At 38.0% G+C, this 57671-nt stretch carries 48 protein-coding genes, 2 tRNA genes and 1 pseudogene (1 of these 51 running past the window's edge); 15 read left to right on the top strand and 36 right to left on the bottom strand.

Features of this window, described 5'->3' with window-relative positions:
* The 4 genes in view from HQN83_RS23355 to HQN83_RS23340 are tightly spaced (at most 38 nt apart) and all read right to left on the bottom strand, a layout consistent with a single transcriptional unit that may run on beyond the window.
* Positions 1-673 carry the start of a sensor histidine kinase gene (locus HQN83_RS23355; RefSeq protein WP_317172534.1) on the bottom strand. The gene continues 3047 nt to the left of window position 1, outside the view, so 673 of the gene's 3720 nt are visible here — the first part of the coding sequence; it begins with the start codon at positions 671-673; its stop codon lies beyond the left edge, outside the window.
* A 38-nt stretch (positions 674-711) separates the two neighbouring features.
* Entirely contained in the window at positions 712-1593 is an 882-nt protein-coding gene (fabD, locus tag HQN83_RS23350) for an ACP S-malonyltransferase (RefSeq protein ID WP_173093881.1), read from the bottom strand.
* A gap of 18 nt (positions 1594-1611) precedes the next feature.
* Positions 1612-2241, bottom strand: a complete 630-nt coding sequence (gene folE, locus HQN83_RS23345; protein WP_173093879.1) for a GTP cyclohydrolase I FolE — start codon at positions 2239-2241, stop codon at positions 1612-1614.
* An 11-nt stretch (positions 2242-2252) separates the two neighbouring features.
* Positions 2253-2663: a 6-pyruvoyl trahydropterin synthase family protein gene (locus HQN83_RS23340; protein WP_173093877.1), complete on the bottom strand. Its 411-nt coding sequence runs from the start codon at positions 2661-2663 to the stop codon at positions 2253-2255.
* 84 nt (positions 2664-2747) lie between these two features.
* Here HQN83_RS23340 and mqnB point away from each other — a divergent pair, with 84 nt between their 5' ends.
* Together mqnB and HQN83_RS23330 are read left to right on the top strand one after the other, a co-directional pair.
* Complete coding sequence (gene mqnB / locus HQN83_RS23335; RefSeq protein ID WP_173093875.1) at positions 2748-3380, top strand: futalosine hydrolase; 633 nt, start codon at positions 2748-2750, stop codon at positions 3378-3380.
* 34 nt (positions 3381-3414) lie between these two features.
* The gene (locus HQN83_RS23330; RefSeq protein ID WP_173093873.1) at positions 3415-4272 is read left to right on the top strand and encodes a menaquinone biosynthesis family protein; all 858 of its coding nucleotides are present in this window, start codon (positions 3415-3417) and stop codon (positions 4270-4272) included.
* On the opposite strand, the gene HQN83_RS23325 is transcribed toward HQN83_RS23330, so the two are convergent.
* From HQN83_RS23325 to HQN83_RS23295, 7 genes are all read right to left on the bottom strand, one after another.
* Positions 4269-4646 carry a hypothetical protein gene (locus HQN83_RS23325; RefSeq protein WP_173093871.1) on the bottom strand — a complete coding sequence of 126 codons (378 nt, stop codon included), beginning with the start codon at positions 4644-4646 and terminating at the stop codon, positions 4269-4271. The genes HQN83_RS23330 and HQN83_RS23325 overlap by 4 nt on opposite strands.
* A gap of 4 nt (positions 4647-4650) precedes the next feature.
* Positions 4651-5883, bottom strand: coding sequence for an ABC transporter permease (locus tag HQN83_RS23320; protein WP_173093869.1), 1233 nt, complete (start codon positions 5881-5883; stop codon positions 4651-4653).
* Positions 5884-5900: 17 nt separating this feature from the next.
* Entirely contained in the window at positions 5901-6539 is a 639-nt protein-coding gene (locus HQN83_RS23315; RefSeq protein WP_173093867.1) for an MBL fold metallo-hydrolase, read from the bottom strand.
* A 21-nt stretch (positions 6540-6560) separates the two neighbouring features.
* Complete coding sequence (gene gldD / locus HQN83_RS23310) at positions 6561-7145, bottom strand: gliding motility lipoprotein GldD (protein WP_173093865.1); 585 nt, start codon at positions 7143-7145, stop codon at positions 6561-6563.
* A complete protein-coding gene (locus tag HQN83_RS23305) occupies positions 7146-7889 on the bottom strand; it encodes a shikimate dehydrogenase family protein (RefSeq protein ID WP_173093863.1) in 744 nt (247 codons plus the stop codon).
* A 37-nt stretch (positions 7890-7926) separates the two neighbouring features.
* A complete protein-coding gene (locus HQN83_RS23300) occupies positions 7927-8697 on the bottom strand; it encodes a phosphosulfolactate synthase (protein WP_173093861.1) in 771 nt (256 codons plus the stop codon).
* A gap of 68 nt (positions 8698-8765) precedes the next feature.
* Complete coding sequence (locus HQN83_RS23295; RefSeq protein WP_173093859.1) at positions 8766-10169, bottom strand: tetratricopeptide repeat protein; 1404 nt, start codon at positions 10167-10169, stop codon at positions 8766-8768.
* A gap of 300 nt (positions 10170-10469) precedes the next feature.
* Here HQN83_RS23295 and amaB point away from each other — a divergent pair, with 300 nt between their 5' ends.
* On the top strand, positions 10470-12011 hold the full coding sequence (amaB, locus tag HQN83_RS23290; RefSeq protein WP_173093857.1) for an L-piperidine-6-carboxylate dehydrogenase: 1542 nt from the start codon (positions 10470-10472) through the stop codon (positions 12009-12011).
* Positions 12012-12076: 65 nt separating this feature from the next.
* Here amaB and HQN83_RS23285 read toward each other — a convergent pair whose 3' ends face one another.
* A complete protein-coding gene (locus HQN83_RS23285; RefSeq protein ID WP_173093855.1) occupies positions 12077-12682 on the bottom strand; it encodes a GIN domain-containing protein in 606 nt (201 codons plus the stop codon).
* Between the two features lie 247 nt (positions 12683-12929).
* Between HQN83_RS23285 and HQN83_RS23280 the strand changes: the two genes are divergently transcribed.
* Positions 12930-15824: a DEAD/DEAH box helicase gene (locus tag HQN83_RS23280; protein ID WP_173093853.1), complete on the top strand. Its 2895-nt coding sequence runs from the start codon at positions 12930-12932 to the stop codon at positions 15822-15824.
* On the opposite strand, the gene aat is transcribed toward HQN83_RS23280, so the two are convergent.
* Positions 15821-16453 carry a leucyl/phenylalanyl-tRNA--protein transferase gene (gene aat, locus HQN83_RS23275; protein ID WP_173093851.1) on the bottom strand — a complete coding sequence of 211 codons (633 nt, stop codon included), beginning with the start codon at positions 16451-16453 and terminating at the stop codon, positions 15821-15823. The two genes, HQN83_RS23280 and aat, sit on opposite strands and share 4 nt — an antisense overlap.
* 70 nt (positions 16454-16523) lie before the next feature.
* Between aat and HQN83_RS23270 the strand changes: the two genes are divergently transcribed.
* Positions 16524-16892, top strand: a complete 369-nt coding sequence (locus HQN83_RS23270; protein WP_173093849.1) for a YccF domain-containing protein — start codon at positions 16524-16526, stop codon at positions 16890-16892.
* Here HQN83_RS23270 and HQN83_RS23265 read toward each other — a convergent pair.
* The gene (locus HQN83_RS23265) at positions 16889-17866 is read right to left on the bottom strand and encodes an App1 family protein (protein WP_173093847.1); all 978 of its coding nucleotides are present in this window, start codon (positions 17864-17866) and stop codon (positions 16889-16891) included. The two genes, HQN83_RS23270 and HQN83_RS23265, sit on opposite strands and share 4 nt — an antisense overlap.
* A gap of 54 nt (positions 17867-17920) precedes the next feature.
* Here HQN83_RS23265 and HQN83_RS23260 point away from each other — a divergent pair, with 54 nt between their 5' ends.
* The gene (locus HQN83_RS23260; RefSeq protein ID WP_173093845.1) at positions 17921-18796 is read left to right on the top strand and encodes a diacylglycerol/lipid kinase family protein; all 876 of its coding nucleotides are present in this window, start codon (positions 17921-17923) and stop codon (positions 18794-18796) included.
* On the opposite strand, the gene HQN83_RS23255 is transcribed toward HQN83_RS23260, so the two are convergent.
* From HQN83_RS23255 to HQN83_RS23215, 9 genes are all read right to left on the bottom strand, one after another.
* Positions 18793-19443: a TonB family protein gene (locus HQN83_RS23255; RefSeq protein ID WP_173093843.1), complete on the bottom strand. Its 651-nt coding sequence runs from the start codon at positions 19441-19443 to the stop codon at positions 18793-18795. The genes HQN83_RS23260 and HQN83_RS23255 overlap by 4 nt on opposite strands.
* Positions 19444-19460: 17 nt before the next feature.
* The gene (locus HQN83_RS23250) at positions 19461-20168 is read right to left on the bottom strand and encodes a peptidoglycan DD-metalloendopeptidase family protein (protein ID WP_173093841.1); all 708 of its coding nucleotides are present in this window, start codon (positions 20166-20168) and stop codon (positions 19461-19463) included.
* Positions 20152-20529: a 30S ribosome-binding factor RbfA gene (gene rbfA, locus HQN83_RS23245; protein ID WP_173093839.1), complete on the bottom strand. Its 378-nt coding sequence runs from the start codon at positions 20527-20529 to the stop codon at positions 20152-20154. The genes HQN83_RS23250 and rbfA overlap by 17 nt, the downstream gene beginning before the upstream one ends.
* A 31-nt stretch (positions 20530-20560) precedes the next feature.
* Positions 20561-21751, bottom strand: coding sequence for a GTPase HflX (gene hflX / locus HQN83_RS23240; RefSeq protein ID WP_173093837.1), 1191 nt, complete (start codon positions 21749-21751; stop codon positions 20561-20563).
* 22 nt (positions 21752-21773) lie between these two features.
* Complete coding sequence (trpC, locus tag HQN83_RS23235; RefSeq protein ID WP_173093835.1) at positions 21774-22565, bottom strand: indole-3-glycerol phosphate synthase TrpC; 792 nt, start codon at positions 22563-22565, stop codon at positions 21774-21776.
* A gap of 2 nt (positions 22566-22567) precedes the next feature.
* A complete protein-coding gene (locus HQN83_RS23230) occupies positions 22568-23140 on the bottom strand; it encodes an anthranilate synthase component II (protein ID WP_173093899.1) in 573 nt (190 codons plus the stop codon).
* A gap of 19 nt (positions 23141-23159) precedes the next feature.
* On the bottom strand, positions 23160-24563 hold the full coding sequence (locus HQN83_RS23225) for an anthranilate synthase component I family protein (protein ID WP_173093833.1): 1404 nt from the start codon (positions 24561-24563) through the stop codon (positions 23160-23162).
* A gap of 233 nt (positions 24564-24796) precedes the next feature.
* Entirely contained in the window at positions 24797-25231 is a 435-nt protein-coding gene (locus tag HQN83_RS23220; protein WP_173093831.1) for a cytochrome B, read from the bottom strand.
* Between the two features lie 84 nt (positions 25232-25315).
* Positions 25316-25723 carry a Dabb family protein gene (locus tag HQN83_RS23215; RefSeq protein ID WP_173093829.1) on the bottom strand — a complete coding sequence of 136 codons (408 nt, stop codon included), beginning with the start codon at positions 25721-25723 and terminating at the stop codon, positions 25316-25318.
* Between the two features lie 115 nt (positions 25724-25838).
* On the opposite strand from HQN83_RS23215, the gene HQN83_RS23210 reads away from it, so the two are divergent.
* Positions 25839-26903 carry a carboxypeptidase-like regulatory domain-containing protein gene (locus HQN83_RS23210; protein WP_173093827.1) on the top strand — a complete coding sequence of 355 codons (1065 nt, stop codon included), beginning with the start codon at positions 25839-25841 and terminating at the stop codon, positions 26901-26903.
* Positions 26904-26978: 75 nt separating this feature from the next.
* Here HQN83_RS23210 and HQN83_RS23205 read toward each other — a convergent pair whose 3' ends face one another.
* The 7 genes from HQN83_RS23205 to ppnP all read right to left on the bottom strand — a co-directional run bounded on the left by HQN83_RS23205 (position 26979) and on the right by ppnP (position 36324).
* Positions 26979-28739 (bottom strand): RagB/SusD family nutrient uptake outer membrane protein, encoded by a 1761-nt coding sequence (locus tag HQN83_RS23205; RefSeq protein WP_173093826.1) that lies wholly within the window; start codon positions 28737-28739, stop codon positions 26979-26981.
* A gap of 2 nt (positions 28740-28741) precedes the next feature.
* Positions 28742-32020 (bottom strand): SusC/RagA family TonB-linked outer membrane protein, encoded by a 3279-nt coding sequence (locus HQN83_RS23200; protein WP_173093824.1) that lies wholly within the window; start codon positions 32018-32020, stop codon positions 28742-28744.
* Positions 32021-32088: 68 nt separating this feature from the next.
* Entirely contained in the window at positions 32089-33012 is a 924-nt protein-coding gene (locus tag HQN83_RS23195; RefSeq protein WP_173093822.1) for a FecR family protein, read from the bottom strand.
* A gap of 58 nt (positions 33013-33070) precedes the next feature.
* On the bottom strand, positions 33071-33622 hold the full coding sequence (locus tag HQN83_RS23190) for a sigma-70 family RNA polymerase sigma factor (protein WP_173093820.1): 552 nt from the start codon (positions 33620-33622) through the stop codon (positions 33071-33073).
* Positions 33623-34009: 387 nt separating this feature from the next.
* Positions 34010-34759, bottom strand: coding sequence for a DeoR/GlpR family DNA-binding transcription regulator (locus tag HQN83_RS23185; protein ID WP_173093818.1), 750 nt, complete (start codon positions 34757-34759; stop codon positions 34010-34012).
* Between the two features lie 4 nt (positions 34760-34763).
* Positions 34764-35939, bottom strand: coding sequence for an MFS transporter (locus tag HQN83_RS23180; protein WP_173093817.1), 1176 nt, complete (start codon positions 35937-35939; stop codon positions 34764-34766).
* A gap of 70 nt (positions 35940-36009) precedes the next feature.
* On the bottom strand, positions 36010-36324 hold the full coding sequence (gene ppnP / locus HQN83_RS23175) for a pyrimidine/purine nucleoside phosphorylase (RefSeq protein WP_173093816.1): 315 nt from the start codon (positions 36322-36324) through the stop codon (positions 36010-36012).
* 173 nt (positions 36325-36497) lie between these two features.
* Here ppnP and HQN83_RS23170 point away from each other — a divergent pair, with 173 nt between their 5' ends.
* On the top strand, positions 36498-37064 hold the full coding sequence (locus HQN83_RS23170) for an NfeD family protein (protein ID WP_173093815.1): 567 nt from the start codon (positions 36498-36500) through the stop codon (positions 37062-37064).
* A 1-nt stretch (position 37065) separates the two neighbouring features.
* Entirely contained in the window at positions 37066-38628 is a 1563-nt protein-coding gene (locus HQN83_RS23165) for a flotillin family protein (RefSeq protein ID WP_173093814.1), read from the top strand.
* Positions 38629-38701: 73 nt separating this feature from the next.
* On the opposite strand, the pseudogene HQN83_RS25355 reads toward HQN83_RS23165, so the two are convergent.
* The 4 genes and pseudogenes from HQN83_RS25355 to HQN83_RS23150 all read right to left on the bottom strand — a co-directional run.
* A pseudogene (locus HQN83_RS25355) lies at positions 38702-39022 on the bottom strand (GIN domain-containing protein); the annotation flags it as partial.
* 12 nt (positions 39023-39034) lie between these two features.
* Positions 39035-39313, bottom strand: a complete 279-nt coding sequence (locus tag HQN83_RS25350) for a hypothetical protein (protein WP_246254572.1) — start codon at positions 39311-39313, stop codon at positions 39035-39037.
* Positions 39314-39475: 162 nt separating this feature from the next.
* Positions 39476-40099 carry an HAD family hydrolase gene (locus HQN83_RS23155; RefSeq protein ID WP_173093813.1) on the bottom strand — a complete coding sequence of 208 codons (624 nt, stop codon included), beginning with the start codon at positions 40097-40099 and terminating at the stop codon, positions 39476-39478.
* Between the two features lie 11 nt (positions 40100-40110).
* Complete coding sequence (locus HQN83_RS23150) at positions 40111-40776, bottom strand: O-methyltransferase (protein ID WP_173093812.1); 666 nt, start codon at positions 40774-40776, stop codon at positions 40111-40113.
* A gap of 100 nt (positions 40777-40876) precedes the next feature.
* On the opposite strand from HQN83_RS23150, the gene HQN83_RS23145 reads away from it, so the two are divergent.
* From HQN83_RS23145 to HQN83_RS23125, 5 genes are all read left to right on the top strand, one after another.
* A complete protein-coding gene (locus HQN83_RS23145) occupies positions 40877-43051 on the top strand; it encodes a GH92 family glycosyl hydrolase (protein ID WP_173093811.1) in 2175 nt (724 codons plus the stop codon).
* Between the two features lie 269 nt (positions 43052-43320).
* Entirely contained in the window at positions 43321-48360 is a 5040-nt protein-coding gene (locus HQN83_RS23140; RefSeq protein WP_173093810.1) for a hypothetical protein, read from the top strand.
* Between the two features lie 34 nt (positions 48361-48394).
* The gene (locus HQN83_RS23135; RefSeq protein WP_173093808.1) at positions 48395-52399 is read left to right on the top strand and encodes a hypothetical protein; all 4005 of its coding nucleotides are present in this window, start codon (positions 48395-48397) and stop codon (positions 52397-52399) included.
* A gap of 87 nt (positions 52400-52486) precedes the next feature.
* Complete coding sequence (locus tag HQN83_RS23130; RefSeq protein WP_173093806.1) at positions 52487-55219, top strand: amidohydrolase family protein; 2733 nt, start codon at positions 52487-52489, stop codon at positions 55217-55219.
* Positions 55212-56519, top strand: a complete 1308-nt coding sequence (locus HQN83_RS23125; RefSeq protein ID WP_173093804.1) for an amidohydrolase family protein — start codon at positions 55212-55214, stop codon at positions 56517-56519. The genes HQN83_RS23130 and HQN83_RS23125 overlap by 8 nt, the downstream gene beginning before the upstream one ends.
* 79 nt (positions 56520-56598) lie before the next feature.
* Here the strand turns inward: HQN83_RS23125 and HQN83_RS23120 are convergent.
* Both HQN83_RS23120 and HQN83_RS23115 read right to left on the bottom strand, forming a co-directional pair.
* Positions 56599-56743: transfer RNA gene (locus HQN83_RS23120), tRNA-Asp, on the bottom strand.
* Positions 56744-56799: 56 nt separating this feature from the next.
* Positions 56800-56907: transfer RNA gene (locus HQN83_RS23115), tRNA-Asp, on the bottom strand.
* A 152-nt stretch (positions 56908-57059) separates the two neighbouring features.
* Between HQN83_RS23115 and HQN83_RS23110 the strand changes: the two genes are divergently transcribed.
* Positions 57060-57533 (top strand): Lrp/AsnC ligand binding domain-containing protein, encoded by a 474-nt coding sequence (locus HQN83_RS23110; RefSeq protein WP_048908245.1) that lies wholly within the window; start codon positions 57060-57062, stop codon positions 57531-57533.
* Positions 57534-57671: the final 138 nt, after the last annotated feature.

The raw sequence follows: 57671 nt of genomic DNA, 5'->3' as shown, positions 1-57671 counted from the left end.
AAAACAGGCAGAAGCTAAAAAGTCCTATCAGCCATAGCCAAAGTTCTATTGTGCCGTAAATACTTCTTGAATAGGTAGGTTTAAGTTTAACTTCAAAAATGATTGTCCCATCAAGGTTTCTTATTCCCTGTACCTCAGGATCGATAAAAGTGGCCAGAGCAAGGGAATTGTTATCGGACAAGTAACTTGAAAAATCATTCTCAAGATATTGATTTTGAATATTGAATTGGTTTTTAACTTCTATAAGAAATATGAGGGTATAATTACCCGTGGTTTTCTTTATAACCTCAAACCATCCATTGGCAAATTGAGTAAAAGAAGAGCCTTCTTTAACCGTCTCAGGGTCGGCAACGGTTAACCTGTTGTAACTCCAAAACTTGAGTTTATTATCTTGATAGGTAAGGATGTTGATACCCTTATCACGATATTTATTGATGAAATTTAAGCCGTATTGATCATTTAGGTGATACTGCTTGGCCTTTTCAACCTGAGCAGCATCACCTAAAAAATCATAAACAATGCGTTCGTTAACAGCAAGATTCTTTTGAAGTTTACCTGCCTCGTAGGTTAATAATTCCTTTTTTGTTATTGAATGCTTTAGCGATAGTGCCGTAACAATACAGCAAACGCCCAATATCAATAAAAGAAATCTGATTTTACCTCCGATACTCACACTTAAAAGTTATTTTAATAAAGGTATTATTACCGGGCTTAGACTGTAGTTGCTGAACTTGTTGGTATTGCTCTGTTGACCTTCTTTACCAGTCCTTGTAATACATTTCCCGGGCCAACTTCAACAAATTCAGTTGCGCCATCAGCAATCATACGCTCTATAGTCTGTGTCCACTTCACCGCACCCGTTAATTGGGTAATTAAATTTGTTTTAATTTTTTGAGGATCAGTATTTGGAGAAGGATCTACATTCTGATAAATAGGACACACTGGAGGCAATATGGTTACATTCTCAATAGCTTCCTGTAGCTCTATTCTTGCCGGCTCCATTAATGGAGAGTGGAATGCACCACCTACATTAAGTTTTAATGCGCGTTTTGCACCCGCTTCTGTTAGTTTCTGGCATGCAATATCAACTCCTTCTATACTTCCTGATATAACAATCTGACCAGGGCAGTTATAGTTAGCAGCTACTACTACCTCATCAATACCATTACAAATATTTTCAACTACTTCATCAGCTAAACCAAGTATTGCAGCCATAGTTGACGGTTGAAGCTCACATGCTTTTTGCATTGCATTTGCACGGGCAATAACTAATTTCAAACCATCCTCAAAAGACAATGCTGATGCTGCAACAAGTGCTGAAAACTCTCCCAGTGAGTGTCCTGCAACCATCTCAGGTTTAAATTCTTCTCCCAAGGTTTTTGCTAAAATAACAGAATGCAAAAATATTGCAGGTTGCGTTACCTTAGTTTCCTTAAGTTCTTCATCTGTGCCGGAGAACATGATATCACTGATACGGAATCCTATAATTTCGTTTGCTCTTTCGAACAAGGCTTTGGCCTGCTCATTTTCGTATAGTTCTTTTCCCATACCCGAAAATTGGGCACCTTGACCCGGAAATACATATGCTTTCATAAATGTTTTTAGTCTTTTTTAATGTAAGTTGGCTGTTATTAATCTCAAAAATTCGGCCCTTGTTTTATCTTTTGCGAATTCTCCTGTAAATGCGGATGTCGTAGTAACTGAGTTTTGTTTTTGAATCCCTCGCATTGCCATGCATAAATGTTTACACTCTATAACAACAGCAACACCTGCCGGCTGAAGGGTTTCCTGAATACAATCTCTGATCTCGTTAGTTAAACGCTCCTGAACCTGTAATCTTCTGGCAAAAGCATCAACAATACGTGGTATTTTACTTAAGCCAACAATATGTCCATTAGGAATGTACGCAACGTGTGCTTTCCCAAAAAACGGAAGCATATGGTGCTCGCACATAGAAAAGACTTCTATGTCTTTAACCACAACCATTTGGCTATAGTCTTCTTTAAACATAGCTCCTTTTAATATCTCTGCAGGATTGAGATCGTAGCCATGTGTTAAATATTGTAAAGCTTTAGCCACACGCTCAGGAGTTTTAACCAATCCTTCACGCTCTGGGTTCTCTCCTAACTGCCCTAGTATATCTTTATAATGATTAGCTACAGAGGCAATTTTCGCTTCGTTATAACGGTCAATCTTTATGTACCCGTCCTCTGTCTCATCTAAATGATCTGTATGATTCATATCTGTGATTATTAGCCGAAATACTCTACAAAGTTATTCTCGGTTTCGTAAATTTTTATACAGTGCAGTTGCGCTCCCGATTCAGCTATAAGCGTATATAGTTCTTCCCATATTGCTATCGCCAAATTTTCTGTTGAGGCAAGCTTACCTTTCATGAAATCAACATCCAGGTTCAAGTTCCTGTGATCAATTTTATCAACTACATGGATGTTTGTAATGTCCTTTAACCATTTTAAGTCTACCAAAAATCCAGTTTCAGGATTAATCTCTCCCTTAACAGTTACATACAGCTGGTAATTATGTCCATGCCAGTTTGGATTAGCACATTTTCCATAAACTTCCGTATTTTTATCTTCAGTCCAGTCTGGCCTTGAAAGTTTATGAGCTGCGTTAAATGATGCTTTTCTTGTGATATATATCATTATAGAAGGTTATTGTTTGTAATTAACAAACAAATATACGCAGAAAGCTTAAAGTAGAAAGGTTTAACACTAACTTAGATGTTTATGAAGATTCTGCTAGTGGCCGCTACAAGGCCTGAAATCAATTTATTAAGCGAGCATTTTAAGCTTCCTGAGAAAGATTTTATGCAAACTCCTGAATTTGACATTCTAATTACGGGTGTGGGTATGACAGCAACGGCATTTGCTCTAGGTCAACATCTATCGGCAAAATATAATCTCGTTTTAAATCTGGGAATCGCCGGCTGCTTTGACCGTTCAATCCCCTTGGGTTCTGTTTTAAATATAACTGAAGATGAATTTGCAGAGCTTGGCGCTGAAAACAAAGAAGATTTCATCACTATTGATGAACTTGGCTTTGGTAAAAGTAACTACACTGCGTACAATAATCTGCTTAGCGAGTCCGTAACAAAACTAAAAAAGGTTAAAGGAATAACGGTTAATTGTGTACATGGAAATGAAACAAGTATTTCAGCTATTGCAGCTCGCCTAAACCCCATTACTGAGAGCATGGAAGGGGCCGCAGTATTATACAGTTGCGAAAAAGCAAGTATTCCATGTCTGCAAATCCGCAGCATCTCCAATTATGTTGAACCTAGAAATAGAGCTGCCTGGGATATAGGTCTCGCCATAAAAAACCTAAATGAGTGGACAATTGGATTTTTGACAAACACATAACTATTCAGCTTTTCATACTACTTATCTTTATGCCATGAAACTTAGTCTTGGCTTTTCTCCCTGTCCAAATGATACCTTTATCTTTGACGCGCTTATACATCATAAAATTGATACTGAAGGTTTAGATTTTGAAGTGTTTTTTGATGATGTTGAAACGTTAAATCAAAAGGCATTGAGAGGAGAATTAGACATTACTAAGCTTAGTTTTCATGCTTTTGCTCATGTGCATAAACAATATGCATTATTAGATGCAGGAAGCGCCCTGGGTTTTGGCGTAGGCCCCTTGCTCATCTGTAAAAATGAGCGTTTCATTCATAACCCCGTGGAATTAACTCCAGATCTTAAAGTTGGTATCCCGGGCAAGTACACTACAGCAAATTTTCTATTGGGTATTGCCTTTCCCCAATTAGTAGATAAACAGGAAATCATTTTCTCTGAAATCGAGTCTGCTTTACTAAATGACAAAATCGATGTCGGCCTCATTATTCATGAGAATCGTTTCACTTATTCAGAAAAAGGACTCCATAAAATTGTTGATCTTGGAAGCTACTGGGAACAACTAACGGGTTGTGCCATACCTTTAGGAGGAATCGTAATCAATAGAAATCTTGATAGAGAAGTTCAGGAAAAAGTAAATAGATTAATTCGAAAATCAGTTGAATTTGCATTTGCGAACCCAAAATCTGGTATTGATTTTATTAAACAACATGCACAGGAAATGAGTGAGGAAGTGATGTACAAACACATTGAATTATATGTAAATAAATACTCTATTGACCTTGGCACTGAAGGCAGGAAAGCCATAGATGTATTATTTAAACTCGCTGTTGAAAGAGGATTAATTGAGACAATTGAGCATAATTTGTATTTAACCCCACATAAAGTCTCTTAATTACAAGGCCCGTCAGGAATCTCTTTAGTTATTTTAAGGACTTTTGTAACCACCATAGTTGAGTCAAAATCTGCAGAGACAATTAGGCTGTCAGATTTAATTAAATGGCACTCTACTTCGATATAAACCGGTTCATAAGGCTTTTCAAAATTGAAGTTACTGTAAGCAAGCTCCAATGTTTTTGCACTATCTGCAACCCAATACTCTCTACCCTCATCACAATCGGTAAAAGATTTTATTTCTGGCCCATAGCTATACAATCCCTTTACTACTCTTGTAGTTCCAGCTGTCTCTTCTACATCTTTCCTATTACAGGCCAAAATTACCCCTGTAAACAACACTAATAAAACTACTGAATTCTTGAATAGATTCATATGATTAGAGATCTTGATTTAAATGGTTTATCTTCTTAACACTTAGGTTAGATGACAAAGCTGATGCCACAAAAGAAAACACACTTACAGTTAAAAATACCAACACAAAATCTTTCCATTTAAAGGCGACAGGATATGCATTGGTAATCACCAAATTATCCTGTGACATTTTAACAAGTCCAACTTTTTGTTGTAATAAACAGAAGAGAAATCCGACAACCAAACCAACAATGCAGCCTGTCATGGTGATCATCATTCCTTCAAATAGAAATATTCGCTTAATTAATTTCTTACCCGCACCTAAGCTGCTCAATACTGCAATATCTTTTAACTTATCAATAACCAACATGGTTAAAGAGCCAATTATATTAAAGATAGCGATAATTAAAATAAAAGTAAGAATAATATAAACGGCCCATTTTTCGCTACCCAGGATATTATAAAGCACTTTATTTTGCTGTATCCTATCTTTTACTTCAAAATCTTTTCCAAGACTTTTTTCTACATCTGACTTAAATGCATCTGCGTTAATTCCGGGCTTTAAGTTTATCTCAATGGAGGTGATTTTTTCTGGTTCACCTAATAGCTCTCTTGCAAATTTTAAGGGAACAATGGCAATATTATCAAAATCCTGTTGCACCTCAAAAACCCCTGATACAGGAATTGATAATACCGTAAAATCATCCGCAGGATTAATGGAACTGGTTTTATTCCCTTTTTTGGGGGAGAATATTTGAAGTGGATTAAATGGATCTGTTGTATTCACCATCAGGTAAGTTTGAATTGCAGATCCTATTACAGCATAATTACCACTACTGTTTTCAAGTAAAAACTTGCCTTCGATGGTAATACTATCCAAGCTTTTATTTTTCAGGTAGTCTGCACTAACACCCTTTATTAAACCTACAGATTGCTTATCATTATATCTTAGCAAAGCATTTTCAGAAAGCACCTCACTGTAAGAGTAAATGCTCTTATTCTTCTTTAATTGGTTGAAATAGGCTGTATTTGGCTCAAATGTTTTACCATGAACAGGCGAAATAACTACTTGCGGAGTTATTGTATTAAACATTTTCAACACGACTTCCTCAAAGCCATTAAAGACCGACAATATGATAATCAATGCCGCACTCCCTACAAAAACACCAACCACTGAAATTGTGGAAATGATGTTTATAGCATTGGTAGACTTTTTCGCAAAAAGATACCTGCGAGCTATGTAGAAGGGTGTATTCAATTATTTATTAATCAGAATTATTGTAAAAAAGGATTGTGTTTTTTCTCGAAACCAATTGTTGTCGGCTGTCCGTGCCCAGGAAAAACTTCACAATCATCAGGCAATATAAACAAGTTATTTTTGATACTATTAATCAATTGCATATGATTTCCTCCGGGAAGGTCAGTACGACCTATACTAGAGTAAAACAATACGTCGCCTCCAATAAGAAAATTATCAGCTGCAGCATAAAAACATAAATGCGCCGGCGAATGTCCTGGAGCAAAAATCAAATCAAGCTCACTATTACCAAACTTAACCTTACCTGTTTCCGGTAAAAAAACCTCTGGCTCAGGAGAAAGTTCATAATGTAATCCCATTTGAGGTACATACCCAGGTATCGCCTGCAATACATACAATTCTCCCTTATGGAATTGCGGTTTTAGCCCCCAGTTATCATAAACAAACTTATTCCCGAAAACATGGTCATAGTGACAATGCGTATTTAATAAGAGTACTGGCTTAAGGTTCTCTTCTTTAATGAATTTAGCCAGAACATTTTGCTCTTCGCCATCATACATTCCTGGATCTATTATTACACATTCACCTGTTTCATCATATAAAACATAAGTGTTTTCCCTTACGGGATTAAAAGTAAATCTTTGTATACTGATCATTTTAAAATTCCTTATGTGGTGTTAATTTATCCACTTAAATGTACTAATCATTCTGTCAATATCCTTTTTAATAAAGGAAACGACAGGCTGTATAGAATCGTACTGCGGTCGCTCATTAAAATATAAAGCTCCCCTAAAATAGTGCTTAGTACTATCCGTTAAGAAGAACTGAACGGAAGATGCTGTATTCCCCTCTATTGCATAATAGACACCATAAACTTTCTTATCAGGAAAATTAATAAGCTTCTGATCTATTGAGTTAGCCTTTACGGTATGCTTAAATGCAAAAGTTCTTGCATCCTCAACCAAACCCTCATATTCTTTTTTTGAAGATACATCGTAATAGGTGAGATGCAACCTGCCATTAAACTGAGGGAAAGAAAGATTGTACCAGCAAGGTCTTGTATCCTTACTATTGTCTTTTACCATCTCTGCATAAACCGGATAATCAAATGAAAAGGCACATCCGTTATTAAATGTTTTGTACACTTTTTTCGGCATTTCTATATTAAAGAACCCTCTCGGCTTAGGAGAATAATTATTCCCTGTACATGCGGAAAGCAACATTATTAACATAAAAAGAAAAAAAAAGTTGTGCTTTTTCATCTATGTATTCCAAATATACCAGGATCGCTCTGCTTGAAGGTAAAGCATTTCAAGCCCATTTTTTGTACTCGCTCCATGAGCCTTTGATTTCGCTAGAAATGTTGTCTCTTCAGGATTGTAAACTAAATCATAAGCTAAATGTCCTTCAGTCAATACTTCGTAAGGAATATCTGGACAAGATTCAATATTAGGAGACATTCCCAACGGTGTAGTATTGATCAAAACTGTATATTCCTGAAGTAGTTCAGGAGTTACAGCATCATAAAGAATACTATTAGAAGTTGGTGTTCTTGTAACTACAATAAAAGGTATATTAAGTTTATTTAAAACATATTTTACTGCTTTAGCTGCTCCACCATCTCCAAAAACGAGGGCCTTTTTGTGTTGTTCATTTAGCATCGGCTTTAAAGACTCCTCAAAACCATAAGCATCAGTATTGTACCCTTTCAGCAGTTTCTTGCCATTTTCATTTTGAATAGAAATACAATTCACTGCACCTATTTGATCTGCTGCTTCATCAACCTCATTTAAAAAAGGAAGTACAGCCAGTTTATAAGGTATAGTTACATTTATACCTTCTAACCCAACATTTTGAGAAATAAGCTCTGGCAAAAGATCAATGCTTTCTATTGGAAAAAGATCATATTCGCAATCAGGAATATGTTCATTTAAAAATTTCTCTGTGAAGAATTTTTTTGAAAAGGAATGTGATAACGGAAACCCGATTAGCCCAAATTTTCTCATTCTAACAAGTTATAATTACAGGGTGATACTTATTAAATTACAACTTCGCTAAATCCAAAAAGTGATCAAAAGTATCACCTCTTAATCCTAAACGAATAGTCTCCAATGGTATAACTTCCGCTGGCGCTATGTTACCAAGATTCACATTTGAGCCTAGAAGTTTAATAAACCATACCTGTTGTTCCTTTTGAGGGGCTTCCCAAATAATAGTTTCTTCAGGAATCTGGGTAAGGATCTCATCAACTAATCCCTCTCTAACTTCTCCTGACCCTCTGTAAATACCCACGTTACCACCCTCTCTGGCTTCAGCTATTACCTTCCATGATCCAGCCTCGATTTCTGCCTGCATTAGTTTGATCCATTTATATGGCGCAAATATTTTGGCCGCATCTTTAGACCCTACTTCAGAGATTACAGTAACCTGCTTAGATAACTTTTGGATAAACTCGCATTTTAAATCATGCTCAATAGTAATTGAACCGTCAGAAACTTCTACATACTCCATATCGAACTTTTCCAAGACACGACAGTAATCGTCGAACTGATTTCTGATAATGAATGCTTCGAAAAGAGTACCGCCAAAATAGGTAGGAATACCTGCCGATTTATAAATAGCCAATTTCTCTTTCAGATTCGGAGTTACAAAAGATGTAGCCCAGCCTAACTTTACAATATCAGAATGTATTCCGGCAACGTCTATAAAATCTTCTGTTTGTCTTAAGCTTAGCCCTTTATCCATAACCATCGTAATTCCTTTGTTCCTAGGTTTTACAGGTCGTTCGGGTATATTATTCAATGGGTAATTCATATTGGTCACAAAGGTGAAAAAAAATCGGACAGTTTTCATCAGCATAACTAATAAAAACTGTCCGACCTTTATTTTAAATAACGGTTGATCACTTCAAGTATTGAACCGTTCTCCTGTAATTGGGGTAAATATTCAAATAAAATGTAATGTTTATCTGGGTCTGTGGCCAATGCGGTTTCTAAATATAACAATGCATCGTTCTTTTCTCCAAGGGCAAACAAGTACGCTACCATCCTGTAATAGAGTTCTGCAGCATCAGGGTTGTTTTTTATAGCATCAGCGATAGTTTCGGATGCTTCAAGCAATTTCCCCTGTTCATATAGCACTGTCGAGAAGTCTAACCAGGCTTCAACATCCACCGGATTATATTCCAAAACTTTATAATAAGCCTCAACAGATTGTTCAATCTGACCTAGCTTGTAATAAGCATCAGCCATGGCAAACCAGAAGTCAGGATTTTCATCATCAAGCTCAATTGCCTTTTTGTAAAAATGAAGTGACTCAAAGAAACGCTCTTCAAAATTAAGCGTTACCCCTATCCCAAACCAGGCATCTGCCATCTTTGGATCCATTTTAACAGACTTTTTATAATAAGAACGAGCTTCATCCATACGCTCCAATTTCTCATAACATTCCCCAATTGCACAATAGGTATCGGCATTAGGTTTTTCGTATTCAAAAGTATGCTTATAAACTTCTATGGCTTCGGCAAAACGATCAAGTTGAACTAAAGCATTTCCTTTATTATAGTAAGCTGAAGCAAAATTGTCCTTGATCAGGATAGCATAGTCGTATGCATCTATCGCTTTTTCAAAAAGATCAAGCTTGTGATAAGAGTTTGCAAGATTATACCATGCAGCATATGAATAAGGATCATTATCTATATATTCCTGATAAAACTGGATGCTTTCTTCCTGCTTGTCTAATATATCATAACAGAAGGCAAGTTCATACAAGCCGTCCTTGTTTTCCATATTTTGTTCCAGACTTTGCTTAATATAAACAATAGCACTCTCGTAATCGAGCATGTTTTGATATACGTAAGCAATTTGCAATAAGATTTCATCAGTAGTTTCGGCGAATTCAAGTGCCTTCTGAAAATTATCCAGAGCCTCCGAATAGCGTTCAAGGCTATTGTAGATATTCCCTCTCAGAATATAAATCTCCGCTTCCGATGCTTCAAGCATTTCTGCCTTTTGCAATGCCAAAAATGCACGTTCGGTCTGATCAGTAACAAAAAACAGCTGAGCTTGCTTAACTAAGAACACGGCTGCATAAGGATGCTGGTTCAAGGCATATTCTATTACCTGCAATGCCTTTACCGGATCGTTCTTTTCAATGTAGTAATCAATAATATTTTCAAAGGCCTGGGCATCAAAAAAGTACTGATCCTGATTACGTATCATCTCTTCGTAACGTTCTACTGAACGTTGCGCATCATCGCTAAAATCAAAATAAAATTCCTCTTCCATGTATCAAATAATTAAAGAACAGATCCCTGTGTTAAAAATACATTATAAGTTTACAACAATTATTAGTAGTACTAACCAATTAATTTTCAACATACACACACCCTTGCCTCTAAACAACTGAAATAATAATAGTTAGCTTAAACACCCTGCCCTAAGAATGTTTAGCAAGATAGAAAATGAAACAAGGGTTCTGGTCCTAATTCAATACAAAATAACGTAACTTTATTTTAAGACGAGTAATATTCTCGTCACGAAAACATCAACCCTTTATGCAACAATTCATAAAAATGGAAAAGAGTTATGCAGAATAATATCAGTCAGGTTTTAAAAAACTTAAACATTCTGGATTTAAATCCGGCCTACAGCACAGGAAATCAATGGGGAGCATCCACAGATGCAAAGATACTCGATAGCAATTCTCCTGTTGATGCTAAGAAAATAGCAGGTGTAAAAGTTGCTACAATTGAAAATTATGAAGTAGTAGTAAAAAAAGCCGAAGAAGCTTATTTATTCTGGCGTAGCTTACCCGCTCCAAAGCGCGGAGAAATTATAAGACAGTTTGGCGATGCTCTTCGCAAAAGCAAGGAAGATCTGGGCACATTGGTCTCTTATGAAATGGGGAAAAGCCTTCAGGAAGGGTTTGGCGAAGTACAGGAAATGATTGACATCTGTGATTTTGCTGTCGGCTTATCTCGTCAGTTGTATGGTTTAACCATGCATTCTGAACGCCCCAGTCATCGCATGTACGAGCAATGGCATCCATTAGGAATCATCGGAATTATCTCCGCATTCAACTTTCCGGTAGCCGTTTGGAGTTGGAATGCAGCCTTAGCCCTAATTTGTGGAAATGTTTGCATCTGGAAGCCTTCGGAAAAAACTCCGATTACCGCAATTGCCTGTCAACATATTATTGCAGCCGTTTTTAAAGCAAATGATATCCCTGAAGGAGTTTGCAACCTAATCATTGGCGATAAGGAAGTGGGTGAACTCATGACAAATGATCATCGCATTCCATTAATATCTGCAACCGGCTCTACCCGAATGGGAAAAGCAGTTGCTGTAGCTGTTGGTGCACGATTAGGAAAAAGCCTATTGGAGTTAGGTGGCAACAATGCCATTATCATTTCTGAATATGCAGATTTAGATATGAGTTTAATTGGGGCTGCTTTTGGGGCTGTGGGAACTGCCGGACAACGATGTACCTCAACCCGCAGGCTAATAATCCATGAAAGTGTCTACGAAACATTTAAAGCAAAATTAGTTAAAGCCTATGGCCAATTGCGCATTGGCGACCCCCTTGATCAGCATAACCATGTAGGCCCGCTAATTGATACCGACGCAGTTGCCAACTACCTTAACTCTATTGAAAAATGTAAAACTGAGGGAGGAAACTTTGTTGTGGAAGGCGGTGTGCTTGAGGGACCAGCTTATATCAGCGGATGTTATGTAAAACCATGCATTGCCGAAGTAAAGAATGATTACAAAATTGTACAACACGAAACCTTTGCTCCTATACTTTACCTAATAAAATATAAAACTTTAGATGAAGCCATCGCTTTGCAAAACGGCGTCCCTCAAGGCTTATCATCAGCAATAATGACGCTTAATCTAAGAGAAGCGGAACAGTTCTTATCTGCTCAAGGATCTGATTGTGGGATTGCCAATGTCAACATAGGCACTTCCGGTGCTGAAATAGGAGGAGCCTTTGGCGGAGAGAAAGAAACCGGTGGAGGAAGAGAAAGCGGATCTGATGCCTGGAAAGCTTACATGCGTAGACAAACAAATACAATAAACTACTCAAACACACTTCCACTTGCACAAGGAATCAAGTTCGACTTATAAATTACATATGCATAAAAAAAGCAGCAGATTCCATATCAGCTGCTTTTTTAGGCAAGTAGAATTCCTTATTTAATCTTTTTGTTTGCAGCAACCATTACTTCATTAAATGGCGTTGTAGTTGTTTTCAAAGCTACAAGTTGATCTGTATCAAGCTTCGAAATATCATCTTTCACCAAAGTGTGATCTGCTGTTGTTCCACTCAGTTTGAGATCAGCATTATCTTTTATATAAGTATACATGCTTTCAGTATTTGCTTTAACAATGGCTTTTGCATCATCTTTTAAAAAAACCTGAAGATATTTAACATTGAACTTACTATCAGTTTTTACAACTGCACTACCTGATACATCTATTCGCTGTAAATCACTTACCGAAACCAAAACTGTTATCTGGCTGGCTTCAGTAGAATTAATAACCAAGGTATATCCAAGTCTCTTAATAGAGGTTTTATCCTGATTATATTCACCGTTTATTACTTCAATGTTCTCTCTTTTACTTTGAACTAGAAGAACCTTCACATTCCCACTTACTTTCACCTTATTAAAAGTCATAGGGGCTACTGATTCAACTACTTTTTTATCAATATCAGAGGCAAACGTTGTGATAGCTGTTGAAGCTAAAAAGATAACTGTTAATGCCGAGGCGAAGATTGTTTTTGCTAGAGTTTTCATTTTTTTAAGTTTTAGGGTTCTGTAGGGCTTTTTTGTAAATAAGACCCTCATTTCCAGCAAACGTTTCAGCCAATTTCTCTCTTTTATACCAGTGTAAGGTAACACACGACCAACTGTATGATTCCCTCGACGAACTCATTATAAAATTTTAGACATATTATGCGATTCCATTTGAAAAGAACTTCAATTTGATGTATGTTTAAAGATTTTTAAATGCTTACCCTCCGATTGTTTTAATCTTTAATCAATGTTACGCGTAGATAGTACTAAACCCTGCAAAATTGTATATTCATTATGTAAACACGCGTATTTCGGATATTTAATAGAGCCCCATATGGTTCAATTAAATCCTCAGGGTGATTTTTCACTTACTTATCAAAGATTATTCTCTCATACAGCTAAGGAATTTGCAAAACATTTAACAGATAATGACTTTAAGCTCATCAAAATCCTTGATGAAACAGAGCAAGATTTCTTAATAAAGAAATATTACAAGAAAGCGATAAGACCAGGAGAATTTTTCAGCAAGTTTTTTAATGAGAAATTTTACGAAACGGTACGCCCAAAAATTGAGAAGAAATTATCTGAGGTACTTGAAGCACTTAAGGCAGATGGCTCATTATATTTAATGGACAATGATGGCTGGCCTGCAGAACGCAAAATAGATATCGCAACAGAGCCCTCAACTGTACTGTTTCACTTTAGGCGCAGTAACATTGAGACCCGCTATTTCCCAACAATAAAATATCAAGGCTTAAGAATTGACTTTATGTTTAAGGATGCGCAAATCATAAGTAATCAGCCGGCATGGCTGTTACTTAATGATATGATCTATTTCTTTGAACAGGATATAGAAGGAAAAAAACTTCTTCCATTCTTAAATAAGCGATACATCACAATCCCGAAGGCAACCGAAGAAACCTATTTCGAAAAATTTGTCTGTCCTCTTATAGAGAAGTACCATGTTTATGCAGAAGGTTTTGATATAAAAACGGAGAAGCATGATCCTACACCAACATTAAAAGTCATCTATGTTGAATCAGGAGTTTCTCAACTTCAACTCTATTTTAAATATGGGGAGTATGCATTTGCAATGGGCAATGAAAAGAAGGTAACTGTTCGACTCGCCAAAGAAGAGGACAATTACATTTTCACGCGTATAAAGAGAGATACAAGTTTCGAGAAACAAAAGTTTGACACCTTATTGAACCTTGGTTTAAAAAAAACAAGTGCTCTTTTTTACAACCTCGAAGTCTCTAATAGTCATGATGAAGACCAGTCTTACGCAATTATCAATTGGGTAAACGAGCATATAGAAAATTTAAAAGAAGCTGGTTTTGAAATAGAGCAGTATAACGGTGCAAAGAAATTTCTATTTGCAGCAAACAAAATCGACTTTGAGATTAAAGAAGATAACGATTGGTTTGATATAAATGCCATAGTATACTTCGGCATATTTCCAGTTCCTTTTCTTTCTCTTAAGCAGCATATCCTTCATAAAAAGAGGGAATTTACACTCCCTGACGGCACAATAGCGATTATCCCTGAAAAATGGTTCACGCAGTATGGCAGCCTTTTTAGTTTATCTGAGGGAAGTAAATCGCTTCACCTAAAGAAACATCACATTGGGCTGATTAATGAGCTGGCAGAGGATAGCATTGCTAATGTAACGCTAAGCCGTAAACTTGAAAGGTTAAACGATTTCGAGAACATAGCAGATACCCAAATGCCAGTCCACTTTAAGGGCGATTTACGCAGTTACCAAAAGGCCGGATACAATTGGTTTAGTTTCTTACGGGAATATAATTTTGGTGGATGTTTGGCGGATGATATGGGTTTAGGTAAAACTATTCAAACCCTGGCAATGTTGCAAAAACTTAAAGAAGAGAATGAACAAAACTCAACTCATGGCACTTCATTAATTGTTATGCCAACATCATTGATTTACAACTGGCTAAATGAGGCTAAAAAGTTCACTCCTAAACTTAAAATACACGCCCATACTGGAACAACAAGAGATAAAGACGTAAGTATCTTTGCTAAGTACGATATCGTGATCACCACCTATGGAATTACCCGTGTTGATATAGACATCCTTAAAAACTTCTATTTCAGCTATATTATACTCGATGAGAGTCAGAACATAAAAAACCCTTCATCAAAATCTTTTAAGGCTGTTAAAGCGCTAAAATCTAAATACAGACTAATCCTAAGCGGTACACCGGTAGAGAATTCTGTAAGTGATCTTTGGACCCAACTAACCTTTTTAAACCCGGGGCTCCTTGGTACGCAATCATTCTTTAATGAAGAATACGTTCAGGCCATAGAGAAAAGAAAGGATGAGGAAAAGGCACGAAAGCTACAGGCTATCATCAAGCCTTTTGTTTTACGCCGTACAAAAGAACAGGTTGCAGCAGAACTACCATCAAAAACAGAGCAGGTGTTTTATTGTGACATGAGTGAAGATCAGGCCGCTTATTATGAAAAAACAAAATCTGCTTACCGTAATGACCTACTAAGCAGTATGGACGATGGGACTTATGCAAAGAAACAAGTACAGCTTCTGCAGGGTTTAACTGCATTACGCCAACTGGCCAATCATCCAGTAATGATAGATGAAGACTACACGTCTGATTCAGGAAAATTCGAAAATGTAATCCACACATTAGACAACGTACTTAAGGGTGGACATAAGGTGCTTATCTTTTCTCAATTTGTGAAGCATTTAAATATCTTCAAATCCTATTTTGAAAAGGAAGACATAGCCTTTTCTTACCTTGACGGATCGACTAAAAACCGAGGAGAAATAGTTGCTGAATTCCAGAAAAACACTGAGTTAAAAGTCTTCTTGATTTCCATAAAAGCTGGTGGTGTAGGTTTAAACTTAACGCAGGCAGATTATGTGTTTATCCTTGATCCATGGTGGAACCCGGCCGTAGAGCAGCAGGCAATCGACCGTACACACAGAATAGGTCAAGAGAAGAAAGTATTCATCTATAAATTCATTGCAAAAGATACAGTAGAGGAAAAGATACTAGCATTGCAAAATCGTAAAAAACGATTAGCAAGCTCTTTGATTACAACAGAAGAAAGTTTCTTCAAATCTTTAAGCAAGGAAGATATCAGAGAGATCCTGAATTAATCTTTCAGGAATTCTTCATATTGTTCACGGGAAATCATTTCTGCACCTAAACTCATCAGATGATCATTGGGCAGTTGGCAATCTATTAGCTTGAATTTATTTGTTTGACAGAGCCATATTAGGGCTGTTTTCGACGCATTACTCAGTAAACTAAACATGCTTTCTCCGCAAAAAACATCATCAACTTCAACGCCATATAATCCACCGACCAATGCGCCATCTTTCCAAACTTCTACACTTTTCGCATAGCCTTTTTCATGCAAATTAATGTAAGCATCCTGCATTTCCTGAGTAATCCAGGTGCCCGGCTGATCTTTTCTTCCAACCTTTGCACAGTTAACAATCACCTCCCTGAATGCCTTATTAAAAGTTATCACAAAAGTCCCTGATTTAAGAATTTTGGCCATGCTTTTACTAACCTTCACTTGGGAAGGATATATTACGCATCGCTCATGTGGCGAATACCAACAAATTGGATCATCATCGCTAAACCATGGAAAAATCCCATTCTGATAGGCCAAAAGTAACCTTTCTATGCTCAAATCCCCCCCTACAGCTAACAGTCCATCTGGATCAGCCAAAGCAGGATTAGGAAACACAATCTCATTTTCCGGTAGTCTAAAAACCATTTACAATAATAAAACATTAGGTTTAATGTAACTAATCTTCCTATATTTCATCATAATAAAAAAGCATAACATGAACTTAATAGGCAATATAATCTGGATCATTTTTGGTGGAATATTCATTTTTTTCGAATATATAATCGGAGGTCTTATCCTTTGCCTTACTATTGTAGGTATTCCATTTGGACTACAGTGTTTCAAGTTTGCATTTGTTGGCCTTGCTCCCTTTGGTGTTAAAATTACCGATACCTCATCCAATACAGGCTGCCTATCAACCATAATGAATATCATTTGGTTAATATTTGGAGGCTTCTGGATTGCACTTACACACCTTTTCTTTGGAATCTTACTATGTATTACAATTGTGGGCATTCCATTTGGCAGACAACATTTCAAATTAATGAACCTTGCATTTTCTCCATTTGGAAAATCCATAAGTTAATCAGTAATTAATCCGATTTTTTTAGAATGTTCTATTGCGTCTAGGCTGTTTTCAAATAAACAAGTCCTGATATTTTGTGCTTCTATTCTTTTTAAAAATTCTTTAGTGACCCCTTCCATTTCCTTTCTGATATTCCTGATGTAAACCGCCTCAATATTTTTAGGGTATTTCTCAGCAATGGCAGTATATATTTCTGGATCCTTCTGTGTATTGTCGCCAAAGAAAACGAACCTTTGATTAGGAAAAGCGTCCAGAATTCTCATAACCCTCATGAGCTTTCCCTCATGCCCCGTTTTACCCGTCTTAATAAGGTCTTTTAACTGCTTAATCTGATTTAATAAAAAGGCTCCGTCAGGCAATCTATTGTACGTAAAAATCTCTAACAAATAATCATACAAATTCCACTCACTGCTAGACACATAGAAAAATGGATTAGGCTGATCTGCGGTAGTATGTGACAGAGCCAATGCACTATAATGAGTATATGTTCCCTTAAAGGTTTTCCTTGTTCTCGGATTTTTAATAAAAAGCTCTCTGAGTCTTCTTCTAATAGTTGCAGAATGAGATACCATTACTGTATCATCTATATCAGAAATAAAGGCAAATTGAGTAATGTGTGGTACAAAAACCTGCCCTAGCCCTATAGCCATTATCTTTCCATCATTACCTATGGCTTCAATTTTTACTCCATGCCAACCTGCGCTAACATCATTATTTGCCGACCATTCAAATTTAAAAAAGCCATCATACTCCGTTTTATGATATACTTCTTGTCCGTTAAAAGTTAACCGAACTTGTACATGAGGGTATGGCTTCAGCACAAACAGTTTCAGTAAATGAATAAAATTAACGAATAGATTATTACTAAAACCCTGCATTGTTTTGGCCTTAAACTTAAATACATGACCATATACAACAAGATTATGTGTATGCCCGTATCCATGATATACTTTAACACTTACAGATTTATTCATTAATAATTAAAACAGAGCAATGTTAAAGTTGTTTGTGATATTAAAGAAAACATAATGGAAGACAAGTCCTCTCAATTGAAGTTACTGTTTATTGTTAATCCGGGATCAGGGAATGGTGAAATTAATTTCGGTGATGTAATAAGCGCTTATTTTGAGGCATTAGAGCATACCGCAGAGATTTATGAGCTGACTTTAGACTGCTCATTCGACAAACTTAAAGTGATAATAACCAATTCAAATGCAGACCGCGTAATAGCAGTAGGTGGAGATGGCACAATTAAGTTGGTTGCAGAATGTTTATTGCAAACAGAAACACCCATGGGCATTATACCTGCCGGATCTGCAAATGGTATGGCGAGAGAATTAGGAATCCCGACAACCATTAAAGAATCACTGGATGTTGCAGTAAACGGACAACCAAAAAAGATACATGCCATAACCGTAAACAACGAGCTATGCATCCACCTTGCCGATATCGGCTTTAACGCCTATATCGTTAAAAAATTCAATGACCTCCCCCAGCGAGGTATGTGGGGCTATACAAAGGCCGCATGGAAGGCGCTATGGAGCCATCACAAGATGGAAGTACTAATTAGAGTAAAAGACAAGATCATTCATTCAGAGGCCGCTATGGTGGTAATAGCCAATGCCACCATGTATGGCACAGGAGTTAAAATCAATCCGGATGGAAAACTTGATGATGATTTCTTTGAAGTAATTCTTGTAAAAGAATACTCAGTGATGGAGATTTTAAAACTCAGATTTACTAATATGGCTTTAAACCCTAAAAACATTGAAGCTTTTCAAATCACCAGTCTTGATATACAAACCAAGCACAAAGCCCATTTCCAGGTTGATGGCGAGTATATGGGAAAAGTTAACCGCATTGAAGCCAATATAATTCCGGCGGCTATTAATGTTATTGTCTAATTGCAGTACTTGGCAATCTGTTCATCAGCCAAATCGTACCCCATATTTTTTACAAACATAAAATCCTCACAAGCTCCTTGCTTATCTTTTTGTTTCAACTTCTTTAGCCCATCGTCTATTCTCATTTTCATATATTCATCATCATATCCAAGACTTGTTTTAAGAGCTATTATCTTACGTTCCTCCTCAATAGTATATTTACCTGCTGCCTTATGCCTATAAAAATTAAGCACAGCATCAGTCATACCTACATTAGTTTTATAAATTTCTATAGCCTGCTTTATCTCTTTCTGACTTTTATTCCCACAGTCCTCCCCTGAAAGTTTAAAATTAATCGGTACTACCACAGATACTATGGTATCATGATCAGCAGGAACTATCCATTTCCCACTGCTCAACCTGATAAGTCGTAAAGCCTCATCATCGAGGTCTGTTCCTATACCTTTTTGAACTTTAGAAAAATAAACCTCACCAGCTTTATTCAATTTGAAACTTATAGTAACAGTCCCATCAATACAGTTTTGTAAAGAATATGGAGGATAAACTTTATTATTTGCCACAAAGGAGTCCAATCCGCCCTTTAAAGTAGGCTGAGCCTTAACGCCTAACCCAAATAACAGAAATAATGCTAAGAGAATCTTTGACATATACCAATTTACGTATTTTAAACCAAAGCAGATGAAAATGTGTGCTTTAATATTGGTGCAGGATCAGGACAATTATTCAGATAAATATCTCTTTTAGAATATTGGCACACACCAGGATAATCACCTTTCAATGCCTGCATGTTGAATATCAATTGAAAGTGTAAATGAGGTGGCCAAAAACCATTTTCTTCTTTAGCTCCAAATGTTGCGAATTGTTGCCCGGAAGGAATGTACATCCCCTCTTCCAAACCATCTAAACATGCAACACTTAAATGCCCGTATAGCGCATGAATTACCACATCTCCCAAAACATATTTCAGGATAATAGTTCCTCCATAGTCGCCAAAATTATTATTGAACTTAAAGCTATGAACTACTGCATCATGAAAATTATAAACAGGAGTTCCTGCAGGGCCCCAGATGTCTACACCTAAATGTAATCTTCTGGGCTCTTCATCTGTATCGAAATGGGCACTCCGGGCATAGATAGACCTATGTTCATTATATCCGCCAATGCCATAGCGACAAGCATTTAGTTGTAGTTTATTTTCAACCCAATTGGTAAAAAGGTCGGTATCCTCTAAAATATCACTTGTGAGCTCTTTGTTCGCATTGGTAAAATCAAGAGGATACAACAAGTCATGAGCAGGGGCAAAATCGACCACCCTACCAATTACGATATCGTCCCGATTTAAGGCATCTAAAAGATTAGTCTGCCTCTTCATCCGTCTCCTTACGGTCTCTGGATATTTTATCGAATATTTTATCCATATGCTCAACGTACTCGTTGGTATCGTCTAAAAAGAAGGTAAGCGTAGGAATTACACGAGCTTGGTGACGAATACGCGCACCCAGTTTATATCTAATCTCACTTGAGTGAGAGTTTACTTCAGCAACCGACAAAGTAGTGTTGTTTGTATTTAAAAAGCTTAAATAAACCTTTGCTACCGCCAAATCCGGAGAAACGCGAACCTTAGTAATAGTAACCAGTGTATTAGGCAAATATGCAGAACCTTCACGCTGAAAAATAGCAGCTAATTCCTCTTGTATCACCCCGGCAAATTTCTGTTGACGTTTACTTTCCATAATTTTTCTCTTTCTTCTTTAACGGCATTAATTAATATAACAACTTATCATAAGGATAGCGTTCGGTATGTAAAGCCACAACTTTATCGTATAATAATTGCTTAAATTCTTCTAAATTCTCTTTGTGCAGGGCTGATATAAATATAGATGGGGCATTATGATTTGCCATCCAGCTACGTTTAAAATCATCAAGCGTAAGCACTACTCTTTCCTCCTCTTCATGATCAGGTTCCGGGCTCACGTAAGCATCCATTTTATTGAACACCATGATTGTCTCCTTATCTCTTGCCCCAAGATCTTTTAAGGTTTCATTTACCACGTTGATCTGATCCTCAAAATTAGCATGAGAAACGTCTACAACATGAATCAATACATCAGCTTCACGCACCTCATCTAATGTCGATTTAAAGCATTCTACTAAATGGTGAGGCAATTTCCTGATAAACCCTACAGTATCTGACAATAAAAATGGCAGATTTTCAATAACAACCTTTCTTACCGTGGTATCCAGGGTTGCAAATAATTTATTCTCAGCAAATACTTCAGATTTAGAAAGCATATTCATAATCGTAGATTTTCCTACGTTAGTATATCCAACAAGCGCAACACGTATTAGCTGTCCGCGATTCTTCCTTTGCGTTTCGTTCTGCTTATCAATCAGGCCCAATCTGGTTTTTAAAAGGGAAATCTTTTCAAGAATCATCCTTCTATCACTCTCAATCTGAGTTTCACCCGGCCCCCTCATACCAATACCACCTTTTTGGCGCTCTAAGTGAGTCCATAAGCGAGTAAGTCGAGGTAATAAGTATTGTAATTGTGCAAGCTCAACCTGAGTTTTAGCTTGTGCAGTTTGTGCCCTGCTGGCAAAAATATCAAGGATCAGGTTACTGCGGTCTAATATTTTAACCTGTAGTTCCCGTTCTATATTTCTTAGCTGTGATGGTGAAAGCTCATCATCAAAAACAACCATATCAATCTCTTCAGACTTTACATAAGCCTGTATTTCTTCTAACTTCCCTGTCCCTACAAAAGTTCCACGGTCTGGCTTCAGCATCTTCTGTGTAAACTCACGTTCCACAATACCACCCGCCGTATCTACAAGAAAAGCAAGCTCATCCAGGTATTCCCGGGTTTCCTCTGGCTTTTCACCGGGTCTGATTACTCCTACAAGTACCGCCCGTTCCGGCTTAACTGCCGTGTCGTAATATTTCTGTTTTCCCATGTAAAGTACAAAGATACAAAAGTTATACCGAGATCAACTCACTGACAAACTCTCTGATTGCAACACCAGGGTCTTCAGTTTTCATGAAGTTCTCGCCAATCAAAAAGCCATTAAATCCAGCTTGTTTCAATAATTTAATTGTCGAAGTATCGCTAATGGCACTTTCAGAGATCTTCATAAAGTCAGCAGGAATCTGGTCAACAAGATCAAAAGAAGTCTGAATATTTACCGTAAAATCAGCTAGATTTCTATTGTTAACGCCTATCGCATCCAGATCCTTACAAATGCTTCTCTCCAACTCCTCCTGATTATGCACTTCCAATAACACATTAAGGCCTAAACCCTTTGCTGTGCTTGCAAAACCAGCAATCTCTTGAGGCGTAAGAATGGCGGCAATCAATAAAATGATATCAGCGCCCCAGGCTTTTGCTTCAAGAATCTGGTATTCATCAATCATAAAGTCCTTTCTCAGAATAGGAACCTTATTCGCAGCCCTGGCTTCCAATAAGTCTTGTTGATGACCTCCAAAGAAATCTGTGTCTGTTAGTACAGAAAGTGCCGACGCTCCTGCCGAAGCATAAGCTGTAGTGACATCAGCAACTGTAACTTTGTCATTAATAACACCTTTAGATGGAGAACGACGTTTAAACTCAGCAATAATACCAGTGCGGTCTTCCGCTAATAAAAACTCTTTAAAAGAATATGGATTGCGGTTAAAATGAAGGGCAGCCTCCAGCTGTTTAACAGAAACATTCTGCTTAGCCAAAGCCACTTCTTCTTTCTTCCTTAGTACAATTTTATCTAAAATATTCATATTTAACTTTCTAGCCAGTTTTTCATCATCTGTTTTCCGTATTCAGTAAGTACGCTTTCCGGGTGAAATTGTACCCCACGAACATCAAGTGTCTTATGGCTCAATGCCATAATCTCATCCGTATCGTCCGTTGCAGTAACTACAAAGCAATCAGGTAGCCCTTCATTGCTAACCACCCATGAATGGTAGCGACCTACTTTAATCACCTCCGGACAATCTTTAAACAACACCTCATTCTTATCCAAAACCGTAATTGGCGTAGCAATTCCGTGCATCGGCCTGCCTAAATTTAACAAACTTCCTCCAAATGCCTCAGCAATTGCCTGCTGACCTAAACAAACACCAAAAATACTCTTGGTTGATGCGTAGGTTCTGATTACGTCAAGTAACAATCCAGCCTCTTCAGGTATCCCTGGTCCTGGCGAAAGTAGAATTTTATCATACTGCTCAACATCTGCAAGCTCAAATTTATCATTCCTCCACACTTCAACATCCCTGCCTAATTCATTAACTAAATGCACCAGGTTATAAGTAAACGAATCGTAATTATCTATAACCAAAACTTTCTTTTGCATGATCTTATTATTCTCCATCTTAAATTTGCGTAGCCATTTCAATTGCCCTGCGCAAAGCAGCAATTTTGTTATTTACTTCATTCAGTTCGTTTTCAGGAATGGAATCGGCAACAATACCTGCACCAGCCCTGTAGTGCAATTGATTATTTTTACTCATAAACGTCCTGATCATAATGCAATGATTAAACTCATCATTAAAGCCCATGTAGCCAAGTGCTCCGGCATAAAAGTTTCTTCCAAGCCCTTCATTCTCATCAATCAACTGCATCGCTCTATATTTAGGAGCACCACTTAATGTTCCTGCCGGATAAGTATCAGCAACAACCTTAAAAGCAGATACATTTTCCTCTAGGTTACCACTAACTTTAGAAACCAGGTGAATCAAGTGAGAATAGTATTGAACCTCTTTAAAAGACTTCACCTCAACACCACTGCAATGTCTGCTAAGGTCGTTCCTTGCTAAATCTACCAACATTACATGCTCGGCACTTTCTTTAGGATCCTCCTCTAATTTTTTTGCTTGTTCTGCATCCTCAATATCATTTCCTGTACGCTTAAAGGTACCTGCAATAGGAAAAATATTAGCTACATTATTCTTTATGGTTATTTGAGCTTCTGGCGATGAACCAAAAAGCTTAAAACTTCCATAGTCAAAATAAAATAGATATGGAGAAGGGTTTATTGACCTTAAACACCTGTAAACATTAAATTCATCCCCTAAAAAAGCCTGATTATATGCCCGTGAAGGAACTATTTGAAAAACATCTCCACGCAATATGTGCTTCTTAAGTTTATCAACCATGTTCATGAAGTCCTCATTTGTCAGATTGGAGTGCTCTTCACCATTCGTTCTAAAGCTATATTCCGGATAGTTTTTGTTCTGTATAATGTATTCCATCTTTTCCAGATCCTCATTATCATCACCATTAAATCTGTTTTTAAACAAGGTGATTTCATTACGGAAGTGATCAATGGCAATGATATATCTATAAATATGATACTGCATTGTAGGAATCTCTTCACCTTTCGGTGTTTCAGAAGAGAATGTTATATCTTCAAAATGCTGTACAGCATTCCATGTAAAATACCCAAACAAACCACTCGAAATATGCCTATTGCCTTCAATTACATCAGGTGTAAAAGCAGCTTTAAAAGCATCAATCTCTTTGGTTAATACAAACTCCGTTTTCTCCTCTTTCCTCCCATCAGGAAAATAAGACGACAAGACTCCATCCTGTAGTATGATACCGGCAACAGGTTCAGCACACACATAACTCATTGAGTTCTCACGGCTATGATAGTCGGAGCTTTCCAATAAAATTGTATTCGGAAATACATCTCTCAACCTCAGGTAAATACTTACCGGAGTAGTGGTATCTGCAAGTCTCTTTTTATAAGTTGTGTTAATGGTATAATTATTCATAATAACATTTGTTTCAATTCATTTATTCAAATTGCCGGATCATAAAAAAACCCGGCGTGTGGTTACGTCGGGTTTTACAATGTGGTTTGGTTTAGGTTGATAAACTATAAGGTACACAAGGTTACGACGAAACTCTTTTCAGAATTACCACGCCATTGCCAAGTATGTATATTGTTAATCATGTGCAACAAAAATATAAATAAATCTTACTAAACAAAATTAAATTGTGAAATTTATGAAACTCCAAAAAAACTACGGCTAGGATCTACCATTGTCATCTGAATAATCGATGCAATAATTACAATTAATCCTAATCCAAAATATAATGCTATAGTACGATGTTTAGTCGATGGATCGGCTACTCTTTTTGATCTTGCATTGCCTACAGTAACTAAAATAGCAGCAAAAATCATCATCGCAATATGCTCCATCTTCCAGTATCTTATTCCCGCTTCAACTAGAGGGCTTACAAAATACAGCACCAAACCAAATAAAATTTGGGTATGCACAAAGATTAAAGTAAACACATTCAATTTTCTATTTCCTTCTGTATATGGTTTTTTCCCAAGCCACCCTACAATAGCGCTTACAATTGCCAATACCAATAAAATTAAGACGATATAACGCCATCCTGAGTGTGCACTCTTTAAAATGTGATAAAAATTCATAACGGTTTTTCTTTCAAACTTAAGTAATTACTTTATGCTTTATGTAATAGCCAGTTACTAAATGATATTTAAAATGATTCTATTTTAAGCTTCAACTGCATCATAAACAATCACTTTCTCCCACAAATGGCTATAGTTTTTTATAAACTCCATGTGTATTGGATGTGTCTGATACGTTGCCTGCCCCTCAAGATCACTAAAGAACATTAGTTCTGATACTCCCCAGCTGCTATCAATAACATCTCGTTTCTCTGTACTGGCAACTATACCCACATGCAATTCACGTACTGTCGGGATTTTTGAAAGTGCTTTCACACCTGCAACCAATTTATCACGATCCTCTTTTGATTCTGGGTTTTTCAACCAGAAAAACACATGGTGTACCACCGGGTAATTTTTTTTCATACTTGTTAACGGCATAGCAGTTGCAACTGTTCCAACTGCCAGAGCAGCAGCTGTTCCAATAAATTTCCTTCTGTTAGATTTATTCATAATGCATAAATCTATGAAAAATAAAGTTTATAGTAATGATTGAGCTCCCCTATTCTATTGAATCTCTACCCTTTTCTTTTATATTAGCTTAATCGCTATTACTAACCCGTTAACAATGAAACGAATTACACTCTCGATCTTTATTATTTTAATCTGCTCAGGCATATTAAAAGCCCAAGAAGTCTTTAACATAACCGGCACAGTACTCAACGGAAAGAACGAAGCCATCGAACGGGCTACAGTTTTCATTGACGGATCACAAAAAGGCACAGTAACCAATGCCCAAGGTGAGTTTAAATTCTCAAATATCAAACCCGGCACCTATCAGGTTATCGTGAGTATGATTGGTTATAGTTCTAAAAAACAAAACGTTATTATCCAGAACCAATCTATCTCATTAAATATCATAATGATAGACAAACCTACAATTTTACGTGAGGTAGTAATCGGAAATAATTCTCAACGAAAGGAGAACATAAAAATATTTCTTAAAAATTTTCTGGGAGAATCTGAGAATGCAAAGCAGTGTAAGATATTAAACCTGGAAATACTTGATTTCTCGACCATAAAAAAGATTCTTGAGGCTACAACTGATGACTTCCTAATTATTGAAAACAAAAGCTTGGGCTATCGCATCAAATACCTACTCAGAAACTTCCGTTACAACAAAGAAACCGGTGTTACAAGTTACGATGGTGAATCTATGTTCGAAAATCTTGAAGGGTCTGATAATGAAAAAAATGACTGGATTGCCAACAGAAAAGAAGCCTACGAAGGATCCCTTATGCATTACTTAAGATCCCTTTACAAAAATACGTTAACACAAGAAGGATTTGTTACCCATGAGGTAATGAATAACATACAACCACTACAACTAGCCCCTATACCTGTAGACATGGAAAAATACATCAATAGAACCGATAGTAATTTTGTTAAATTAAAATTCAAAACCCGTCTCTATGTTGTTTTAAATAAAGGAAAGGCTTTGATCTCCGATAACCCTGATGATAAAAAAACGATCACTCAGTGGATGGGTAAACATGGATCAATTGTCAGACTCTTTTTGGATGAAGCTATGGTAGATAGCAAAGGTAGTTATGTGGATTATCGAAGCTTTTTTATCCAAGGTTTTTGGGGAGGTAAAAGGATCGGCGACCAACTGCCGTTTGAGTATAACTAATTCAAAAAAAAGGGTTGTCTGGGACTAATTTACTCCCTGACAACCCTACTAAATTATGTTAAGTCTGAAACAACCTTAATATCCTTGATTTTGATGAAAGGCCTTGGTTACATCTAACGTTGATTGAGGTATTGGAAATATCCTTCTGGTTGGTTGAGATGTAGGCTTTGCACTAAATGGAAGCTCATACTTCCCAAAACGTATCATCTGCGGTCTTCTGAACATTTCCCAATAAGTTTCAAAAGCAATTTCTTTATAAAGGGTAGCTTCATCAAGTGACAATATTGCTACACCTGGTGCATCTCCATAAAGCGACTCTCTTTTTCTTGAGGTACGCAAAGTATTAATATCGCTTAATGCCAATGCAGTTTGTCCTTTACGGAAATAAGCTTCCGCCCTCATTGTATAAATAACTCCTAAACGGAACAATGGAATATCGACATTACTAGTTCCATTTCCTTCCTCAGGATCAAACTCAAACTTAAATACTCGCGCTCCTCTATTGATCTGATTTTGAGCAAATACAGCTTGGGTAGGATTAGTAAAATTAAGCTCAGGAGTAAAATCCATCCGTGTACCTGTGCTTTTTTCCATATAAAGTTCAGAAACTTTAATCCTTCCATTGTCAGTCATTTCAAAACCACCTGTAGAGGTAAGTTTAGGGCCGTATTGAGGACCTACCATGATACCACGATTGAAATGAAACCACGGCAGATTATTACTTTTAGGAACGATATCTGTTGCAGGCACACTCCCTACTGCATCATTCATAAACCAGGTTCCATCACTATACTGATATTTTCGGGAGAATCTTGGATCATCATGGTTTCCGTTCCAGGTAGCATAAAATTCCGGACTGATACATGCCGCATTAGTTCCCCTATTTGCAGGAGACGGTTTTTGGTTACGTTCTACCCCAACATAGGCAAAAGAATTAGAGCCATTTCTGATGTAATCTATTTTTTGCACGACCACAAAGATAAGTTCAGAACCACCCGAATTTTTGATAGCGAAGTTGTCGAAATAATTACTTTCTAGACGGAATTTGCCAGGATTGATCAATAATGAGGTGTAATAGATAACCTTATCCATATCAGAATCATTGCTGTTTACCGACTTCTCGTTAAAATTAAAAGAAGCAGCATAGCGATCTTTATATACTGCACGGTTTAGGTACATATTAGCTAATAAGCCGTAAGCCGCTTCTTTAGTAAATCTTCCATTATGGGTAGATTGCTCTCCGAGAGACGCCAGGCTTGGGATTAAACCTTCTACCTCTGTTATAAGCTCATCTATTGCTGACCCCGCCTGTTTAATTTCGAGCGGAGCCTTTTCATTAGCAGGATCACGGTAAGGGGCTTGCCCAAAGAGATCAAGAGTAGTATAGGTATAGTAGGCTAATAAGCCTTTAGCTTCAGCAAGAAAAAGGTCTTTTTGCGCACCAGTGCCTGTGCTGTTTGCTTTTATAGCCGTTAATGATCTGGTGATCCCGTTGGTAAGCATATTCCAGTTGTCCGTTACAATAGGGTTATCGGCAGCCCAGGTAAACTCATGCATAGATCGCCATTTACCGCCGTCACCCCAGTCGCTCCCCCGTGTAGGCAGAAGGGCCTCATCTGTAGTGTATTCCTGTAATGAAAATACACCTCCATGATCTACAAAGGTTCCGTCACCTAACCTGTCGTAAGCAGCGGCTAAAGCACCCGCAGGATTGGAGGCGTCTTCACCTAATACTTCATCAAGCACAACCTCGTTTAATTTTGTACAATTGGTAAGAAACAAGGCACCAAGTAGAAATATGATATTTCTTGCTCTAAATAGTTTGTTTGTTTTCATCTTTATAATTTTATAGTTGCGCCAAAAAGAAACGTTTTTGCAGTTGGATAGCTGGAATAATCTATACCCAATGATTGATTTCCACCACTCGATTTTGGGCTGTTAATTAATGGATCGTAACCACTGTAATTAGTGATTGTAAATAAATTTTGTCCGGTAACATAAATGCCTAAACCATTAAGCCAGGTAAGCTTGCTGAACTTAAAATTATAACCCAGACGTGCAGAATTTAGCCTTAGGAAATCTGATTTCTCTAAGTAGAGCGTAGAAAGTTGAGGGGGATTTGCTGGATTAGCCCCTGATTTAAAATAACGGGTAGAAACGTTTCTGTCTGAAGCCAGGTTATTAATATTCAATGCATTTAAGCCTGTATTATTTACTAAATAACCTCCTGACTGCCCTATGATTGAAAAGGAGAAGTCGAAATTTCTGTAAGTCATCTGACTATTAAAACCATAGGTAAATTTCGGAATTGCCCCTTCGATAATTACACGGTCATTGTTATTGATTACCCCGTCATTGTTAACATCCTTGAAGATATTAGCTCCTTTATCATCATAACCGATATGCTCCAATAAGTAAAATGAACCCGCAGCGTAACCACTTTTATAAATATTAGCTGCTACTCCTGATTGTCCAGGACCAGATATAGTTCCCGACAGGATTTCTGAAACCGGTAGATTTTCAATTTTATTTTGGAGCGTAGCACCGTTGGCATCAATTGACCAGGTGAAATTACCGTTATCGATCAGCCTTGAGCCAAGCATAAACTCAAACCCTTTATTTACAATTTTACCATCAATATTTACCCATACCGTATTGGTTGGACTTAAAACTTGTGAAGGAATATTAAGGATAGCGTCAGTTGTGGTTTTTTTGAAGTAATCCAATGTTCCATACAATTTCCCTTTCCATAGCTCAAAATCCAATCCTACATTATATTGAGTTACTACTTCCCACTTTAAATCAGGATTTGGTGTTCGGGTTACAGATATACCATTTACCAGAGCTAAATCATTATACAAGTAGTATCCATCGCCAGTCGACAATGCATAGCTCGCCTTTGTGATTTTATTTTCAACCTCCTGGTTACCAGTCTGGCCCCAGCTAGCTCTTAATTTTAGGTTGTCAAGGAAAGGAACATCTTTCAGAAAATCTTCCTGCGACATGTTCCAGCCAAGTGCAAAAGAAGGAAAGTAACCATACTTGTTGTTCTTTCCGAAACGGGTAGAACCATCAGCACGTACGGAAGCTGTTAACAGGTATTTATTTGCATACGAATAGTTAACCCTTGAGAAAAACGACTGCAACTCATTTTCCTGTGCAAATCCGAATACCCCTGTTTGTTTCCCAGCAAAGCCTGGATTATTTTCAGGCAAAACACCTGAACTTTCAGCAGCTATCCCATCAATGCTAAAGCTATTCCCTCCCCTCTCAAACTTCTGATAAGAGAATCCGCCAAGAACTTCCAGTTTGTGTTTACCTTCTAACAAATTATAATTCAGATAGTGCTCCATAAGTGTGCTTTTGGAGTTTAAATTGTACTGGACATACTTCCCCGTTGGATTAATATCGGTAAGGTTAGGGAAGATCGTAGTATTCCTTTCTGCTACAGAACGATCTAAACCGAGATTAAATTTGTATTCAAGACCTTTCAATATTCTGAAAGAAAGATCCATATTTCCAAGAACCCTTAATGTGCGTGTCCTGTCCCGATAAACGCTTAACAAATAAGCCGGGTTATAATGCGCATTCATATTGAAATTTGTGTACTTACCATTTTCGTCAAAGACCGGACGAGTTGGGTTGGACATTAGTGTTTGTATAATTAACTGACCATTAGACCCCCCGTCATCACTGGTTGGAACACCATCATCTTTTGTTTCACTTGCGGTAAGATTTACGCCAATTTTTAAACGCTGGTTATCCAGAAAAGACTCAGAAGCATTAATCCTGCCTGAAGTACGTCTGAAATCACTGTTCTTTACAATACCTTCCTGATCCATTTGCGCCGCAGACACATAATAATTCCCGGAATTGGTTTGTTTTGAAAACGACAACGAATTGTTTCTTGTTTGAGCACGACGGTAAATCACATCCTGCCAATCGGTGTTGCCCCCATGATCAAAAGCCTTCTCAGTAATTGCCTTACGATATTCATCTGCAGAAAGCAAATCAAGCTTATGCGCTACAGTAGAAAGGCCAAGATAAGAATCGGCCGTGAAAGAAGCTTCTCCTTTTTTCCCTTTTTTGGTGGTTACAATAACTACACCGTTGGATCCACGGGCTCCGTAAATTGCCGCAGCAGAAGCGTCTTTTAAAACAGAGATAGATTCAATATCACTTGTATTTAAAAAGTTAAGCGGGTTCTTTGCCTTCGATGATCCGAATCCTACATTTTGTCCGGTCGGACTTACATCGTCGTTAGTCAAAGGAACTCCATCTACTACAAAAAGAGGTGTGCTTCCGCTTCTGATTGAGCCTACACCACGGATAGTTACATCAACCCCACCACCAGGCTCGCCACTACTGTTCACTACCCTTACACCGGCAACCTTACCCTGTAATAAGTTATCTGCAGATACTACAACTCCTTGCCTGAAGCTCTTTTCATCTAGTTGGGTAACTGACCCTGTTACATCCTTTTTTGTTTGTTTTCCATAACCTACAACTAAAACTTCGCCCAGATTTGATGCATCAGGTTCCAGTTTAATGGTAAGTAAATCGGCATCTACGGTAACCAGCTTATTTTTATACCCTATAAAGGATATTTCTAATGTTTTCCCTTTAGCCGTCTTAATTTCAAACTCTCCTTTCGCATTGGTACTTACGCCATTTTTTGTTCCAGGCTCTCTAACTGTTGCTCCGGAAAGCGGCATATCTTTTTCGTCCAACACCTTACCCCTTATGATCTGCTGAGGCGACACAATGGAGGCAGCTTTATCTTTTTTATTCTTGCTAATTAGCACCAGATTTTCAACAATACTATAGCTAAAATCAGCTTTTTCCGACAGATCTTTAAGCACCTCTTTAAGTGGTTTAGAGTAGCTAACAGGATATGTTTTCTTATCGGCAATTACCGCCTCACTATAGCTAAACTTATAGTTCGTTTGCTTGCTCAATTGTAAAAAGATGTTTACCAAGGTCTCATTAGGCGCCTTAGCATTTTCACCGAAGTAACTGTTTACCAATGTTTTTGACTGTGCCGGCTGCATAAGCAGAAAAATGGCAGGCAGAAAACATATCCTTTTCAGGTTAAAAAAAGTATATTTATAGTGCATATTTAAGTTATTAATTTATTTGATACTTAATAGTTAGCCGTAGTTGTTCTCAGCAACTGCGGTTTTTTTTAATGATTTACGACTACGGTATTTCCATATTGTTTGAATTTTAGGTGTGTAACATAATTGATTTGATCCAGGATATTTTGAAGCGATAAACCGCCCTTGATATATAATGTTATTCTTGTATTTAGTATCTCTTTATCTTCGGGTTTAAAGTTTACCCCATACTTGAAATTCAGGAGGGTAAATATTTTGTGGAGGGTTACATCGCTTAAATCTATGTCCTTCTTATACCAGCTGTAAAGCCACATATCACTTACACTTTGCTTTGTAAGTCCTGATGTAGTGATAACTGCCCTTTCATTGGGTTCTAAATAAGCAATCTGCTTATCTGAAGATACCCTAACATGCCCGGTAATAACGGTAACGCTTGATCTCCCTTTATCAAGACTGATATGGAATGAAGTTCCCAATACTTTTGTTTTAATATTGGCAGATGTGATGATGAAAGGGTGATGTGGGTCTTTTGAAACTTTAAAAAATGCATTACCTTTTAACAGGGTAACAGATCTGGTTTCACCGTTAAATTGTTCAGGGTATTTAAAGACTGAGTTTGCAGCAAGGTAAACCAACGAACCATCATTAAGCTTTACAGAATCGGTAGCAGACAGAGTTGTTACGGTAATATCTTTAACATCAACCCCAGACTTCAACAAGATTCCAAGGCCCAGCATCAAGACAATACATGCTACCGCGGCATACTTATAATAGTTTACGAGCGATTTTTTTACCGGGCTGTTAGGTTTTATCTTCCTAAATATCTCTGCTGAAACGGCTTCCTTAGAACGCATTTTAGCACTATCCCATTCAGCATTCTCAAACTCTTTATCTAAAAAGTCTTCTAACAGATTTTTCTCTGCTTCAGAAATTTCATTTTTCTCCCTTTTCTCTATCAGATATCTGAGATAGTGTATCTTCTTTTTTGTCATAATACTTATAAATCACCTATAAGTACCATCGATGGCAAAAAAGTACTATCTGAATTTGTTAAATTATTATTAAGATATCATTAAGATGGGCAGCGAGGTAAATTCCAAGCGCAAAGATTAACAAGAATGTTTCTCCCGCATGGAGTCTTAACTGCTTTAATGCCGAAGAAACCTGATTTTTTACAGTTTGTTTGGAGAGATTTAGTTTAGCTGCAATTTGTGCTATATCCATTTCCTCCAATTTATTCATAATCAGAATTTCTTTCCTCTTTTCCGGAAGATGCTCTAATAAAGAATAAAGTTTAGCCAGTAGTTCAGGCTCCAGTGAAGGAGTATTCTCAACTAGGTAGTTCTCAAATCTTTCCTCAAGAACTATCGTATCAAAGCGCTTTTTTCTGTACTCTTTTAATACCTGATTTTTGGCGGCCCTAAACAAATAATTTTCTATGGATAAGATCTGGACTTTATCTCTTCTGTCCCACAGGTCGGTAAAGATATCCTGTACTATATTTTGTGAAACATAATCATCACATGTCATCTTAAAACAGAAGGCATATAATTTTTCCCAATGTTGGATATAAATATATTCAAAGCTTTTAAGATCTTTCATTGGAGCATGTCTCTTTGTATGCTAAGTAACAAAACTTAAATGGCCTCAATTTTATTTAAAGGTTATATTTAAATTAATTTTCAGTATTTGGTTAGCTGAATATACTTATTTTATGCAAAAAAGCTTAATATAAAATTGCCGTGATTTTATTTCAGCAGCCAAGCTATACACACCGACGCAATTCAGGATATTCTTTCTACATTTTGATGAGTACTATACACTTGTCTATTTAAGGCTACCCTTCTAATTACACCTTAAAGCATCTTTTCTTTTGCGGCCTGGCTTTTGCATTACGTTATTTGTCCGGGGAGGACCTTTTTAGAAAAGTGAGGGAGATAAGCACAGGAACCAGGGTGGGTGTTTAGGGTTCATCCACCCTTCTTCTTGTTAAACCAATTTTATTCCCAAATTACGATAAGCATCTAATCTATTATCATCACTTGGGATATCTGTAATCAGCACATCTATTTCTTGTATATCGCATACCTTAAAACTATGCACGCTATCAAGCTTCTCAGCATTACTAAATGCAACCTTTTTTATTGAAGAATTTAACATTGCTTGTTTCACTTCTCCATCTTCGTTTACTACAGCAGTAATACCAAATTTACTTTGAACAGCACACGTGCCCATAAAATACAAATCTGCTACATACTGCTTAACCTCTTCACAAGTTTTAACTCCAGTATTCGTTTCAGTATTACGGTTATAAACTCCACCAAGTACAATGATTTCAACTCCTTTAAACTTTGAAAGTATTGGAATAAGCGCCTGATTATTAGTGACCACCCGAAAACTGGAATCTAATGGCAAGTGTGCCGCAATTGCACATATAGTAGTTCCACCATCCATAAACACAGTTTGCCCTTTATTGATAAATTGTTGAGCCTTTAGCGCGATTACTTCTTTGCCCTCAGTAAGATATTCAGTACGATTCTGAAAACTTAATGGATTCCTTGAAGGTAAAATAGCACCACCTCTTACTTTGGCTAATAATCCATTACCATGAAGTGTCTCAATGTCTCTTCTAATGGTATCTTCGGATACATTTAGTTCCATTGAAAGTAAATCGTAAGCTACTTTGCCGTTTCGCTTTAAAAGATTAATGATATGATCGAAACGCTCTTCTTTTAACATAGCACTAATATTTGGGTTTCATTTTATAAAAAACAGCCACCAGGATAAGCAAAAAGCCACTAAAACCTAAAGCAAAAGGTAAGGAATATTGATGAGCGATGAATCCAAGCATTGCTGGCCCCGCCAACTGTCCGGCATAACCAATGGTAGTAATTGCCGGAATGGATACTGAAGCAGAAACATTTTTTAAACGCCCCCCTTCACTAATGAATACAGGAACAATATTGGCAGCTCCTAAACCCAATAATATGAAACCAAGCAAAGCAGTAACCAACCACGGTGTAAGTATTACTAAAAAGATTCCTGCTGCCCCAATAAGACTTCCCCCAATAACAACTTTAGGGCCATCAAGATGAGAAACAAGTTTATCCCCAAGTAAACGCATAGTGGCCATTGCAATTGAAAATGCAGCATAACCAACACCCGCCAGCTCTTCATCTATTTTTCTATTTTCTGTTAAAAAAACTGCACTCCAATCTAACATCGATCCCTCAGCGAGAAAAACGGCAAAACACATTGCACCTAGAAAAAGAACACTTCCGGTTAGCCATGAGAACGACCTGGAATTACTGTTTTGATCATTTGAAGAGAACTCTTGAATGGCAGCCCTTTCAGTCTCCACATCAAACAAGGCAGTATATTTCCATGAAACAATAATGATCAGCAAAACAGCAATACTTATAGCGGCTGTTATTGGTTCCAGGCCAAGTTTCATCAGAAAACCCAAACCCAGAGAACCTAAAAGCCCTCCAACACTAAAAAGTCCATGAAGGGATGACATAATTGGTTTACCAAATCTGTTTTGTACATGTACTCCATGAGAGTTCATGGCCACATCAACAGTCCCAACTGCCGAACCAAATATGAACAGTATTACCCCCATCCAGATAACATTATCCATAATTAAAAGTAATGGAAGTGTTAGTGCCATAACGATTGCAGAACAAAGCATAACAATGCGGCTTCCATAGCGATTTGACAAGATACCACTTACAGGCATCATGCTAATAGCACCCGTGCCTAATAGTAAAAGAAGCAGGCCCAAACTCGCATCATTTAAATGAAGCCTTTCTTTAGCATAAGGAACCATTGGCGCCCAACTGGACACTCCAAGTCCACATACTAAGAATACCGCCTTTGTAGCCTTTCTAGCTCCTACTGTCTTTTCAATAATATTCATGCAAAGTAATTGAGTTGCAAATTAACGCAAATTTGCAATAATTTGCAACTCAATACAGCATCTAATCTTATTATCCGTAATAACAGATATAAGCTACATCATCTTCGCATATAATATCAAATGACGTTCCGGCGGCTACATGGAAATTGTTCTGTTCTTTGTATGCTTTAAAGTCTTCCCCTTCAAGCTTTACCTTCATAATGCCTGATACAATTACCATTTCCTCTGGCGAAGAAGCAGAAAACGTATAAGTTCCTTTTTTCATTACACCAACAGTAGCCTTACCTTTTGTTGTTTCCAGACCAAGGCTTTGTACTTTTCCTTCAAAATATACATTGTGGGATACTGACTCGTTAAGTTCAGAAGAGTTCTCAGAGTTACTCATGATTTTTGTTTTTTATTGGGTTCAAGGTTGTTATCGGCCGCAAATGTATTAATTAATTTAAATCTCAACGCTTAATAATCGCAAAGCCCACCATCTACATTTATTGTTCAAATAAGGTAATTACACACCATTTTTAATTGCTTTAGTATCAGAAAAATCATATTTTTACGATAATGGATTATTTTAACGCTCTCGAACCCTTACTAAGGACATTTTGGTATATAGCCATACCTGTAAGTTTGATTTTTACAATTCAAACTATTTTAACATTTATTGGTATCGATTCTGCCGATGGAATAGATGCAGACTTTGATGGAAATCTGGACCACCCTGATGCACCATTCCAACTATTCTCATTCAGAAATTTAATTAACTTTCTTTTAGGACTCAGCTGGACAGGGATCTCATTTTACTCAATCATTACCAATAAGCCTTTACTCATCATCACCTCCGTATTAGTCGGCATTGGGTTCATCGTTTTGTTTTTTCTGATCATTAAGCAAATTCAAAAATTAGCAGAAGACAATACTTTTAAGATAGAATCTACCCTAAAGAAAAATGCCAGTGTCTACCTACGCATTCCTGCAAATAAATCTGGAACTGGTAAAATCCAGATCAGCATTAACGGATCCTTCCGTGAAATTGATGCCGTTACAAATGGTGAATCAATAGAAAGCGGATCATCAGTAATAATAGTTAGTATAGAAACCCAAAACATAGTACTCGTAGAAAGAATTTAGTATGGAAAACATCTTACAATCACCACTTACCATTATCGTTGTTGTCGTTATCGTTATTTTTGTAATGCTATCGGCATTAATTGCCCGCTACAAAAGATGTCCTTCAGACAAAATCTTAGTTATTTACGGAAAAACGGGAGGCACTTCTGCCAAATGTATCCATGGCGGTGGCGCCTTTATATGGCCGGTTATTCAGGATTTTGCATACCTGGATCTTAAACCAATTTCAATTGAAGCCAACTTAGTAAATGCATTAAGCCGTCAAAACATCAGGGTTGATGTACCTTGCCGCTTTACCATTGCCATTTCAACAGAAAGCGACAGCATGAACAATGCGGCAGAACGTTTGCTTGGCCTTGCCCCTGCCGATATACAGGAACTGGCAAAAGATATCCTTTTCGGACAGTTGCGTTTGGTAATTGCTACCATGACTATCGAAGAGATCAATTCTGACCGTGATAAATTCCTCGACAATATTTCTAAAAACGTAGACACAGAGCTTAAAAAAATTGGTTTAAAACTGATCAACGTTAACGTTACCGATATTAAAGACGAATCTGGTTACATTGAGGCATTGGGTAAAGAAGCTGCTGCCAAAGCTATCAACGAAGCTTTAATCAGCGTTGCTGAGCAAACCAAGATTGGTGAAACCGGTAAAGCCATTGCCGATAGAGAGAAAGACGTACAGATTGCAGAAACCTTGCGAGAACGTGATGTGAAAATCGCAATTACCCAGAAAGACCGTGAAATCAGTATTGCCGAAGCATCTAAAGATGAGAAAATTGGTAAAGCAGAGGCAGATAGAGATTCACGTATTAAGATGTCTGAAGCCAATGCTATTGCAGTAAAAGGAGAAAATGAGGCAAAAATAGACATCGCCAATTCTGATGCCCTTCGTAGAGAAAAAGAAGCCGAATCCTTAAAAATCGCAGTATCTGCAGAAAAGGTTCAACAGGCTCAGGCTTTGGAAGCATCATACCTGGCCGAACAAAAAGCTGAGGCCGCTCGTTCCGAAAGAGAAAGAGCAACACAGATTGCCAACATTGTTATCCCTGCTGAAATTGCCAAACAAAGAGCAATTATTCAGGCACAGGCCGACGCCGAAACCATTAGAGAAAACGCTAAAGGTGAAGCCGATGCTATCTTTGCAAAAATGGAAGCCGAAGCAAAAGGTTTATTTGAAATCTTAACTAAGCAGGCAGAAGGTTATAAAGAAGTCGTTGCCGCTGCCGGAGGAGATCCAACCAAAGCATTCCAGCTATTGCTAATTGAGAAGTTGCCGGAATTGGTTAGAACTCAAGTTGAAGCTGTTAAAAACATTAAAATCGATAAGATCACTGTTTGGGATTCAGGTAATGGAACTAGTGAAAACGGCAACTCATCTACCGCAAATTTTGTTTCCGGCATGATGAAAACAGTTCCACCGCTCAATGACCTGTTTAATATGGCAGGATTAAATCTACCTACTTACCTAAAAGGGTCTGAGCCAGTCGACTTGAAAGATTCACCTGCTACTCAAACACCAAAATCACCAAGTAAACCAGCCGAAGATCCAATTGCATAATACCATATCATGCAAAAATAATATCACAAAAAAAGCCCCGAGTAACCGGGGCTTCATCATGGATTAGAAATTCTTACTTTGCTTTGTTTGCCGCTGTTTTATCAGCATTCACAATCGCCCCCTCACTTAAATTCTCTGTTCTCAAACTAGCAAAATCATCAAACTTAACATTCTCCATATTGCTTGCAATCAAGGTGTGCTCATCCGAAGTACCACTCATCTTTAACACCGCATCATCACTGATCACTGTATATAAACTACCCACTGTAGATTTAATTTTAGCTGTTGCACTTTGACTTAAAAACAACTGAAGATATTTCACATCAAAGTTGCCTTTAGTTACAACCACCGAACCGCCGGCAGCTTGTATCCTTTGAAGATCTTTTACAGAAACATTTACAGTAACCTAATTACTTTCTGTAGAGTTGATATACAAAGTTTGTCCTTCTCTTAAAACTGATGTTTTATCTGCATTAAAGTTCTCATCAACAAAAACTCCTTCCTTATCACTTTGCGTTAATACTATCTTCACATTTCCTGCAACCCAAACCTTGTTGATTCCAATTGAACTTGTTTTTACCGAAGTAATTTCAATTTTGTTGGCAGCCAAAGTTGTCATCGCCGAAGAGGTTAATAAAATTGCTGCTAATGTTGTTCCGAATAATGCTTTTGTTAGAGTTTTCATGACTTTATGTTTTAGGGTTTTTCTTACTGTTTTTATTAATAAGACGTCATTACTCCCCTTTCGTTTCAGCCAAATTCGGCGTATTATACCAGCATCGTGTAACTCACGACCAACTCCCTAAAAATTTCGACCAACGGCTGTAAATATTTATTAGATATGAGATCAATCTAAGCTTAACCCAAGATCAGCAAGCTTCTTTTTGGTGTCTTCGTAGTCTGTATGACAGATTCCTGTGAGGCCAAGCCCTTCCGCAATTTGTACAAAAAGCATCCTATCATCAATATAAACGCTTGTTTCAACATCGCTCTGAGAAATATCTATAGCTACCTTAAAGATATCTGCATCCGGTTTTCTGAAATGCACAAAACTTGAAGAGATAAAAAAGTCGACAAATTCATTCAACCGAAAAGTACTTATCCTATATTGATTAAGCTCTCTCCCTTCATTACTAATTACCGCAACTTTTAAGTTATACTTTTTCTTAAGGTCACATATCAGTTTAATCATGTCGTTATACGGAAGCGATTTACTAACCATAAATTCTTTAAAGTCATCTTTAGAATAGTCACGATCTTCATAAAACACCAATCTGTCCAAATACTCATCAAGTGTAATTTTCCCAACCTCGTAAGTATCAAAAGTAAGGTGGTGCCTTTCCTCCAACTCTATAAGCTCAAGATTGAATAGCTGCGCGGCTTCGGCTCTTGCCTTTCTGTCCCATCCATTAGTAAGTAACACCCCACCGATATCGGTAAAAAGTGTAGTGATCTTTTTATTCTGACTCATAATAAATTCCTTTATTTTACAACTGCAATTGCCATTCCATCATATTCTTTCACACCGACAGTTTGAACTATAGTCGCGGTAACATTCTGATTAGAAGCCAACATTTTATTGAAACGTTGCACGCCAATAACCCTCTCATCTGTACTATTTTCATCCAGCACCTTACCCTCCCTGATTACATTATCACAAATTATTACCGTTCCGGAATGCGATAGGCTTAAGGCCATTTCAAAATACTCAGCATATGGTGGTTTATCGGCATCAATGAATATAAGGTCAAAAGGTTCCTCATTAGCCTTTTTAAGTTCCACCATAACATCCATCGCCTTACCGACTCTTAAATCTACTTTAGCCAAAAGTCCGGCTTTCTCAATATTCTGCTTTGCAACATTTGCATGACGAGGGTCAAACTCAATTGTAACAATCTTGCCATCATTAGGGATCGACCTTGCCAGCCATATCGTACTGTAGCCTCCAAGTGTTCCCAGCTCTAGTACTCTTTTTGCATTACACATAAGCGTAATAACCTGCAAAAACTTACCCTGATTGGCAGTTACACTAATCTGAGGCATTTCTGCATCATCTAAAGATGTTATGGTCTCCTTAAGAACTTTGTCTTCCGGCGCCAACAATTCACTAATGTAATGGTCTACTTTACCAAATATTTCCTGATCCATATACAAATATAAAATTCAAGCCGACATGTACAATTACAAACCTCAAGGTAATCCTTTCGAAATTTATATATTTGATAAACAACACAAATGCTAAACTAAAATGAGAATCAGAATTAAGAACCTAAGTTTAATCCTGGTCGTCCTACTTGCATCTTATAATGTTAGTAAAGGCCAGAAAAAGACAAATTACACCAAGTATGTAAACACCTTTATCGGTACCGCACCACTTACCGACTCTGCAATCCTTGGTTACAACTTACCTCAAGGCTGGAGGTCATGGGCAGGACTTACATTTCCTGGCAGTTCTATGCCAAATGCCATGGTACAACTTAGCCCTATTACAGAATACGGATCGGGGGCCGGTTATGAATACGAAGACAATATGATTTATGGGTTTACCCATACCAACAAAGGCCACTGGAATCTTTGTAACATCCCAATTTTGCCTGTTTCAGGAACAGCAACTACTCCAGGTCAGGAAGCCAAATTCGGTTCTCACTTCTCTCATAAAAAAGAAAGTTCAGCCCCAGGATTTTATCAGGTTTACCTGGATGACTATAATGTTAATGTGAGTCTTACTTCCACCTTAAGATGTGGATACCATAAATATGAGTATACAAACAAAACAGGTCGAAAAATCCTATTTGATCTTGCCAAAGCGAACAACAGAGTAGGAAACTGGAAAATTGAACAAGTAGGAAACACCGACCTACAAGGTTTTCAAAATGTTGGTGAGGTAATTTATTTTTACGCCAAACTGAACACTAATATTGAGAAATTAGAAAAACAGGAAGAAGGATCCAAAAAAGGTTTTGCAATGGTTCACCTCTATGATGGCGGAAAAGAACCTGTTGAACTTAAAATAGGATTGTCCTTTGTAAGTGTTGAAAATGCCAAAGAAAACCTTGAAAAGGAAATTGGAGCTAAATCGTTTAATCAAATACGTAGTGAAGCAACCCAAACGTGGGAAACAATATTATCAGCTATACAGGTAAAAGGCGGTACAGAAAAGCAAAAACAAATGCTTTATTCTTCTCTATACAGGTCATTGCTTTGGCCCGCATTACGTAGTGACGTAAATGGAGAATATACAGACGCAAAAAGAAACGTAACAAAAGCTGATTTCAATTACTATACGGAGCCTTCTCTATGGGATACCTACCGTAATAAAGATGTTCTTTTAGGCCTGATTTCTCCTAAAGTTGCACTTGATGTCATCAAATCAATGAAAGATGTTGGCGATAAAACCGGTTTTATCCCTACCTTTTTCCATGGAGATCATGGAGCTTCATCAATTGTTGGAGCATACCTAAGAGGTATTGACAATTTCGATGTTGAAGGCACTTACAAGCTGCTTTTAAGAAATGCAAACGTATCTCCAGGTGCAAGACCTCACCTTGAGGAGTATATACAAAAGGGCTATATCTCTGATCCTGATATTGCCAATCCACATGTAGAAACCAAAGCCAATGCAGGCGTTTCTAAAACTTTAGAATACTCATACGATGATTATTCTCTCGCTCAAATGGCTAAAAAACTGGGAGACACGACCAACTACAGAATCTTAATGGCCAGATCACAAAACTACAAAAACATGTTTGATCCTTCTACAAGATTCATGCGAGGCAGATTGTCAAATGGTGATTGGATTAAAAACTTCAACCCTCAGTACCCTTACTATGAATACATGTACAGAGAAGCAAATGCATGGCAGGTATCTTTCTTTGCACCACATGATATGCCGGGATTAATTGCGTTATATGGCGGACCGGCGGGGTTTGAATCAAAGCTTGATTCATTATTTACCGTTCCTTGGAATCCAAAATACATAGCCCGCAACGTAGAAACCATGATCGGTCAGTACTGCCATGGCAATCAACCTGACCATGAGGCTCCTTTTGCGTATCACTTTATAGGCAAACCAGAAAAATCACAGAAAATAATCGATAAAATCCTGAATGAACTATACGGAATTGGTAAAGAAGGATTGGCTCTTTCTGGGATGGATGATGCAGGAGAAATGTCGGCATGGTATGTTTTAAGCTCATTAGGCTTATATACATTTTCAGCAACAGACCCTGAATACATTGTAACGGCTCCTCTTTTTGATGAAGTGATTTGGAAAACAAGCACAAACAAAACACTAACCATCAAAAAACCTGGAAAAGGGAGAGGAATTACAGGCATAAAAGTTAACGGGGTAGAAAACAAAGGATACTTTGTATCCCACGATCTATTCAAAAACGGCGGTAACTTAGAGATTACCACAAAATAATGGTTATTCTGTTTAGCTTTTGCTAGCGATTAGCAAAAGCTAAACAGCTCTTTTTAACCTCTCAACAACTACTCCCTTCTATTTAATTTCTTCCTTCTCGGTAAACACCACTGTGTCTGTAAGGCCACATGCCTTGCTTTATTCAACATTAACCGTTCAAAGACTAAAACGGTATGTTAATCGTCATTATCTCGCAGTACACTAAATCCCGAAATAAGCCCCTCTTTTTATGCCTAAATTAGATTATACATCAAATAATCGCTATCCCTATGGCAGACTTCCGAAATCCTCAGCGATACTTTTCGTTGATACATGATATTGCAGATCAATCAGAAAGTAACAATTCCAATTTAACTGATCTATTTGGAATGCTCCAAAAATCAGACTTAGACACTCGAAGTGTTAAACTCCTTAAGAATGAAACTCCGGATGTAATCCGCGAAAATCTTAACAAGAGTACACTTTTAAAAACCTTCATAAAAACAAGACCGAGCAGACTCCCCAATGAGTATCAAGTTGTAAGGCGTGAAACTCCATTGATCACTGATCAGATTACCAAAAATTTTTCAGCTAATGCCGCTGCAAATCCAACAAAAACCCTTGGCCCTTTTAAAGCTGGCGACGGAAGACTGTTTTGGTTTGATTTCTATAAATACGAAAAGCTCATTCGTGTCTTTTTAAGTGGCGAGAGTAAACCTTTTATGCTTATACCTTTGAAATTACTATTAATTCAGAGGTCCTCCACTCAATATACGCTCGGAAAAGGCAGTATATGGTTAAGGGCAAATCTTTTTACCGATAAAACAGGCAATACAAGATATACTGGTGTTAAAATCAAAAGCGGTAAAATAACCTTTAACAAAAGCATCCAAATCACAGGAGATTCTATAACAATTACTGCTCAAAATACCTTTACCCTTGATCTATCCCTAGACAATACCTTTCAATCAACAGGAACAGGTAGCTGTGGGCTCGATGCTAGAATATCACAAGTAAATCTTCCTGAAACATTAACACTGAATTACGCTGCTAAAAAAATAACAATTAACAGTGCAGGAAATAGTAACTGGCAAGTATATGGAGACCAAAGAGCTTTTGCTTGGCTACCGGGTAAAGCTGTTACGTATGCTGAAGAAATTGACAGATTGGTTATTCCAATCCGTACAGATGTCCCGGATTTTGCAGTTCAAAACTGCGAATCAGGATTCTCCAAAATTGCAGGTAAGGCTAAGGTAAGTGCAGCTGCATGGTGCCTTGCTCTAGGCGAACTTGACGTTGATAAACCATTCTCCATCAAAAACAATGGTGCACTTGTTGTAATGTGCCAAAAAGGATTGAGTTGTAAATGGCAAGGAATTGAAGAAAGAGATCAACCCATCATACTAAACAGCCCAATAATTTTGGCGGAACCTGGCATGATAAACATTCATGAATATAAAGCCAACTTCAACGTCATCACCGAAAATTATAAACTGTGGCAAAAAAATATTCAGCAGCCGCTTAGAACAGAAGTTACGATTTCTTTCTTAAACAAAAGCAAACTTCATTACTACGCACTTGAAGAAGGCGTAGAGGGCATTTTAGCCCTTGCAGATACAAACTTTGCCGTTGACAAGCCCATTAAAGCAGACGGAACACCTGCTTCGCCAACAACAAAAGATAGTCTTTACGTAAAATACATCACCAATACACTCAGCGAGGTCGCAATTTTAGATCTGGATATGTTAAATGAAGAACAGGCTGGCGATATTAATTCAGAAAACATTATTTCAAAAGAAAAATTTACAGCCTTCAAAGGCCTTCCTCAGAAGTATCAGTTTGCCATGTCAAACGCTTATCTACTAACTACCCCTACAGCTGGTGTAATGCTTGCTGGATCTTTTAATTCAGAAAACATTATCATCAAGGGTAAATTAACAACCATTTATGGATTAATAGACCTCATACCTACTCTCCCTCATCCTTACACTACAAAACTTAAAAATACAACAAGAGATCGGTTGACAACCTATCGCAATGCAGAAGCATACAATAGGAGCCTAAAAGGAATTGTAACCTCTATTTGCGATTGGGATTCAACCTCAGAAATACCTCAGGATGTAACTGTTGATTTTAAACTCCAATACAATCAAGCCAATATTCTGCCTGATACACAAATCGCATTTAATGACAATTCGTTTGCCCTTGCCACAAGAGAAAATAATGAGATAGCCATGCTGGGGCGGAGGCAGGATGTGTTTGCTTTGCTTGATCTGAGTACAAATTACGACCTTTTGGGTGTATCCTTGTCTTTCAACCAAATGACTGTTTCAAGTGAGTGGTATGCAAATATTCAGCAAACAGGAGAGCAAGTAGTTACTATCGAAAAGATGGCGCTTAGAACACCTATGGCACTACTTAATGGTTTTACACTCCCACATATTTCATGGGAACCATTAGTAAACCTAACAAAACCAGAAATAAGTGCCGATCCTCCAATGGGAATAGTTGGCTATAAGGATAATGGCCCTGCAACAATCTTCTCTCAATTTGACACTAAGTTTATTGATATCGATCCGCTTAAATACATCGAGCGATTTAAATCCAACCTAAAATCAGACAGTGCAGAGACTCTCCATGATGAAATAAATCCTGCCTTATTAATGAAAAGACGCCCTATTGACAAGCTCCAAAGCAGTGTATTGTTTGGTCTTCCAAACGGAAAAATCTCATTGGCTTACATAAAACCCTTTGTCAGTGATCAATCAACGGTAAACACCAGGCATTTGGACTTCATACGCCCAGGATTTTCACTATATAATAATCAGCTAAAACTAAAAGGAGCTCTCCAATTCAGATTATCAGCAGATAAACCTACTAATTCAACAGCACCACCAACTTTAAAAGGCTTTACGGCTCAATTAAAAAACCTAACTGACGAAAATGGAGACGAAATAAGCCAAAGTATTTTAGGTGAAACAGTTCACAAAATCTTTAATAAAAGATTTGCCTCAGGAATATCTCTAACAGGAGTTCCAATTGAACAAATTGATTTTTCAGGTTATGGAGCTAGTATGTTTAGTAATTGGTTAAATCCCGCAGCAATGTTTGCTGATGTTACCCAAGTTAAATTTGATGTATTAATCGGCAGAGTCTCTCACGAAGTAGTTCAGGTAATAAGTATCTTATACCCATGGGCAATTACAGTAATCCGTACAATTACCCTATACCGTAGAAACAATGCTATTATTTACCGCGAAGACAGTGGTTGGATTGCAAAAAGTGATGGCACATTTGATTTTTCATTTGAGGCTCCTGCGGATGCCAGCATGAACAGTGCCCCTTTCCACAACCCCTATACGTTCCATCCCGGCTTAATGAGTGGATTATTTAATGTTCACAATATAAAAGAGGTAGAAGGTGATAATCTTTCCTTTGATTACACACCAACGGAAGGTGATTATTACAAAAATAATCAAGATGATTTTGTGCATAAAACCGGCAACGGAAGCAAAACCACCGCTGAGTTTGTTGGAGTTACTTTTGATGCCAATATAAAAATAGAAAATATCAGTAGTGGAGAAACCGAGGGCTATGTAACAGGTAAACAGTTCAAGGGATATTTACAAGTACAACCTTCTGGAGTACCCATCTCTAAAGAGGCTTTCAATAACCTAATGAATAAGAACCAAAATTCCATTGGCGGCAGTACAGACTGTACAATGGATTTAGGCGGTAGTTCGCAGAAACTCAAAATCAACAGAGTCGATGTAGCCTCTTCATTTCAAAAAAACACTCCTTCCGACATCATTTTTGTAGTTGCGGCCAAAGGCTCTGTTCAGCTACCAGGTGATGGCAGCTGGAGCATTGTAGAAGTAAATAAACAAAGCGGAGAAGTTCAACCGGTAACTAATAAGCTGAGCGTTCCTGTAATTAGAAAAGGCGAAAGAGATAGACTCAACGGAAATTTCACTTTAAACAACCAAAGTACTATTTCTCAAATCGCATTTCCTGATGCTTTGCTAAACAATGAAACGTCCTTTCCACGCAGGTATGGCTACGTCCAGAATACAGGAACTCAAAAACTACTATTATCAGATCCAAGGTACGACAAAAACACACCTCTAAAGCTTATTACAGAAGCTCCCCTACTAGCCGACAGCTTTAGACTCTTAAACAGCAAAGGGCCATTTCCGAATCTCGGAAATGTATTAAAGATTGAAGATGTATTAGAATCGGCCACAGATATTATTCCAGGCGGACTATCTAAAGCCATTACCGGATTCCCTATACCCGATCATTTTGAATTTGATATTATCGGCAAAGATGGTGATGCATTCAGAATGTATATTAAATACAAAAGCGAACCAAAGGGAGGTGGAACAAAAGGTACAGTGGTAGATTATGTAACAGATTCGGCTGCTGGCGGCGACAAATGGAAAAATGAATTGAGTAACATGAGTATAGTTGTAGACCTTGCCTCATTCAAATCATTAATGACCATTAGCGGCGACTTTAAAGCAAAAGCTTCTGCTAACGCCGGGTTCGACTCAGGAAATGCGCCTCAGCTAAAACTCGCAGAACCTTTAGAAAAGATATACCAAATCCTTGAATTTCTAGATAATCTAGATCCTACTCAACCCGTAGAAGCTATAAAAAAAGGGCTACAAATAGCTATGAGTAATGCCGCCGATTCATGGGAATATAAATTTAAAGCATCAAAAGAAATTCCATTAGTAAAATTCCCTTTCGACTCTATCAATTATAACTCCCCAACTACCCCGCTTAAACTTGATGCTTATTTTAAAATAGGATGCTATTTTAATCAACCGATAAAAATACCGAATACCATAGAGCAGATTATCCCTTCTGCCGGGGCATTCCTCGAACTCGGTGCCGACTTAAGAGTAATGTGCGTTTCCGTGGCCGCCGCTACTGTGTATGCTGTCGGGAGAGCTGAGGTAGGCTTAGCTGCCGATCTGAAAAACCCACCTACCCTATATTTCAAATTTGGGTTCGGCATAGAGCTCGCAGTAGGCCTACCTGTTATTGGTAGTGTCGCTGTAATGTATATGGTCGGAGTCGATATGTCCATAAACTCAGAGGTCTTCACTGTTGGCGCATTTATTTACTTCAGAGGCAGGGCGGAGATTTTTGGTGGCATTGTAACCATTACTATCCAAATTGAAGCAGCCGGAAAAATTGAAAAACCCAATACGGGTCCCACTAGCTGCATTGCCATGTGCACCTTTGCTCTTGACATCAGCATATTCTGGGTAATAGACATCAGTTTTTCAGAAACCTGGGAAGAAACACGCCAGATTGCATAATAATTAATAGAATACCACATCATAACCTATTAAAATGGAACCTACTACACTTTGTATCCTTACTTTCCCTCAGCGCTATGAAAATGGGCGGATTGTTTTTAATATCGTTGTCATTCCACGTAATTTAAATCCATTGCTACCCATAGTTCCGGGGCAGTCTGCTTTTGCTGATGCTCAGCTACACTTTAAAGCAATGGTAATTAACAGCCTTGATGGACTCCCTCTTTCAACCAATGTAACTTTTGAACCCGCAGCAGAAATAGAAAACAACATTGAAAGCAGCAGAGCTATTTGGGAAGGACTCAAGATACAGCTTGAGCAAATGGATGGAATGAAAATCGATGATGCAGAAACCAATAAACCTGATCAGAAAGCCCAAACTGACGTTGACAGGTATAAAGGAGTATCAATCAGAAAATACCTTCCTGAAAGTTATCGAAACTCCTTTAACTTTATTAAAGCTAAAACCAAATATGCCCTTACAGGCGATGAATATCAATGCGCAGTTAAAAACAAAGAGAAAACGATTACAGATAAAAATAGCAACAGAGACACCTTATCATGGGGCAAAGTAATTGCTTATTGTTTAAGAAATCCACAACTCGCTCAGAAAGCCGGATTGATATATAAAGCATCTTTTGCAATTCCAGATGGCGAAAAGTGGTTTGATGATGGTGGTTGGCTATATGCTGATCTCGACACTACAAGCGATTATCGAGATATCTCAAAATTAAAATATGCCGCCAGAATCCCTGCCCTTAAAGGTAAAACAACTCGGGGTCTATTTGCTGCTGTGCAATTTCCTGTTTCAGAAATTGCCGTGGAGCATCCCGGCTACGATCAGGTCATGCGAGAAGCTATTCTATATGATGATGGTTTTGCGAAAATAGTGCATGCCAATCAACCTGTTAATCAAGATCTATTACAAGAAAAGGATGTATCAAATCCACCTTTAAAAGATGCAGGCATCCGATTGGGCTGGGATGATGAACAAATAGCAATTTGGTTTAACAGACAAATGCTCCAAAAAGAGGAAACTACCGATACCCAAATAGATGCCCCACTTGGAGTATTTGGCTATCGTTTAGATGTTAGAGAAAAAGGACAAGTAAACTGGTTCTCTCAGAATAAAATCATAGCAGAGCGAGGAACCTCTATTTTAAATGGCGAAATAGAAATTACTAGTGTTGGAGATAAACTAGAACCCGGCACGGAAGTACATCCTGCAGCTCATGGTGATTCTGCTAATGAGGGTTTTTGGTTACCCATGTACTTTTCTGCCTGGGCTGGTAAAGCAGTAACTATTGCTGATAAGGATTCTGAGGATATTAATATGCTTACGCCGGATAAGATGGTTGCACCAAACCCCGGAGTCAACAATACCATTAACACTATTCCTAAAAAAACTTTTCACCCATATATTCAGGATCCGGATCATCACCTACCCTTAATTTATGGTCACGACTATCAATTTAGAATCCGTTTAATGGATATTTCAGGTGGCGGTCCAATAGCAGATGAGAAAGCGATAAATGGCGGCGAATGCCCTGTTGCCGATGCTCATTTTAAAAGATATGTAGCTGCCGGCAGTTTAAACATTTTGAACATTCAACACATTTATGATGGTCTTGATGTCGGAACCAATGAAAACCCACTAAAAGACACCAGTATTTTGGAGAATCTGGTAAACGAGGCTAACCCCGTCCTTACCATCCAACGACCCTTACTTGCCTATCCTGCCGTGGTATATACTGGCAAATACACCGACCCGATCGATCAATTAAAAGCAGTTCTTGGCGACCTCCCACACGGTGCAACAAAAAAAGGATTGGATATTGGATTACCGGATCCAGATGTAGATTTCTTTAAGATAAGTATTGAAGTAAAGTCATTAGAAATGGATAATGCCCTTTCAGAAAACGGCAGAGAATCCTATATCTTATTGTATGAAAAGGAATACGAATTAGATTCCCAAATCAATAAATACGATCAGTTATTCGACTTGAATATCGTATACAAAGACTTTGATAAGCTAGACTTTATAAATGGTATACCACAAGATCAAAGAGGTGCAAAAAATGAATTGGTGCTACCAACATCCAGGCATCTTCGAATTACCTTTACGCCAATAATTAAATCTGCAGATAATAACTATGCTGCCGAAAATATTCTGGAAGGTAAAAAGCTCAGGTTATCTTCATTTAAACCCGCTAAAGATGAACGGTTGCTTTTATCACCAATAGATAGTGGTTTAATGGCTATATATCTGCAACCTGAACAATTAGCCGATCAACTAAAACAAAAAGACAATGATGGTCCATTTAGTTTAAACATTATAAACAGCAGCACACCAATAGAGCTTTCTAGATTAGCAGATGCACTGGATTTAGTAGCACAAAACCTAACACTTGAAGGTAAGAAAGGCCAAAGGATTCAGTTTGGTTGTTCCAAAGCAATGAGACATTCCATGGCTCCTGATTCTTCATCTATTTCATTTTCATCTCTCGCCGAATTATATAATCAATGGATCATTGCCGTTAACTATACCCTTTTAAGGGATTGGTCATGGGATGGGCTGGCCGTGGAAAGTATCTCAATTTACCGTCAGTGGAAAAAAGAGATTGAGGCCGGCTACCAGGCAGAAGAACTTGCCGGAACTATTAATGTTTCGCGAACCGCTGGTATCAACGCCTTGCAGGAACCAGATAGAAAAGACTCACAACTTATTTTCTTGGATGCCTTTGACCCTAAAAAAGTTAACGGTGAATTCCCAAGTGAGATCATGATCAGCTATAGGATTGTGGTTAATTTTAAAGACGGTTTCGAAGCAACAGCTAAAGATCATGACATTGAAAACGAAGTAATACACCTGCCCGTTACAATCATTCCTCATCAGGTTCCCGAATTAGTTTCTGCCGGAATAGCATTATCACCTTACATAGCTGATGAAGAAAAATATGCATCTACAGAAATCAGGCAGCGTTTTTTATGGTTGGAAATGGCTGAACCTCCTGCCGATCCCAACGACACTTATTACGTAAGGGTATTGGCTAATGCCCCAGACCCCTTACTTTGCCGCATTACAGGAGAGATCATAACCAATGACCCCGCAGATCCACCATTAAATGTAAACGATGAAAAGATTAGAATTATCATCAAGGGAATGGACAATGATTTTGCAGGCATAGGCGTTATGCAGGAAATGATCCCTGAAGACGACGGCAATGGTAAATCAAGATATTTTATGGTACCATTGCCTCCGGGTTTACACGCCGATAGCGATGAACTCTTCGGCTTTTTCACCTATGAAATAAGAGTTGGTCACAAAAAAGAACTGTGGAGCACCGCGCAAGCAAGGTATGGTCGCCCATTAAAAGTAAATGGCGTACAGCACCCGGCCCCAACCCTTAATTGCAATGCTTTTAGAAGAAAAAATGACCTATTTGCAGGGATTGGCAACGGGCTAGTCATAGAAAGAGAAGGACTGCACGAGATAAATACTGCAATTAAGAAAAAAACACAAAGCGAGGTCGTTGTTACAGCTCCTTTTGCCGTTGCCGTTTTAAATGGTAAAAATGTATCTGCACGACCACCACAAACCAGCCTCTGGTATATGCTTTACACACAAGTGAAACAGGCCGACGGAAGTACCTACCGCAATATCCTGCTCGATTCAGGCCATATGCCTTATGTTCCTCCAAAATACAAAAGAGAAACAAAATCAAGTCTATCAAGAACACCAGAGGGGATAATATTCGGGTCAGCAACAATAAAACTAAAGGATATTGAGTTCAGGCTATCCGAATTAGGGCTACCAACTAACAGCAGTTTAAGTGTCCTATGTGTAGAAATGTTCCCAATGCAAAATACCTGGCAAATTAACGTCGGGCGCAGAGGATTAAAAAGAGAAGTTCAGGAAAGCAGAATTTTAAGTGTTGAACCACAACTAAACCCGCTAACTGATGGCTTGGGGGCATATCGAATTTACCGAACATCTCCATTAGTACCCGTTGCAAATATATGTTGTGACGACTGTTGATAAGGATTAAATAGAAAAGCGTAAAAAGCATGCTATAAAGCTGATCTCCCATTTTTTTGTAATAGATTTAGGCTCTTAACTAAATTTATGAAGAAAATTCTGCTCAGCCTGGCACTGGTTTTTTCTGCTACGTCTCTTTTTGCCCAGCAAACTTATCCGGTTAATGGCTCTTACGACATCAGACAAGGCACCTATGCTTTCACCAACGCTAACATTGTGGTTAGCGCAAATCAAACAATCTCAAACGGCACTTTGCTAGTTAAAGGGCAAACCATACAGTCTGTTGGCACAGGTACATCCATTCCCAAAGGCTATGTGGTTATCGATTTGAAAGGGAAATTCATCTACCCTTCTCTCGTTGATGCCTTTACTTCTTACGGATTACCTGAAGCCACACGCGCATCTAATGGCCCACGTCAATCCATATTTACCTCTACAAAAAAGGGCGCCTATGGTTGGAATGAAGCCATAAGGCCAGAAACACAAGCCAACACATTATTTACTGCCGACAGCAAAAAAGCCGATGATTTGCGTAAAGCAGGATTTGGAAGTGTAAATGCAATTAACCGAGATGGTATTTCCCGCGGAACCTCTGTTGCAGTAACTCTAAGTGATGAAAAAGAAAACAGCACCATACTTAACCCCCAATCGGCAGCAAATTATTCGTTTAGCAAAGGAACCTCACAAAATGATTATCCAACATCGTTGATGGGTGCAATAGCCTTACTACGCCAAACTTATTACGATGCACAGTGGTATGGCAAACAAAAAGGAGAGTACAACATCTCTTTAGAAGAGTTTAACAAACAACAAAGCATCCCTCAACTTTTCGAAGTAGAAGGATGGCAAAACATACTAAGAGTCAGCAAAATTGGTAAAGAATTTGGCAAACAATACATCATAAAATCCAATGGCGACGAATATCAAAGGATAGATGCGGTTAAAGCAACTGGGGCAAGCCTTATCATCCCTATCAATTTCATCAAAGCCTATGATGTTGAAGATACTATTGAAAACAGAAGCATAACACTGGCTCAAATGAAAGCTTGGGAACTGGCACCTACCAACCCTGCTGCATTAGAAAAAGCGGGCATTAAATTTTCGCTAACCACCCAAGGACTGGAAAACCCAAAAGACTTATGGACTAACATTCGTACCGCTCTTGAAAATGGGCTAACTCAAAAACAAGCACTATTATCTCTTACCGAAATCCCGGCCGGGATGATTGGAATAGCGGATAAAGTAGGTACGCTTGAAAAAGGAAAACTAGCCAATTTCATCATCACATCTGATAGCCTCTTTAAAAAAGAAAACATCATAGAAGAAAATTGGGTGCAGGGCAAACGTTTCATAATCTTTAAAAAAGATGAAGATGCCACAAAAGACACCACCAATAAAACCATTGCTAAAACCCCTGAACCACAGAAAAAAGAAGCACTAGGCGCATTAATCTTTCCTTTCACCTCTTTTGGTAATACTACACCCTTAAAGCAGGAAAGTGTTTTATTGAAAAACGCTACCGTGTGGACCAATGAAAAAGAAGGCATCCTGCAAAATGCAGACGTGCTTTTAGAAAATGGTAAAATTAAAGCCATAGGCAAAAATCTAAATGCCGGAAATGCAAAAGTAATTGACGCTACCGGCAAGCACGTAACACCCGGAATTGTAGATGAGCACTCGCACATTGCCGGTGTTGGAGGCATTAACGAAGGCGCACAATCTGTGTCTTCAGAAGTAAGGATAGCAGATATCATTAACTCCGAAGATGTAAACATCTACCGTCAGCTTGCGGGTGGTGTAACCACTTCGCAGATTTTACATGGATCTGCAAACCCTATCGGAGGACAGTCGCAATTAATTAAATTAAGATGGGGCAAATTACCTGAAGAACTAAAGTTTGCAGGGGCTGATGGTTTTATAAAATTCGCCCTAGGAGAAAACGTAAAACAAAGCAATTTTGGTACAGGAGCAAGATTCCCTGTTACGAGAATGGGCGTTGAGCAAACTTTTGTAGATGAGTTCACACGCGCAAAAGAATACAAAGCAGAACTAGCCAAAAAGGGAAATACTGTCCGCAGAGATCTGGAGTTAGATGCTATAGTTGAAATTCTGGACAACAAGCGTTTCATTACCTGTCACTCCTATGTGCAGTCTGAAATTAATATGCTTATGAATGTTGCGGATAGCTTAGGCTTTAAAATCAATACTTTCACGCACATCCTGGAAGGTTATAAAGTAGCCGACAAAATGAAAGCCCGCGGCATCAACGCCTCTACATTCTCCGACTGGTGGGCCTATAAAATGGAGGTTGCAGAAGCAATCCCATATAATGGCAAAATCATGCATAATGTTGGCATAACCACTGCTTTCAACTCCGATGATGCAGAAATGGCACGCCGCTTAAATCAAGAGGCAGGAAAAGCCGTTTTATACGGAGGGGTATCAGAGGAAGACGCCTTTAAGTTTGTAACCTTAAACCCCGCTAAAATGCTTCATATAGATGATAAGATTGGCAGTCTTAAGGTTGGCAAGGATGCAGATGTGGTAGTTTGGTCAGACAATCCCCTATCCATTTACGCAAAAGCAGAGAAGACTTTCGTAGATGGTGTTGCTTACTGGGATATAGATCGCGATAGCCAAATCAGAAAAGCACAGCAAACCGAACGCGCAAGATTAATTCAAAAAATGAAGGACAGTAAGGACAAAGGTGGCAAAACCCAACGTCCTAAAGCAGACCAAAAGCGCCTGTATCACTGCGAAACACTAGAAGACTACGCTCTTGAACTTAATGAAATGGAAGGAACTCATAACCATGAATAAATACATTTTAACCTTACTTATATCCGCCATTGGGGTTAGTGCGTTTGCACAAGCCAATATTTCGCCTGCAAAACCTCAGGATAAAAAAACCATTGTTATGGGCGGAAAGCTACATGTAGGCAATGGAAAGGTAATTGAAACCAGCTATCTCATTTTTGACAAAGGCAAAATCATAGGCGTTGGAGATGCAACAGTGGCACGAATAAACATGAGCGATGCAACAATTATCCAAGCCAACGGAAAGCACATTTATCCCGGCTTTATTGCCCCTGTAACCAACCTCGGTCTAATTGAAATCAGCTCTGTTAAAGCTACGCTTGATTATAACGAGATCGGCGATTTCAACCCACACATCAGGGCTTTGGTTGCTTACAACACCGATTCAAAGGTACCTGCAACCATAAGAAGCAACGGTGTGCTTATGGCCCAGATAACTCCACAGGGTGGTACAATATCGGGCAGCTCATCAGTAGTGCAGTTAGACGCCTGGAATTGGGAAGATGCAGCTATTAAAAAAGACGATGCTATGCACCTAAACTGGCCTGTAACCCCTAAATTCAGAAACACTGGTAACAGGCCTCTTGTCTCTGCCGAGGCACTTAAAGAACGTACCCAAAACCTTTTAAACAGCCTCGATCAGTTTTTTACTGAAGCCAAGGCCTATGCAGAAACAGATAAACCAGCTGTAATAAACACCAGATTTGCCGCCATGAAACATCTATTTGATGGTACTCAGCGCTTGTTTATCTCCGCAGCCGGAGAAAAAGACATCATTGCCGCGGTTAAGTTTGCCAAAAAATACAACATCACTCCTGTTATTGTTGGCGGCGATGACGCCTATTTAATTACCGGTTTCTTAAAGGAAAACAACATTGCAGTTATCGTAAATGAACCACATGCCTTACCCAACTCTGATGACGACGATGTAAACATGCCTTATAAAAATGCGGGAAAATTAGCCAATGCAGGCGTTGATGTAGTAATGGGAATGCAGGGTTACTGGCAACTAAGAAACCTTCCTTTTATGGCCGGCACCATCGCCGCATGGGGTTTAGATAAAGAAAAAGCTTTACAAACCATTACCATAAATGCAGCCAAAGTATTGGGAATTGATAAAACCACTGGAACTCTTGAAATTGGTAAGGATGCAACTTTCTTTATCTCTGCCGGTGATGCGCTGGATATGAAAACCAATAAAGTTGAGCAAGCGTTTATTCAAGGCAGAGACATTAATTTAGATAACCTGCATAAGCAACTAGACAAAAAATTCAGTGATAAATATAATATTGGAGGGAAATAAAAGAGTGTTATAAAACAAAAAAGAGTGGCCCTATCCGGGGTCACTCGTTTTTTAACTAACTTATTATTCATAAAAAAACTGGCTGTTGGGGAAGGAGTCGAACCTTCAAGGGGTAGTTAGCTACAGTTCAAAAATTAATTTGTGGTCAACCCATAAACTGCGTTTATCCATTTATCCCCACCACCGAGACAAGAAGGCGTGTCTGCCAATTTCACCACCCAACAATAAACAAAGTACAAATCTTAAGTAGTAGGTTTAGGTTGATCTAACTACTTAATTGCTGTAGGGGAAGGAGTCGAACCTTCAAGGAGTGGTTAGCCCTTACGGGTTTTCCAAATTCTCCACCACCGAGACAAGGAGGTGCGTCTGCCAATTTCACCACCCTACAGAGTATAAACAAGTTTTAAAGAACTATTTTTTGCTACTTGCTTGATACAAATGTAACAACAACCTCCATACGTTGCAAATATTTTAAACATTTAATTTTATTATTACGATATTTTTAATTAACTTAGAGTATTGTTACCAAATACAAAAACGATGCTCAAAAAAGAAACCCAAAATTTAGAAATTGATAACCTGGATATTGATATTTTAAAGCAACTGATGCATGATGCCACTAAGCCATACACAGAAATTGCTAAAGATCTTATCGTTTCGGGCGGAACAATTCACGTTCGCATGAAAAAACTTCAGGAAATGGGTATTATCAAAGGGTCCCATCTGATCATTGATCCGCAAAAAGCGGGCTATGATATTTGTGCCTTCCTTGGTATCTACCTTGAAAAAGGAATACAGTACAAGGATGCTGTGGAACAATTAAGTAAAATTAAAGAGGTTGTAGAGCTTCATTACACTACCGGAGCCTATAGCATGTTCGCTAAGATCATTTGCCGCGACACAAGCCACCTTAGACATGTATTAAATGAAGAAATCCAGGCTGTATCTGGCATACAACGTACAGAAACGCTGATCTCTCTTGAAGAAAGTATAAAAAGGCAGATTGAATTGTAGTTTGTTTTATAGATCACCTCCCCGTCATCCTGAATTTATTTCAGTTTATATGTTTGAAGTAGCAAATTTCAACGTGTAAATTTATTATAAAAACAGCCATGGGAAATGTAACTTTAGGCAAAAGCCTGGACTTCAGTG

Source organism: Pedobacter foliorum (assembly GCF_013266735.1).
GTDB classification, from domain to species: Bacteria; Bacteroidota; Bacteroidia; order Sphingobacteriales; family Sphingobacteriaceae; genus Pedobacter; species Pedobacter foliorum.
This window is presented reverse-complemented; position numbering and strand designations above follow the sequence as displayed.

Coding starts and splice junctions, on each gene's coding strand:
- fabD (WP_173093881.1), bottom strand. CDS start 1,593: ATGAAAGCATATGTATTTCCGGGTCAAGGTGCCCAATTTTCGGGTATG.
- folE (WP_173093879.1), bottom strand. CDS start 2,241: ATGAATCATACAGATCATTTAGATGAGACAGAGGACGGGTACATAAAG.
- HQN83_RS23340 (WP_173093877.1), bottom strand. CDS start 2,663: ATGATATATATCACAAGAAAAGCATCATTTAACGCAGCTCATAAACTT.
- mqnB (WP_173093875.1), top strand. CDS start 2,748: ATGAAGATTCTGCTAGTGGCCGCTACAAGGCCTGAAATCAATTTATTA.
- HQN83_RS23330 (WP_173093873.1), top strand. CDS start 3,415: ATGAAACTTAGTCTTGGCTTTTCTCCCTGTCCAAATGATACCTTTATC.
- HQN83_RS23325 (WP_173093871.1), bottom strand. CDS start 4,646: ATGAATCTATTCAAGAATTCAGTAGTTTTATTAGTGTTGTTTACAGGG.
- HQN83_RS23315 (WP_173093867.1), bottom strand. CDS start 6,539: ATGATCAGTATACAAAGATTTACTTTTAATCCCGTAAGGGAAAACACT.
- gldD (WP_173093865.1), bottom strand. CDS start 7,145: ATGAAAAAGCACAACTTTTTTTTTCTTTTTATGTTAATAATGTTGCTT.
- HQN83_RS23305 (WP_173093863.1), bottom strand. CDS start 7,889: ATGAGAAAATTTGGGCTAATCGGGTTTCCGTTATCACATTCCTTTTCA.
- HQN83_RS23300 (WP_173093861.1), bottom strand. CDS start 8,697: ATGAATTACCCATTGAATAATATACCCGAACGACCTGTAAAACCTAGG.
- HQN83_RS23295 (WP_173093859.1), bottom strand. CDS start 10,169: ATGGAAGAGGAATTTTATTTTGATTTTAGCGATGATGCGCAACGTTCA.
- amaB (WP_173093857.1), top strand. CDS start 10,470: ATGCAGAATAATATCAGTCAGGTTTTAAAAAACTTAAACATTCTGGAT.
- HQN83_RS23285 (WP_173093855.1), bottom strand. CDS start 12,682: ATGAAAACTCTAGCAAAAACAATCTTCGCCTCGGCATTAACAGTTATC.
- HQN83_RS23280 (WP_173093853.1), top strand. CDS start 12,930: ATGTTACGCGTAGATAGTACTAAACCCTGCAAAATTGTATATTCATTA.
- aat (WP_173093851.1), bottom strand. CDS start 16,453: ATGGTTTTTAGACTACCGGAAAATGAGATTGTGTTTCCTAATCCTGCT.
- HQN83_RS23270 (WP_173093849.1), top strand. CDS start 16,524: ATGAACTTAATAGGCAATATAATCTGGATCATTTTTGGTGGAATATTC.
- HQN83_RS23265 (WP_173093847.1), bottom strand. CDS start 17,866: ATGAATAAATCTGTAAGTGTTAAAGTATATCATGGATACGGGCATACA.
- HQN83_RS23260 (WP_173093845.1), top strand. CDS start 17,921: ATGGAAGACAAGTCCTCTCAATTGAAGTTACTGTTTATTGTTAATCCG.
- HQN83_RS23255 (WP_173093843.1), bottom strand. CDS start 19,443: ATGTCAAAGATTCTCTTAGCATTATTTCTGTTATTTGGGTTAGGCGTT.
- HQN83_RS23250 (WP_173093841.1), bottom strand. CDS start 20,168: ATGAAGAGGCAGACTAATCTTTTAGATGCCTTAAATCGGGACGATATC.
- rbfA (WP_173093839.1), bottom strand. CDS start 20,529: ATGGAAAGTAAACGTCAACAGAAATTTGCCGGGGTGATACAAGAGGAA.
- hflX (WP_173093837.1), bottom strand. CDS start 21,751: ATGGGAAAACAGAAATATTACGACACGGCAGTTAAGCCGGAACGGGCG.
- trpC (WP_173093835.1), bottom strand. CDS start 22,565: ATGAATATTTTAGATAAAATTGTACTAAGGAAGAAAGAAGAAGTGGCT.
- HQN83_RS23230 (WP_173093899.1), bottom strand. CDS start 23,140: ATGCAAAAGAAAGTTTTGGTTATAGATAATTACGATTCGTTTACTTAT.
- HQN83_RS23225 (WP_173093833.1), bottom strand. CDS start 24,563: ATGAATAATTATACCATTAACACAACTTATAAAAAGAGACTTGCAGAT.
- HQN83_RS23220 (WP_173093831.1), bottom strand. CDS start 25,231: ATGAATTTTTATCACATTTTAAAGAGTGCACACTCAGGATGGCGTTAT.
- HQN83_RS23215 (WP_173093829.1), bottom strand. CDS start 25,723: ATGAATAAATCTAACAGAAGGAAATTTATTGGAACAGCTGCTGCTCTG.
- HQN83_RS23210 (WP_173093827.1), top strand. CDS start 25,839: ATGAAACGAATTACACTCTCGATCTTTATTATTTTAATCTGCTCAGGC.
- HQN83_RS23205 (WP_173093826.1), bottom strand. CDS start 28,739: ATGAAAACAAACAAACTATTTAGAGCAAGAAATATCATATTTCTACTT.
- HQN83_RS23200 (WP_173093824.1), bottom strand. CDS start 32,020: ATGCACTATAAATATACTTTTTTTAACCTGAAAAGGATATGTTTTCTG.
- HQN83_RS23195 (WP_173093822.1), bottom strand. CDS start 33,012: ATGACAAAAAAGAAGATACACTATCTCAGATATCTGATAGAGAAAAGG.
- HQN83_RS23190 (WP_173093820.1), bottom strand. CDS start 33,622: ATGAAAGATCTTAAAAGCTTTGAATATATTTATATCCAACATTGGGAA.
- HQN83_RS23185 (WP_173093818.1), bottom strand. CDS start 34,759: ATGTTAAAAGAAGAGCGTTTCGATCATATCATTAATCTTTTAAAGCGA.
- HQN83_RS23180 (WP_173093817.1), bottom strand. CDS start 35,939: ATGAATATTATTGAAAAGACAGTAGGAGCTAGAAAGGCTACAAAGGCG.
- ppnP (WP_173093816.1), bottom strand. CDS start 36,324: ATGAGTAACTCTGAGAACTCTTCTGAACTTAACGAGTCAGTATCCCAC.
- HQN83_RS23170 (WP_173093815.1), top strand. CDS start 36,498: ATGGATTATTTTAACGCTCTCGAACCCTTACTAAGGACATTTTGGTAT.
- HQN83_RS23165 (WP_173093814.1), top strand. CDS start 37,066: ATGGAAAACATCTTACAATCACCACTTACCATTATCGTTGTTGTCGTT.
- HQN83_RS25350 (WP_246254572.1), bottom strand. CDS start 39,313: ATGAAAACTCTAACAAAAGCATTATTCGGAACAACATTAGCAGCAATT.
- HQN83_RS23155 (WP_173093813.1), bottom strand. CDS start 40,099: ATGAGTCAGAATAAAAAGATCACTACACTTTTTACCGATATCGGTGGG.
- HQN83_RS23150 (WP_173093812.1), bottom strand. CDS start 40,776: ATGGATCAGGAAATATTTGGTAAAGTAGACCATTACATTAGTGAATTG.
- HQN83_RS23145 (WP_173093811.1), top strand. CDS start 40,877: ATGAGAATCAGAATTAAGAACCTAAGTTTAATCCTGGTCGTCCTACTT.
- HQN83_RS23140 (WP_173093810.1), top strand. CDS start 43,321: ATGGCAGACTTCCGAAATCCTCAGCGATACTTTTCGTTGATACATGAT.
- HQN83_RS23135 (WP_173093808.1), top strand. CDS start 48,395: ATGGAACCTACTACACTTTGTATCCTTACTTTCCCTCAGCGCTATGAA.
- HQN83_RS23130 (WP_173093806.1), top strand. CDS start 52,487: ATGAAGAAAATTCTGCTCAGCCTGGCACTGGTTTTTTCTGCTACGTCT.
- HQN83_RS23125 (WP_173093804.1), top strand. CDS start 55,212: ATGAATAAATACATTTTAACCTTACTTATATCCGCCATTGGGGTTAGT.
- HQN83_RS23110 (WP_048908245.1), top strand. CDS start 57,060: ATGCTCAAAAAAGAAACCCAAAATTTAGAAATTGATAACCTGGATATT.